This window comes from Actinoplanes siamensis (genome assembly GCF_016862395.1).
In the GTDB taxonomy this organism is placed as follows: domain Bacteria; phylum Actinomycetota; class Actinomycetes; order Mycobacteriales; family Micromonosporaceae; genus Actinoplanes; species Actinoplanes siamensis.
Window position 1 is genome coordinate 1 of the sequence record NZ_BOMW01000076.1, and the last position, 42,091, is coordinate 42,091.

Sequence of the window (42,091 nt, forward strand, 5' to 3'; positions counted from 1 at the left end):
TTCGCCGGGACAGAACCTGACACTCCCTGACGAGATCAGCACACGGCCGACGCGGTCACCGTCTACTTGTACGCCGGGCGCGACTGATGCCCCGGACATCCGAATCTCTTATCACCGAGGGTGTGGTGTGCCTGCTCAAGCTCGTACCCGCCGCACTCTGGCGAAGAGCACAAACCATATCCGCTCATGAAGTACTCGATCAGCTGCTTAGCGGTCGTCCTCGTTGGGGCTCGGGCCGGCCAGGACCTCCGCCGCGTCCGCCAGCTCGGTCACCAGTTCCGACAGCGCTATGACGGAAGAGAGTTCTCTCTGCGTAGCGCTCTCGAACAGTCTTGATGCGGCGACGGTTTCCGGGTCCTCCATGGCCTTCCTGCACAGATACTCAAAAAGATCGGCCTGCGCGCTCACCATTCTGGCGTGGGACTCAGCGATGGTCGCCTCCGCTGCGGAAGCCCTTCTTTCCGGGTTCCAGTCCCGTATCACCTGGAGAATCCGGACAATGTAGGGGACCCTGTTCGCCAGGGCGGACAGGACGACCTCCAAGGGGTTCGAGAATCGCATTCCGACGATGACCGTCGAAGGAACCGGAGGTGCGGTCATCTCCGAGTCGACCACTTTGTCCAGGAGCGAGGTGAACCCCATCTGCTCGTGAACGTAGCCCCAGGGCCAATAGTGAAGCAGCTTCTCCTCCTCGGGCAGAGCCACGCCGAGCTCGGACGCGCGGGTGCGCAGGAAGTCCGGTCCCTCCTGCGCCGCGCTCGACAGATTGCTGGTATACAGCGCCTGCCGCTCGGACAGCCAAGCCAGACGCTCGCCAAGCTGGATCGCGGCGTCAAGGTCTCCAAGAACCGTGGTGACGTGCTCGAGGGTGACGTCCGGGCCCAGATCGACCCGCCAGATGAACTCCTCCGCCGCGCCGGCTCCAGCTCTGGGTGCATGTCGCCTCATAGGTTGTAACCTAATCAGCCGATGACGGCACCACGCGGGATTTCACCCAGGTCGGCAGGATGGCGTAACCACTGCCGCCATCTCCGCTTCCGTCCGCAGGCTCAGCTCCTCCTGTTTCCATCAGCACGAAGGGCGTCCGCCACAGTTTTTCCGTTCATCACCTGTTCCGCCGCCTCCATGAGGAGAATCATCGGCATCTCCTCGTCGGCGAACAGTTCCCGGGCACGCGCTTCGCGCTCTGCGGCCTTCGTGGCAGCCTCAGGATTTCTCTTGTCCTCCGCGATGTCGGTTGCGGCCGCGAAAAGATCCCGCGTTCCCCGGGTCCATTGAGGTCCGAGGCCGATTATCAATTCTCGTACGACGGGATCGGCCAGGACGCGGTACAATTCGCCCTCGGACAGGGAGCGCAGAAATGCCCAGCAGTCCGGCGGATACGGCCAGCTTCCCTCAAGGGTTCGCCGCAGCACCTCACGGACACGCCTCGCCTCCGGCGAAATCTCCATCAAACCATTGTCGCCCACGATCCCCAGTTTGACGTCAGGACTCCGGAACAGTTCGCCGGACGAACCCGGCATCGCGTTCCGGGCATGACCATTCGTCACGACCGTCTTGTCGGAATTCCGGTCCCCGGCCGGACCGGTGCGCTGGACGTCGATGCCGCCGTCACCCCGCCGTTTGGACCGGCCGGGCACACTTGGGCCGTGGAACGTCAGGAGTTCGGCGCCGCGGTGCGCCAGTTGCGGGAGGGCACGGCCCCTGCGGCTGCCGGGCTACCGACCGGCCGCCGACGGGTGCAGGGACTGCGGCGGGAGGAGCTCGGTGAGCTCGCGGGGATGTCTCCCGACTACGTACGCCGGTTGGAGCAGGGGCGCAGCCATCCGTCGGCCGGGGTGGTGAACGCCATCGCCCGTGCGTTGCGGGTCGGGCGGGCGGACTACGAGCGGCTCTGCGCGCTGGCCGGGTACGCCGCCGCGGACGGGCAGGTGCCGAACGAAGTCGGTCCAGGTGCGATGCGGCTGCTGGAGCGGTTCACTGACACTCCGATGTTCGTCTCCGACGCGGCGATGAACCTGATCGCCGTGAACAGCGCGTTCCTGGCTCTGGGGCACTGGGATCTGACCGGGGACCCGTGGGAGTGGAACATCGCCTGGCGTACGTTCTGCGATCCGTTCAGTGGCTTCAGGCAGTCCACGGTCGACGCAACCGATCATGAGGCGATCCTCGTCACCCGCCTGAGGAGCGCGCTGTTGCGCTACCCCGCCGACGCGTCGCTCGCCGCGCTGGTCGACGAGATGCGGAGCCGGAGCCGTCTGTTCGACACCTTGTGGCGCACGCCGCGACCGGTGGCGGCCTACGAGAGCAGTGCCGCGTTCATCCATCCGGACGGCGGCGCCGTCACGCTGGTCGGCAGCCTGCTCGCCATCCCGGGCGACGATCTGGCGGCTCTGATGCTCACCGCGGCGCCCGGCTCGGCCGACGCGGCGCGTCTCGCTGAGCTCGTCGGCGACGCCGGGGAACCGACCATCATCAGGGTGGGCCGGTCTGGCCCAGGCTGACCGCGCCGGATCCTGCGAGATTGAGTGACGTCTCCAGCAGCCGCGGTTCCAGCGGCCGCCTCCGGGCGGCCCTGGTGACACGGGGCTGGACGCCTTCATGACTCGAAGCGATGACCCATCGCCTCACGTCACGAAGCACATCGACGGCGCTCACGGAAGCAGGTTCAGCGATGAAGGCAGTACGTTTTCACCAGTTCGGCGGTCCCGAGGTGCTGCGCTACGAGGACGTCGAGCAGCCCGTCCCGGGCGCCGGCCAGGTCCGGATCCGGGTCGCCGCGACGTCGTTCAACGGCGTCGACGGCAACATCCGCGCGGGGTACATGCAGGGCCCGATCCCGGTCGAGCTGCCACACACTCCCGGCATCGACGTCGCGGGCACGGTCGACGCGCTCGGTGACGACGTGGACGACGTCGCGGTCGGCGACCGGGTCATCGGCTTCCTGCCGATGACGGGGACCGGAGCGGCGGCGGAGTACGTGATCGCGCCGGCGGAGATCCTGACGGGGGCGCCCAGGAACATCCCGCTGGCCGACGCCGCGGCGCTCCCGCTGGTGGGCCTGACCGCATGGCAGGCGCTGTTCGACCACGGCAATCTGACCGCTGGTCAGCGCGTGCTGATCAACGGTGCCGGTGGAGCGGTCGGCGGATACGCCGTGCAGTTGGCCAAGGAGATCGGCGCCCAGGTGATCGCCACGGCCGGCCCGCGCAGCGCCGATCGTGTCAAGGCCGCGGGCGCCGACGAGATCATCGACCACACCACCACCGACGTGGCCGCGGCGGTGACCGGGCCGGTCGACCTGGTACTCAACCTCGCGCCGGTCACCCCGGAGCAGCTGGCCGCGCTGGTCACGCTGATCCGGGACGGCGGCGCCCTGGTCAACACCACCGTCTGGATGCCCGCGCCCTCCGACGAGGAGCGCAACGTGCGCGGCATCGACCTGTTCGTCCGCAGCGACGCCGACCAGCTCGCCGACCTGGCCGCCCGGGTCAGCACCGGTGAGTTGCGCGTGGAGGTCGCCCAGCGGGTGCCGTTGGCCGACCTGCCCGCGCTGCACGCCCAGGCCGGTGCGGGCGAGCTGCCCGGCAAGACAGTCGTCCTCGCGCCCACGGCCTGACACGATCCCCTCGCCGGCCCGGTCCTGGCTGGTCAGCAGTCGTCCTCGCGCCCACGGCCTGACACGCTCGAGGAGAAGCGGTCATCTCCTGTCTGTTCGCCCGATCCGCTCACCAGCCAAGACAGGAATCGGTCCTGGTGAGAAGCCGCTGCCCGGCGCCGCTGGTGGTGCTCAGCGGAGCCTGGACATTCGCCAGCACGCCGCCGCCGTTGAGCCAGATCAAATGCCAGCGCTGGTTCGACCCGCCGTTGCACGCCGCGCATCTCACTTTCCTGCCGCTCGTCGCCCGAGGCTGTTACGCGTCAGAGCGGCGCGCGCCGGCTCGTGTCGCTGAGTGAGATGCCGCGCCGAGGGCGCTTCCTACAATGGCACGGTGCCACGACTGATCTTGTTGAATGGCCCGCCGGGGTGTGGCAAGTCGACCTTGGCCCGCATGTTCGTAGCAACGCATCCACTTGCGCTGAACATGGACATCGATCGGATTCGGGATCTGATCGGTGGATGGCGCGAGCACATCGAGACGGCGGGACTTCTCGCCCGCTCTGTCGCGTTGGCCGGCGCTCGAGTGCATCTCGGCGCAGGCCACGACGTTGTCGTGCCGCAACTGCTGGCTCGCCCCACATTCATCGAGCAAGCCGCCGCGCTGGCCGACGAGCTCGGCAGCGCGTTCCATGAGGTGGTCCTCATCGACAGCAAACGGAATGCCATCCAGCGTTTCGTCGATCGGAGCAGGAGCAGCACCGAGCCCGGCCACCGGGACGCCGGAGAAATGCTGGAACGGCAGGGCGGTCTCGCAGAATTGGAGGCGGTGTACGACCGCCTCACGGCGTTGGTGGCAACCCGTCCCGCGACGAAAGTCGTACGCACCCGGGCCGGCGAAATCGAGCAGGCCTATCGCGACTTCCTCGACGTCCTGGCGTGATCCCGCCGGAACCACATCAGGATCCACATTTACGAAGAGCCCGCGTAGCTGCGACCGTTAGCCGCGCCCGGCCTGCACGCCGAACGGTGTCCGGGGACGCGCCCGGGTCCTCCTCCAGCGGGCGCCAGCCGCAGTCAACGCCGTCCCGGTGGGGGAGGTCCGAGTTCGCCATCGGCTCAACGGTCGATGGCGGCCAGGTTGTCTTCGTCGTAGCGGGCGCCGGAGGCCGACGCCAGGTTGTTCAGCCGAGCCACATGCTCGTCGATGAGTTTGACGCGGTCAGCGGCGGCATTCTCTTCCAACCGGTCAACTCGCGTGGTGCCGGGGATGGGAGCGATGTCGTCGCCTTGGGCGAGCAGCCAGGCGAGGGCGATCTGTGCGGGCGTGGCTCCGGCTTCCGCGGCCACGGCGCGGACCTCGTCGACGATGCGCATGTTGCGTTCGAGATTGCCGCCGGCGAAGCGTGGGTTGGTGCGGCGCCAGTCGTCGCTTTCGAGGTCATCGAGCGAGCGGATGTCACCAGTGAGGAATCCGCGGCCCAGCGGGGAGTAAGAGACGAGGCCCACTCCGAGTTCGCGCAGTACCGGCAGAACCTCCGCCTCGGGGTCGCGGGCCCACAACGAGTACTCGGACTGCACCGCGGCGATCGGGTGGACGGCGTACGCCCGCCGGATCGTCGCGGGCCCCGCCTCCGATAGGCCGATGTAGCGGATCTTTCCCTCGGCTACCAGTTCCGCCAGTGCTCCGACGGTTTCCTCGATGGGTGTGTCCTGGTCCACGCGATGCTGGTAGTAGAGGTCGAGGTAGTCGGTTCCGAGGCGCCGGAGCGACCCCTCCACCGCGAGCCGGATGTTGGCCGGGGTGCTGTCCAAGCCTGGGCGGCCGGTGTGCGAGACCAGGCCGAACTTGGTGGCCAGCACGACCTCGTCCCGGCGGCCCTTCACCGCGCGGCCCACCAGCTCTTCGTTGGTGTAGGGACCGTAGGCCTCAGCGGTGTCGACGTGGGTGACACCGAGGTCCAGGGCGCGCCGGATCGCCCGGATCGACTGATCGTCGAGCCGGCCGGCTCGTCCGTAGAAGGCCGACATGCCCATGGCGCCGAGTCCGATGCGGGAGATCCTCAGCCCGCCGAGCGACGTGGTTTTCATCGTGGTGGTCCTCTTCCTGATGCGAGCACGAACGCTTTAAGTTCCGGTCGGTCCAGAACGCTAGCACATCTGGACCGATCAGTAGTAAAGTCGATGTGAGCAGCGAGACAGCTAGCCACGCCCATTGGCCGCGCCTGTCGGATCCGAACCGAGGAGGATGCCGCCATGAGTGGTTCCCGGAGCACCGCGTTCGGCCGTCCCCGCGAGTTCGACATCGACGAGGTGCTGGAACGCGCCATGCGGGTGTTCTGGGCGCGGGGATACGACGGCACGAGCCTCACCGATTTGACCGGCGCCATGGGAATTACCAAGTCGAGCATGTATGCCGCGTTCGGCAACAAGGAGCAGCTCTTCCGCAAGGCCGTGGAGCGCTACGCCGAGGGGCCGGCCTCCTACTCGACACGCGCCCTGCGAGAGCCGACCGCGCGCGCGGTGGCCGAGGCGTTCCTGCGTGGAGCCGTCCGGACCACGACGTCACCTGGCTGCCCCGCCGGGTGCCTGTCCGTTCAGGGCGCGCTGACCCTGACCGAGCAGAGCCGGCCGGCGCACGATGCGCTCGTCGACTGGCGCAACGATGCGGGCGTCCGACTCGAGGAGCGCTTCCAGCGCGCCATCGAGGAGGGTGATCTATCACGTGACGCCGACCCGGGGCGCCTCGCCCGCTTCATCATGACGACCGGGTTCGGTATCGCCGTCCAGGCCGCGAACGGGCTCGGGGCCGATGAACTCGACGAGATCGTCGACACGGCGCTGCGTGCGTGGCCGGAGTAGCGCGAAAGGTGAAGAAGTGATGGGGAACTACACCGCAACGGTGCTGCTGGACAGGAGCGGCAACACGTACCCGCTCAGCGACCGGCGCTGGCGCGGCGACGACGGCAGCCCCCTCGCGCTGTCGCCGCTGTCCGGGTTGCGGCCGGAGCAGATCGACCAGGGTGAGCGGTCGCTGTGGCGCTACCGGGCCGTCCTGCCCGTCGACCCGGACTATCGCGTGAGTCTCGGCGAGGGTCTCACCCCGCTGGTCGCGCTGGCGTGGGGTGAGCACCGGGTGCACTTCAAGCTGGAATGGTTCAACCCCACGTCGTCGTTCAAGGATCGCGGCGTGTCGGTGATGGTGTCGCACCTGCGTTCACAGGGCGCTGACCGGGTGCTCGAGGACAGCTCCGGCAACGGCGGCGCCGCGGTCGCTGCCTACGCCGCCGCGGCCGGCATCCGCGCGAAGATCATCGTGCCGGCGGCGACGAGCGCGCCGAAGATCCTGCAAGCACGTGCCTTCGGCGCGGAGATCGAGCTCGTCGGCGGTACCCGCGACGAGGTCGGCGCCGAGGCCGTCCGGCAGTCGGAGCAGATCCGGTACGCCAGCCACAACTGGCACCCGATGTTCGTCCAGGGCACCAAAACGATCGCGTACGAGATCTGGGAAAGCCTCGGCTTCACCGCCCCGGACAACGTGGTGCTCGTCGCCGGAGCCGGCAGCCAGATCCTCGGCTGCGACATCGCCTTCTCCGAGCTGCTCGCCGCCGGACAGATCGACCGGCTGCCCCGGCTGCTCATCGGGCAGCCCGAGCACTGGGCCACGATCGCCGACACCTTCAACGGCGTCGACCGGGCCGGGCGCGGCGAGCGCGTGCCTACCGTCGCCGAAGGGGCGTCCATCGCCACCCCGGTACGGCTGCCCGAGGCGGTCGAGGCGCTACGTCGCTGCGGCGGCGCGGCCGTCGCCGTTCCGGAAGAGCAGATCCACGGTGCGGTCCGCGCCCTGGCCGCCCGCGGCCTGTACGCCGAGCCGACCAGCGCCGTCGCGGCCGCCGCGCTCGACCACTTCATCTCCACCGGCACCATCACTGCCGGTCAGACGACCGTCGTCGTGCTCACCGGTTCGGGGCTCAAGTCCGCCGACAAGATGGCCAGCCTCATCCCGGCCTGAGCCGGACACTCACATCACCCGCCACCGGAGAGCCCGACCAGGACGGCTGGCCAGCCCACCTCCGCCCCGGCTCCGGGCCTGGAACTGCGCGACAGTCCCGGCCTGATCGCCCCGCGCGGGCACCACTCGAAGACCGTCCCGCACCAGACCTGACCGCAACCACTCACTCCCTCGGACCTGGGTGGCAACGGCAGCGCTTGGTGAAGGGACGCCGATTGCCCGGTGACGACCGCCACCGGCGACGACGATCCCTCCCAGGGCCCGTGCATCGCGTAGGTCTGGCCGACAAGAGTCGTGATATCGAGCGGGTGCAATCGTCGACAAGCGCATTCGTCTGCCACTACGAGTCCGCCCGCGTGATCGGCCAGCGGGAATGTCGTTGTGCTACTTGTCGAACGCCAGGGAAGTCAGGCGCGCGCTGCTGAGACGGTAGACGCTGGGGCCGTTGGCCGGTTCGAGCAGGATACGCCGGCAGCCGTCGGCCTCGATGTAGATCGTGCCGCCGGGTTCCAGGTGCAGGACGGCGAAGCTGCTGGCCGGGGTGCTGCAGGTGGCGGTGCTGGGGGCGGATGCCTCGATCTCGGCCCGGATCGCGGTCCAGCCGGTCGCGGGCAGCGGGCCGCCTGATCGGAAGTCACCGGCCGGTTTAGCGCTGCCGCGTTCGGCGGCCGGGACGTCGTAGACGCAGCGACGGACATTCGCCCGCTCCGGCAAGGGCGCGAGCGCCGTCCCGTGACGATTCTCGGCGCCGCCCATGGCCCACGCCATGTCCGCCCAGGACTGGGAACAGCCGCTGCTGGCCGCCTCGTCGGACACGACTTGCTGGACCACCCGGCTTTTCACCGTGGTGGTCGCCAGCTTCTCGAACGCCGTGCGGAACTCTCTACGCGGCTTGCCGCAGGCGTCTACCGGAACACCGGGGCGAATCCAGCGCCCGTCATCGTCGAGCAGGGCCAGCCAAGGCACTGCCGGCATTTCCATGGTGCAGACCCCCGCGGTGGGGCCCTCGTCGGACAGGCGCAGCGTGGACAGCACCGTGGTCAGATCGTCGGCGCGGGCTTCCTCGGCGACCAACTCGGTTCCTCCGCCTGGGCGCTCCCGGATGCTGGCGCCGCAGATGATCGCGGAGACCGGCTGAAAGCCGTCGTCGAGAAGTGGCAGGGTGAGAGCGTCCTGGCCGTCATTGATCCGGTTCTGCGCCGAGCCGTATGCCGTACTGTCGCAAGACTCCCAACGGTCGTGGATGGCAGGCGTCGCGGGGCCGCTACGCACGGGCGCGGGAGCCAGGCCGACGATGTCGCTGTCGGCGCGGGCGCAGCCGCCGGCGAGGACGGCTAGCAGGGCGGTGGCCGCCGCGGTCCCTCGTACGCGCATGGGTTCCTCCTACGGTCACCGGTCTGCCTCTCGCCGAGACCTGGCACCGGTCTAGCAGGTTCCCACAACACCGGCCGAGTCGAGCCTGGTCAGAACGTTTCAAAACGCTGCCGAACCGACCGAAAATCGCCGTGGGCGTGGCCGTGGAACAGAGAGTCAGCTCGTGCTGCCACCGCGCTCTCCATCGCCCCGGAGGCCGTGGTCGCGCAAGCGGACGAGCGCCGACGCCGAAGCGCCCCTCTTACTGTCGTGCTCGATCCGCGTGCTCTCCTCGTCGAGGGCGGCCCGGCCGCAGCGCATTTCCAGGCCGCGACCATGGCCGTCACTGACATTCCCCGACCTCAACCGGCTGTGGTCGCGGCCGCGGCGCGGACCGAGGTCACCGTGGCCGCGCGGCGTGCCGGCGGCTACTCCGTCAGGGAGAGAGCCCGGCTCGGGCAGATTTCGACGGCGATCCGGGCCCGCTTCCAGGCTTCGTCGTCCGCCGGGGCGTCCTGGAGGAGAACGACCGTACCGTCCTCATCGCTTTGATCGAACGCGTCGGGGTCGGTCAGGACGCACTGGCCCGATCCGACGCAGCGGTCGAGGTCCGCCACGATCCTGGTCATGCCGGGTCCTCCCAGGTCACCGGCACCTCGTGGATGCCGTAGATGAAGGCGTCGTCTTTGTAGGGCAGTCTGTCGGCGGGTGTGGCGAGCCGCAGGGTCGGGATGCGGCGGAAGAGGGTGTCGAAGACGATCTGCAGTTCCATGCGAGCCAGGTTCTGGCCGAGGCACTGGTGGATGCCGAAGCCGAAGGCGACGTGGTTACGGGCGCCCCGGTCGAGCTTGATCTCTTCCGGATCGTCGAAGGCCGACGGGTCGTGGTTGGCGGCGTTGCTCAGTGCCAGGACGGGGTCGCCGGCCCGGATGGTTACGCCGCCGATCTCGACATCCTCGACGGCGACGCGGGAGTTGGCGAATTCGGCGATGGTGTAGACCCGCAGCAACTCCTCGATCGCGAGGGGCGTACGCGTGGGGTCGTCGCGCAGCGCTGTCAGTTCCTCCGGGCGCTCGAGCAGGGTCACCACGCCGAGCGAGATCATGTTGGCGGTGGTCTCGTGGCCGGCGATCAGCAGCAGGAAGGCCAGCGACAGGACGTCCTCGGGGTCGTTGCCCTGGGCGAGCTGACGGCCCAGCAGGTCGTCGGCCGGGTCTGCGGCCTTCTCGAGGATCAGGTTTTTGAGATAGTCGCGTAGCTCCGTGGCTGCCTGCCGCCGTTCCTCGGCGGTGACGGCGCGGCTGAGCAGGGCCGAGCTGCGGCTCTGGAAGAACTCGTGGTCGTGGTAGGGCACGCCGAGTTGTTCGCAGATCACCAGGGATGGCACCGGCAGGGAGAGAGCTCGTACGAGGTCGGCGGGGCGCGGGCCGGCCAGCATGGTGTCGATGTGGTCGTCGACGATTTGCTGGACGCGGGGGCGCAGGGCGGCCATGCGGCGCACGGTGAACTCGCCAACCACGGCCTTGCGGGCGGGCCCGTGCTCGGGCGGGTCCAGCTGGATGATCGATGGGCGCATGAGGTCGGAGGTGGGTTGCTCGCGGGTGAGCCGGGGGAAGTTCGGGTGCTGGCGATCGGAGCTGAAGCGCGGATCGGTGAGCACGGCGCGGATGTGTTCGAGTCGGCCCAGCGCCCAGGCGACCTGGCCACTGGGCAGGGTGACCTGGGAGATCCCGGATTCGGTGTCCCGGATGCGGGTGTGCTCGTCCGGGGGCGCGTACGGGCAGCGGCGGGTGGTCTGCAAGGCGGGAGCGGTCACCGAGAACCTCCATCGGTTACAGTCGAACCTAAGCGGAATAAAATCCTCCGATTCCTGGCCGAGAATAGCCTTGAATCCGGACATTCGTCCAGAGTCGACAGCAAGGTCGTCAGGAATCCAGATGGAGGTCGGTCACGCTGATCGGTTCGCCGGGAAGCATGGTCCGCCCACCCGAGTGCAGGCCGTCCAGGACTAGGCTCAAGCAGCGGCGCATCAGCAGGTCGGACATCTCCGCGGACCGGCTCGGTGGCGGTTTGAGCAGGAGCGACACCACCGCCAACACGTCACCGGCGCCGACGTCGGACCGCATCGAACCCTCGGCCTGGGCCCGCTCGACCAGGTGCTCGACCAGGTCGAGCACCGCGGCGCGGGTGTGCCGGAAGTCGGGTGCCGCTTTGAGGGCCTGCCGCGTGTGCTCGTCCATCATGGTCACGTGCGTGCTGAACCGTAGGTCGACGGCCCGGCGGACGACCCGCGCGAGGGCGTCCCAGGCGGCCGGCTCCTCATCGATTGCGGCGCGGGCGTCGGCCAGGAGGGCCGAAAGGCTCTCCAGGGCCACGGCGCGCAGCAGCGACCCCCGGTCGGGGAAGCGGCGGTAGAGCGTGCCGACGCCGACCCCGGCCCGGCGGGCGATCTCGTCCATCGGCGCACCCGGGCCGATCTCGGCGAACACGACCCGAGCCACGGCCACGATGTTGTCGCGGTTACGCTGGGCGTCGGCCCGCAGCCGGGTTGTTTCAGCCTTCATCCCATCCTCCCGCGTTCCCGGCAGATTAGCCGGGCGCGATCGTGGCGGCCACCGGCTGCCGGTCCGGATCCAACGGCGCCCGGCCAGATCCGCGCCTACCTCGCCACCACTCGCGTCCTCGGGTCCCATCGTGGCGAGCCGGCCGGCACCACGGTGTGGCGGCTGCTGACCCGCCTCGACGCCGCCATGGTCGCGGCGACCCTGGCCGGATGGCGGCGAAACCGACACCGCCCGCCAACCGAGCCGCTTACCGTCGGCCAACCGAACTCGTACAGGCTGTAACCAGCGGCTATCCGAACACGCAACGACCCTGGGCGCGAGACGGCGAAAAACGCGGCCGATAACAGTTTTCGGGGAATGACTTCCCCCGATGCGAAACCGATTGGCAGCATCGACCGCCGTAAAGCCGGGTTCGGTGGTGAGGGCTTCCCGTTCCGGAACCGGACCCTTTGTTGCCGGCATATTGACGAGCTGAGACATCGAAGTAACAATTGCGCAGAGAGCGCTCTCTGGCAGCGCCTCGTGGTCCCCCGCTCTGCCGCACCTCCGTCCCCACGGACGCGGCACTGTCCGATAGGCAGATACATGACACCCCCCACCCCGACCTCCCCACGGCCGAGACGTTCGCGCCGCGGGCGGCTCGTGCTGAGCGCGACCCTGACCGCGGCCCTCGGCATCACCGTCGCGTCGGTCGCCGCCACCGCGAACGCCGCGGATCTCCCGCTGTCGCAAGGCAAGGCGGCCACCGCGTCGTCCGCCGAGAGTGCCGCCTTCCCGCCGTCCGCCGCGGTCGACGGTGACGCCGGCACCCGCTGGTCCAGCACGTTCGCCGACCCGCAGTGGCTGCAGGTCGACCTGGGCAGCGCCCAGTCGATCAGCCAGGTCGTGCTCAACTGGGAGGGCGCGTACGCCTCGGCCTTCACCATCCAGACCTCGCCCAACGGCACCACCTGGACGGACATCACCCCGGTCACCACCGGCAAGGCCGGCGTCCAGACGCTGAACGTCACCGGCAGCGGCCGGTACGTGCGGATGAACGGCACCACCCGGGCCACCCCGTACGGCTACTCGCTGTGGGAGTTCCAGGTCTTCGGCGGCGGGGCGAACCCGTCCCCGACCACTCCGGCGCTGCCGACCTCCGACACCCCCGACTTCGGCCCGAACGTACGGATCTTCGAGCCGAACACGCCGGCGTCCACCATCCAGTCCGCGGTGGACCAGGCGTTCAACGCGCAGCTGCGCAGCCCGACCGCGCAGTTCGGATCGCAGCGCCACGTGTTCCTCTTCAAACCGGGAACCTACGGGCGGGTGTGGGCCAACGTCGGGTTCTACACCACGGTCGCCGGCCTCGGGCTCAACCCCGACGACGTGACGATCAACGGCGCGGTCAACGTCGACTCCGGCTGGAACTACGGCGACGAGTCCAACGCCACCCAGAACTTTTGGCGCAGCATGGAGAACCTGTCGATCGTGCCCGAGGGCGGCACCAACCGGTGGGCCGTCTCGCAGGCCGCTCCGATGCGCCGGGTGCACATCAAGGGCAACCTGACCCTGGCCCCGTCCAACCAGGACAACGGGCAGGGCTACTCCAGCGGCGGCTACCTCGCCGACTCCGTCGTCGACGGCGTCGTCTCCTCCGGCTCCCAGCAGCAGTGGTACACCCGGGACAGCCGGATCGCACGCTGGGACGGCGGCGTCTGGAACATGGTCTACTCCGGCGTCCAGGGCGCCCCGGCCAACGCGTTCCCGAACCCGCCGCACACCACGCTGGCCACCACCCCGGTCACGCGGGAGAAGCCGTACCTCTACGTCGACAGCGCCGGCCTCTACCGCGTCTTCGTGCCCGCCCTGCGGCGCAACTCCGCGGGCGCCAGCTGGCCGAACGCGGCCGGTGCCTCGATCCCGATGCGGGAGTTCTACGTCGCCAAGCCCGGTGACAGCGCCGCGCGGATCAACGCCGCTCTCGCTCAGGGCCTGAACCTGTTCTTCACCCCAGGCACCTACTCGCTCGCCGAGACGATCCGAGTGACCCGCCCGAACACCGTGGTGACCGGCATCGGGTTCCCGACCCTGATCCCGGCCAACGGGGTCGAGGCCCTGAACGTCGCCGACGTCGACGGGGTCAAGGTCAGCGGACTGACCTTCGACGCCGGCACGACCAACAGCCCGACCCTGATGAGCGTCGGCCGGGCCGGCGCCCACACCGACCACGCCGCGAACCCGATCAGCGTTCAGGACGTCTTCTTCCGGGTCGGCAGCAGCGTCCAGGGCAAGGCCACCACCACCCTCGCGGTGCACAGCGACGACACGATCGTCGACCACATCTGGGCCTGGCGGGCCGACCACGGCGGCGCACCCACCGGCTGGACGGTCAACACCGGCGACACCGGCCTGATCGTGAACGGCGACGACGTCCTGGCAACCGGTCTGTTCGTCGAGCACTACCAGAAGTACGAGGTGATCTGGAACGGCAACCGCGGGAAGACAATCTTCTTCCAGAACGAGAAGCCGTACGACGTGCCGAACCAGGCCGCCTGGATCGGGCCCCGCGGCAACGGCTACGCCGCCTACAAGGTCGCCGACACCGTCACCGACCACGAGCTCTGGGGCGGCGGCTCGTACGCCTTCTTCAATGTCAACCCCAGTGTCCGGGCGGACCGGGCCTTCGAGGTGCCCAACCGCTCCGGCGTCCGGCTCCGCAGCATCCTCACCGTCTCGCTCGGTGACGTCGGCACCATCACCAATGTCGTCAACGACACCGGTGGCGCCGTCCCCAACCCGGCCGGCAACACCACCCCGCGCCAGGTCGTGGCCTACCCCTGATCCGACCTGAACCTGGCGGCCACCGGTGCGACCAGCACCGGTGGCCGTCGCCGTTCAGAGGAGCAGCCGTACGTCGAGCCGGCGGGGAGGTCGGTCGGCTCGATGCCGACCGAGCCGCAGGCGCCGGTCACCGGCACGACGCACCGACCCGCGGGTCAAGCTTGTCGTGCGCCTGGTACGCGATCAGACCGGCCAGCGCAAGCGCGGCGGCATGCGGCAGGGGGATGCTCTTCGGGGCATACGCCGCGATGGCAGTGTCCAGCGCGACCAGCTCCGCTGTCGTGCCGCGTCCGGCTGCCATCTGCGCGGACGTCGCCACCACCTGGTCGTCCCGGGGTTAATGCGGTGGCGTTCGACTCCACGCCCGTGCCGGAGATGTCCCAGCCGAGGATCATCGGCATCGGCACCGCGATCTCGTGCAGCCCCGAGCGGGTCCGCAGGTCGACCGGATCCACCGCGGCAGCGACCGTCCTGATCTGGATCTCACCTGGGAGGACAGCGGGCTCCGGCAACTCGGCGACTCGCAGTTTCTCCGGTCCCCCGCACTCGGTGAGCACCACGGCGCCTCGACCGAGCCCGGCCGGGCTGCGGTCGTACGACCAGTGGACAAGTAGCCGAGGAGAGGGTGTCACAGCTTCTTCGGCATCGACATCAGGAAGGCGGGCGACTCCAAGTCGCTACGCCGAGCCACCGGTATTCCGAATCAACTGTCGGAGAACTTTCAAAGCCGCCACGTAGTCCGCGTCATCGATATCTTTATGGATGAGTGCCCGGATAGTCGGCGCGTACTGCTTGAAGCGCAGGCGAGCATCCTCCCCAGCCTCGGTAATGCTCAGTGCGCCTTTCTCGTCGCGGCTCACCCACCCGCGCTCCAGCAGTGCTTGTGCCTCGACGTCGAGGTCATCCTCCGCCCTGAGGTACGAGCTCATCGCCTGCTCCAGTTCAGAAACGGTCATACCGCCATCATGCGGCAGAAGGTCGCTCGGAGAGAGATTGCGTAGCAGCCAGAATTGGGGCTGGGTGAAGCCGAATTCGGCTTGCCGGGCACGGGTGAAGGCGATAAGGGACTCGTAAGCCACACCCGTCCAATAGGCGGCAGGTTGACCAGCGAGTTCGTCGTCCGGCAGCTCAAGCGTCGTCATACTGGTCTCCCTCGATGTCGAATGGCGCAGCCACGGAGCAGTATCCAACTTCAACTATGGTTGAGATCAAGAGCCTGGGAAGGAACCGACTCATTCGCTGGTGCCGGAAGTCGGCGCGCAGGGTCATGAAACAAGTAGCCGATGAGCGGATGCCTAGCTATGCCCTTATCCGGTTGACCGCATCGCCAGGATGTTGATGTGCGTACGTTCGAAGACCTCATCGACGAAGCGGCCCGAGTTGACGTGACCGGATGGAACTTCGACTGGCTGCGCGGACGAGCAACCGAGGACCGGCCACCGTGGGGGTACTCGCGTCTACTCGCCTCACGCCTTGCCCGTGTCGCCTCGGGCCTGGACATCGACACCGGAGGCGGCGAAATCATCGCTGAAGCACCCCGGCTGCCGCCCCGGATGGTCGTCACCGAGGGATGGCGCCCGAACGCAGAACGCGCGCACCGCTTACTCTCGCCTCGCGGGGTGCAGGTGGTCTTCGTGGAGCAAGGACAGCCCCTGCCGTTTGCGGACGCCGCCTTCGAGCTGGTAGGTAGCCGCCACCCGGTAGATCCCGACTGGCGCGAGATCGCTCGCGTGCTGGCTCCGGAGGGCACATACCTGGCCCAGCACGTCGGACCGGCGTCCGCGTTCGAGCTGATCGAGTGGTTCCGTGGTCCGCTGACACGCGAGCGGCTCAGCCGCGACCCCGAGCGTGAGGCCGCGGCGGCGCGATCCGCAGGGCTACAGATCGTCGACTTGCGGACCGCGCGCTGCCAGATGGAGTTCTTCGACATCGGCGCGGTCGTCTACATCCTGCGCAAATGTGTCTGGTGGGTGCCCGACTTCACCATCGACCGCTACCGGACAGCCCTGGAACGACTCGACGCGTACATCCGCGAGCATGGCGTCTTCGTGAGCCACTCCGCTCGTACCCTGATCGAAGCCAAGAGGGAGGTCGGGTGAGGCAACATCACTTTCTGCCGCGATCCGCGCCCGAACCAACCCAAGGCCAGCATGTCTTTCCTCGCCGAGGCCGGGTTGCCGCTGCGGTCCTTCGCGCCCGGTAGCTCCGGCTGGCCGATTGACGACGGCCGGCACCGCGGCCGCATCATTGCGGCTCACGCCGGGCTCGGCGCCGGCGTCGATGTCGGCCTGGCGCAGTCCGCCACCACGAACACGATCCCGGCGGCCGACCCGGCCTGATCCGTGGCGGGAGGCGGCCCTGGCTCAGTGACCCGTGAGTGGGGCTTTGTGGCTGGTGTCGGTCAGGGTCTACCTCAAACGACAGAGTGGAAAGCCGTGAACGGGGCGCTGTTGAAGGTGTGTCACGCGAGATAGCCGCCCGAAGGCGCCGGGCCGCAAGCTCACGGTGTTCAGCCGTGGCCCCGTCGAGTTCCCTCACGTTCATCGCAAAAGTGCGGCCAGGAGCGTCGTCCGGTTTCCCCTGACGAGAGCGCTGTCGTTCTCAGCCCAGGCGACGGCCTCCTCGGCGCTCTGTCGACGGACACGATCCAACGCGAGATTCCGTGCGTTGGCAGCTTCGCTCGCGGCAATCTCGGCTTGCCTCAGGAGCATCATGTCGATCAGCAGCTCGGTCTCCACCGAACCGTAGCCATCTCGCAGCTCCCGCAGGTGCTCCGCTTGGTGCTCAATGGGAACGTTGCCAGCTGACTGAATGCACCAGGTCCAACTCATATAGGCGAGATCCTCGAGCCGCCGTCCTGGTCGGCAGGAGTCCCAATCGATCAAGGCAACCGGCTGACCCTGCCGGAAGATGGTGTTGAACGGACCGGGGTCGCCATGTATCACGCACTCCTGCGTGCCGGCGAGGGCGTGGCCGTCAGTCGCATCATGCAACTCGCGCAGGATCCTTCCGCCCATGCCATACGCCCCGTGACCACGTTGGCTGGGGTGATCCGTCGTGCATCCTGGAATGAAAGTGAGGATGTCCCGGTCGCGCTCGTCAACACCCAAGTAGCGAGGCGCATGCGCAAATCCAATCGACTCCAGGAACGTCAGCACGCGTGCGGCGAACCCTGCCCCCGACCCGCGCGTGTGTCTCACTGTCTCACCAATTCGGACAACTTCGCGGGTATTGCGCCCTCCGGTCAAGCGGTCTTCAGCCACCAATTCAGCATGCCAGGCCAACAACCGACGGGCCGCCTTTGGGCACAGGGCCGTTGCGTTATCGCGGAGCGACGCGCTGAACAGGGTCTTCGTGCGGTGAGCGGCCTCTGTGGAGGCGGATGAAGCGGGTGAAGCCCTCAAGTGATGATGGTGGCGGCGTTGCTCACCGTCGCCCTTCTGTGCAGTCCTGGCCGGTGCCACGTCGTTCGTCGCGATCATCGGCTCGCTGTACGACCTCGACGAAACGGCCCAGGTCCGGCTCGGGTTCACCCGTGGCGTGCCCGCCTGCACGACGATGTGGCGGCTGCTGACCCGCCTCGACGCCGCCCTGGCCAGCGCCGTCCTGGCCGGTTGGCTCCGGTCGCGGGATCAGCTCCAACAGCAGTTGGTGCAGCTGGGAAACCATCCGAGTGTGGTCCTCGCCGAGGCAGCGGCACCACGGCCAGGATCCGCAGCACGGCCAGCTGTTCATCGTTGACCAGCGGACGCAGCCCGGCCACACGAGTGCCGACCAGCGCGATGGAATGCGCGTCGGTGGCATCGGTCTTGCGGCCTTGTCCAGTCGCGAATACCCGAGCCCTAGCGAGCCGGGCAAAACTCTCTTGAGCCTCTCCCTGCCCTGTGACGACGCCCGGGACTGCGCAAGCCAAAAGAGAGCCACACCGAGGTGAGCAGCCGAAAAGAGAGCGACAGCCCGGACGTCTAGACCGAAGGCTGGCCGGGCCGCAGTCCTAGAGCACTGAAACAAGTAGCCGATGAGAGTGCGCAGGCCTCGGCGGATCAGATTCCGGCTGGGGCAATTGGGGCGAGGGCGAGCTCGTCACGGTGAAAGAGTTGGCGGAGATATTCTTCGAGCCGCTCAGTGAGTGTGTCGTCTGCGGCGAGTCCGATGTGACCGTCGGGGCGAATGACGAACAGTGCCCGAGCACCGTCCTGAAGGCCGTAGCTGGCGCGCAGTGCGGTGGCGCTGCTGGGGAACTCCCCATCGACATCGATAATCCTAATTGCCATCACACGCATGCCTGCCGCGATGGAGTCGCGGTATCTCGCATCGGTGCCTCCGAAGGCAAGGACGGTGAGGTCCGTGTCGCGGGTGATGTCGTACAAGCGCAGCGACGAGCCCTCCACGGTCGTCAGCGACCCGTCCGGCGCCCTGTCGCCCGCGCGGACACCATCGCGGATATCTCGCACGTCCACGCTGAGCGGGCTGGCCCGGTAGTGGTCGCGGAGTTGGAAGATGTCCGGCGTCTCGCCGTTCTCGTCGGCGACGCCTAGGCCGTTCATGAGCCGCGCCGCGATGAGGCGACGTTCCAGTTCGTAGCTGTCCAGAAGGTGATCTGGCGCTCCCCGCAGCACTGCCGCGAGTTTCCACACCAAATTGTGGGAGTCGCCGATGGCGGTGTTCATTCCTTGGCCACCGGCAGCAGGCACGGTGTGCGCGGCGTCGCCGACCAGGAACACCCGACCCTGCCGAAACCGATCGGCCAGGCGCTCGTTCGCCCGATGCGCAGTGATCCACAGGACCTCGTCGAAGGTGACGCTCGCCGGTTCGCAGCGCTCATCGAACAGTCGTTGAATTGTCGCCAGCGTCAATTCCGGGATCTCGTCGCCAGGCAGTAGCGGGGCGACGAACTGAAACACATCGGTGCCCGGCAGCGGGCAGATCGACACCCGCGCCGCCGGATTGTCGGTGCTGGCCCAGTTGTGCCAGTACATGCGATCGAGATCGGACGTGCGCACATCGGCGGTGAGGTAGCGCTCGTCGTCTCGGGTTATCCCATCGAATGCCACGCCTAGGAGCGTTCTCGTCACGCTGGCCGCACCATCCGCCGCGACCACGTAGGAGGCCCTGATCTGGACGGGCTGCCCCGCCTGCTGGACCGTCGCGGTGACTCCCGCACCGTCGTCGTCAAGTCCGGTAAGCGCCGACCCGTATTCAACCCGAACGCCGCGTTGGGCCAACGCCTCCGTGAGGATTTCCTGTGTGCGCCACTGAGGGATCATCCAGGTCTCCGGGTAGGGCACGGCGGGAATCGGCGCTGGCTGCTCGATGCCGAGCAACTCGTAGATCGATTTTTCCCATGCCACCTGACCCGCGCGGTAACTGCGCCACCGCGGGAAGGGACCGCCGGCCTCCAGGACCGCATCGACGACGCCGAGAGATTCGAGAATCTCCAAGGTGCGGGGCTGTATCCCCTTGGCGCGCGAACCACCGGCCGGTGCTGACGACCGATCGATTATCCGGACGTCGATATCGCGACGAGTGAACTCGAGCGCGGTGACCAAACCCGCAGGGCCCGCACCGACAATCAATACCGGATCACGCACCACCACAGCCTGCACAACCCGTCCACCCGGGGCAAACTATTTCGTCGGCATCCAGGCAGCACGAGCCAAGGTGCTTCGCTGGTCCGCTGTGAGCGTCTGAGCTGCGGTGGTGCCACGTCCGCGTGGACAAGATCAGGTTAGTCATCCGGATCTACTCGGCGCCGTCGGCGGTCAGCGGCTACGACGCGGACGCGTCGAGTTGCAGTGCTAGGCGCAGTTGATGCGCGCCAAGTCATCGCCTTGTTGTGGTTCCACCGCGGCTCGAAGCGCACGCACGCGGTCTGGTCCGTCTGACCCTCGGCCCCGCGTCGGCGGATTTCGTATCCGCGAGTTTCGGGCTCTGGCGCGAACTGTGTGAGCGATCTCGAATGGAGGCGAGCATCGCGTTGACCCGAGGAGGCAGGTTGCGTGCCAAGATCAAGTAGCGAGGCGACGATGATGGTCATCTCGTCACCTGCGAAGATGAGTTCCGGCACGCATTCGCGGAGGCAGAACAGGACGCCGCCCACCTACCATTGATCGCCGAGGTGACTCTCGACGACGGCGGCTGTCTGGCCATCGGGTTGGGCCGCGAGATCTCAGTGTTGAGTTACGTGGGCGCATCCAAGATGCCGCCGTACTTCAGCAGCCAAGGGGCAGCGCGGGCGCGAGATGGTGAAGGCGTGGTGTTCCATTACTACGGGCACTTGTCGGAGTTCCCGCCATCGGCTGCGGTGCCGATAGTGGAGGCCATCGACGTGCTCCGCTACTTCTGCGAGCATGGCAAACTGTCCCCGCTGATGAACTGGGTCGAGGTGTAAGCCACCTTGTCTCAGTTGGCGGCGTCCGCTAGAACGTGCATCGAAGTCGGTTCAGCAGCGATGAGGGTCACGCGCGTCGTTGATCGATAGACAGCGAGGTCACCGGTAGTTGGTTTAGCGACCAAGCAAAACCGGAGACCGCCGGAGACCTCGTGGACACCTTGGCGGTGACGCGGCGGCGTCCGCGGCATCTACAGCCACGTCAGCCCGACCGTCGAACAACGACTCGTCGACGGCCTGCAGAAACGCTGGCAGGACACCGGCAAACGGTGACCACCTCGGCGACATGGTGGCGCTCACGCGGGGAGCGGACAATTCGTGTTTTGGGAGAGGTCACCAGCTGACCGGGATCACTGCTCCCCGTTAGCTCCCAAAATCATGACAAAACACCCGTCACAGATTATCTCCGTGACGGGTGTTTTTGCAGCTAGAAGACTATGTGGGCGATACTGGGATCGAACCAGTGACCTCTCCGGTGTGAACGGAGCGCTCTCCCGCTGAGCTAATCGCCCTCAACGAGATGGAACTCTACCGGACCCCGCCCGCCGATCAAAAATCGGGGTCGTCACCGGTGGGCGAGGAAGTCCTGCGCCTCCTGGATCAGGTCGATGCCGAGGCTGAGCCGGACCGCGAAGTACACCACCCCGGCCACGAACACCATGCCGACGACGCCGATCACGCCGCGCATCGCCAGGCTCTGCCGGCCGATCCAGTGCGTCCACGCCTTGACATGCCGTTTGGTGAATTCGAGCAGGTTCTTCGCCCAGGCGAACTCCAGGGCCAGGATGGCCAGGCCGAGGATGACGATGGCCCAGCCGGGGCCGGGGAACGGGATCAGCACGATCCCGACCGCCACGACCAGCGTGCCCAGCACGCCGACGCCGATCTTCAGAGCGAGGCGTCCGGTGGGATTGGAACGGATACGGTCGAGCAGACGCACGTCGGAAACCTTGTCGTCCGGTTTTACACCCATTTCATCCCTCAGTGTCCTGCGGCCCCGTCACTACCCGGGACGAATGGACGTTACCGGAGTAAGTCAACTGCTGGACCACCCGACGCCGGGCGGAGCCGAGTACATGGGCAGAACAGGACAAGATATCTAATTTCGTCCTGGGCGGAGGGGTTTTCGGAACCGTCTTCCCACTACTGGGTGAGATCAGCGTATGGCGGAGCGTAACGACAGGGATCACCTGAGTATGGGAAACGCGGGGTTCACCAGCCTCGCAGCGGTGCCGGGGGGAGTTCGTCCATGAGTACCATTCGTCCAACGACCGTCGAGGTCGAAACCTCGCTGCGGCTCGTAGCGCCAGACGCGACGGCACTGCCGGTGCGCGCCAGTCTGCGCTACGACCCGGCGGACCCGTACGCGGTCCATGTGTTGTTCCACGCGGAATCAGCCGGTGGGGAAGCCGTGAGCTGGTCCTTCGCGCGGGAACTACTGGTCACGGGTCTCGATGAGCCAGCGGGTATCGGCGACGTCCGGGTGTGGCCGTGGGCCACGCCGCGAGGGGACTTCGTCGCCCTGGCGCTGTCGTCGCCCGACGGCAACGCACTGTTCGAGGTGCCGCGCAGCGTCCTTGTCCGGTTCCTGCGGCGCACCTACGTGGTGGTGCCGCGGGGGCGGGAATCGGAACACCTGGACGTAGACGCGGCGGTCAATCGTCTGCTCGCCGGTCGGTGACAGACGCTTTTCCACCACGACCCGCGTGGACACTGCCGGTCCGCGCGGGTCGTCCTATATCCGGGAAAAGTCTGGATCTCCGAAAAGGAATCGGAATCGGACGTATAGCGAATACCGAGGCACGAAACAGACAAATAGCCCGGTCGGTGCAGTAAGGGATGCGTTGACGTCCATCGACGGTTACCGTCAGGCACGATGCCGACACTCATTCACCGCGCTGAGCGCGCGCCAGCCAGCACACCGCCCGAGTGGGCGGGGGTCGGTGCATGCGCCCTGCCGGTGGCGGCGGGATCCGCCACCGGGTTGCTCGAGTGCCACGCGCTCGTGCTGACCTCCACGGGGCCTCTGCATGCCGACGTAGATTTCACCTCCCACCTGGCCGGACCGGGGACGCTCCTCTGGCTGCGGCCGGGCCAGGCCGTCCGCTTCGACCCCGGCGACCCACCGGCGGACACCGCCGCTGTGGTCTTCCGGCCGGGCCTGTTCGGCCCGGAGGAACTTCCCGGTCTCTTCCCGGACGATCCGGATGGGCCGGCCCGGACACCACTGGCCCTCGATGACCCGGCGGCCTTCCGCGCCGCGATGGACCACCTGGCGGCCGACGCCACCGGCCCGCCCGGCCGGGTCGCCGCCGCACTGCTGCGCCACCAGCTCGCCGCGCTGCTGCTGCGGATCCGGCTGCTGGACGGCACCGGCCACGACCCGGGCAACGTGGAGAGCCGGACCTTCGAGCGCTTCCGGCGCCGCCTGGAGGAGGGCTATCCGGCCAGCCGCCGGGTCGAGGACTACGCGGCCGAGCTGGGCTGCTCGGTGCGCACCCTGACCCGGGCCAGCCTGGCGGTAGCCGGGCGGACCGCCAAACAGGTGGTCGACGACCGGGTGGCCCTGCAGGCCCGCCGGCTGCTGGCCGCGACCGGCCTGTCGGTGGCGGAGGTGGGCCGCACCCTGGGCTTCGCGGAGCCGACGAACTTCGGGCGGTTCTTCCACCGGGAGACCGGACTGAGCCCTGGGCACTTCCGTGCCGGGTTCGCCGACCGCCCCGGGGGCGTTCCCGGACCGCGACCGCCCGCTGACTGACGGTTAATTCCCACATCGCCGTGGGGTATGTGCAGCCGGCATGCGAGGACGAGGCAGAATAGCCAGGTGCAGATCTCCGCGCGCGGCGACTACGCGGTCCGGGCGGCCCTGAGTTTGGCGCAGGCCTACCCGTCGCTGATGTCCGCCCAAGCCATCGCCCAAGACCAGGAAATGCCTCGCAAGTTCCTCGAAGCGGTGCTCGCCGATCTGCGCCGCGCGGGAGTGGTGCGGGCCCAGCGCGGCGCCGAGGGTGGGTACACACTGTCCCACCCACCACGGGACGTCACGATCGGCCAGATCCTGCGGGCCGTCGACGGCCCGCTGGCCGGTGTGCGCGGCCTGCGCCCCGAGGAGACGCAGTATTCCGGAGCCGCGGAGAACCTGCCGAACCTCTGGGTCGCGGTGCGGGCCGCGGTCCGCGAGGTGGTCGACGAGGTCAGCCTGGCCGAGCTGATCAGCGGCCGGATGCCGGCCCACGTCCGGAAGCTCACGACGCGGCCGGACGCCTGGCAGCCACGCTAGCGCGGTGTCCACCGGCCTCGACCGGCCCGGTGACGCTGTCGGCGCCGATCCGGCAGAGGCCGGTGGACACCGCGGCAGGCGCCGGGCGGCCCACCCACGGCCGCTGACGTTTGTCGAAAGGTCCGATCGGGAACCGTGCTGTCATCGCACAGTTGTTCCCCCGAAGGAGACGTTCCGATGGGCCTCGTTTTCCGCAGCCGCAAGAAGTTCGGCCCGCTGATCCTGAACTTCACCGAGAACGGTTTCTCGTCGTGGAGCCTCAAGGTCGGTCGCTGGTCCTGGAACTCCCGGACCCGGGCGCACCGCGTCGACCTGCCCGGCCCGCTGTCCTGGAAGCAGGACAAGTCCCGCTCATGACGCGGTGATCAGCACGTCGCCACCCAGGCGGCCGTGCTCGGGACTCCGGCCCACCACGCCGGCCTCGAGCATCAGATGCAGCACCCGGTTCGCGTCAGCGGCCCGGTAGACCGTCTCGGTCAGCGTGAACACGCGCAGGTCGCTGACTGTCGCCGCACCCACCTCGGCCAGGTACGCCAGGATCTCCCGGCGCAGCGGGCCGGGGTGCGGCTGCAGCGAGATGTCGATCAGATGCCGTTCCGGGTCCCCGGGGTCGCGCAGCCGCACCCCGGCGAACTCGTCGACAGCCCAGAGCGCCTCCTTGAAGTGCTCCAGGCTCTTGCCGGAACCGGTCAGGAAGACCACCACCTGCCCCGGCTCCGCGCCGGTGGCCAGCTCCGCCGCGGTGAGCAGCGGGAATCCGGCCTCCCGGTAGGGCCGCACCGGACTGCCCGCCGGCAACACCAGGAGCGCCTCGGCCGGACGGCCCGCGGTCAGGGCCCGCACGGTGGGCACGGCAGGCGGTTCGCTCGCGCTCCCGGCATCGAAGAACCCGAGCAGCGGTACGGCCTTGGCCCCGGCCGCCCGCAGTGCCACCTCGGCGGGTGCCGCGATGCCCAGCACGGACAGTCCCGTCCCGGCGCCGGCCTGCTGCTGGACCTCGCCGAGCCGCGGGGTGATTGTCGTCATGTCGTCACCCACGGCCACCATGGACAGCTCCCGCCCGCGCGCCAGATCGGGCAGATCGGCGAGCACCCGTACCGCCGCCTCGGCCGTCGCGCCGCCGTCCACGTCCGCATATCCATGCAGGTAGATGGCCCTGCGAGCGCGGTGCAGCGCGGCCGGAGCCCACGCCTCGAGATGGCGGATCAACAGTTCGCGTTTGACCGTCGTGACTGACATGCCGGTTGTTCTACCCCGTCCACTTCGCACCGCTCGTCACACCCCAAGACTTGTACCTAGGGTATTCGCACGAGCACTATGAGACATGTGGCTCCTCCGCTCGCCGAACTAACCGCTCAGGCACAGACCCTCTCGTCGGCCGGCGATCTCACGGGCGCCCGGGCCGTTCTGGCAGATGTGCTGCGCAGCGCCGACGCCGATCCGCGCCGCGCCACCGCCGAGCTGGCCGTCGCCGCCGCCCTCTTCGCCCGCGTCCTGATCGCCCTGGGCGACCCGCAGTCGGCCCGGCTCTGGGCCGCCTTCGCGCACGCCGCCGAGGAGCAGTTGCACGGCGCCCGCGACGAGCGCACCATCGCCGCGGCCGCCACCCACGCCGCCGTCCTGCACCGCATCGGGCAGTACGGGCGGGCCGCCCTGGTCTACCACGACCTGGTCGGCGAGCTGGCCCGGATCGACGATCCGGACTCACCGCGGGTGCTGGCCGCCGAGGCCGACCTGGCCACCGCCGAGCACGCCGCCGGCCACTGCGCCGCCGCTCGGGCCCGGTTGACCAGCGCCTGGCGGCGGCACCGGCGCACGTTCGGCGAGGCCTCCCCGGCCGGCATCAAGATGTTGGCCCGGCTGGGCGCGATGGAGCGCGAGTGCGGGCGGGACGCGGCGTCCCGCGACCACCTGGCCACCGCGCTGCGGCTCAGCGAGCAGCACCTGCCGGCCGGCCACCCGCTCACCCGGCAGGCCGCCGCGCTCGTAGCCGGCGAGCGCTCGGGCCGGCACACCTGCGGGCGGATGACCCGGCCGGGGCGCGACGAGGACACCGAGCTGCGGCCGGGCGGCTTCCGGCCGTTTCCGCGCCGGCCCACGGTCCCCGACCCCGGCGGCCGGAAACCGACGACGAAATATCCCCCGGCGCCGGACGACACGCTCGACGACTCCACCCAGCCGCCGCCGGACAACCTGGACACCGACGCCAACGGCACGATCTACCAGCAGCCGTTCTATCTGAGTGACCTGAAACCACCCGGCGACCCGGCCGGCCGGCACGCCCGCGCCGACACCCCGCCGCCGATGCCCGGCCGGCGCGTCCCCGGTTCCGCCCCGATCGGCGCCGCCCGCGCCGTCCCGCCGGGCGGCGACCGCTCGCGCCGCGGTCACCCCGCGCTGCTGGCGGCCGGGCTGGCCGGCGGCGTCGCGGCCGCGGCCGCCGTGGTGATCCTGACGCTGCCGGACGCGGACGGCGCCGCCACCCCGCAGGCGCCCGCACCGGCGCCCACCCGGCCCACGCTGACCACCGCCGGTCCCGGCGCGCCGGGCGCGCCGGAGCACGTGACGCTCCGGGACAACGGCACCAGCGTGTCGCTCACCTGGGTCTATCCGGCCTCGGCGAAGGGCCGGGTGGTGATCTCCGGCGGGCGCGCCGGGCAGCCACCGGGCGAGTTCCAGCGGTTGTCGGCGGGCGCCGTCGGCTTCGAGGTCTACAGCCTGAACGAGCGGGTGGACTACTGCTTCACGGTGTCCGTGCAGTCCTCCGGCGACAAGCTCGTCCCCTCGGCGCCGGTCTGCACCGCCCGGTGAGCGTCGCGGACGTCAGCCCCGCCGGAGCCGGCGCGGCCAGGACCGGCAGCGCCGAAGCCTGCGCCGTCGGGACCGGCGCCGCCGGAGCCGGCGCGGTCGGGACCGACACCGCCGGGATCGGCTCCGCAACCAGATCGCACCCGTCCAGGACCCGGCCCGCCACCGTCGGCCCGGACTCTGATGCGTCACGGCGACCACAGGAAGTAGGGACAGTGACGACCGAGACGGCGGACTGTGTCCCCACCGACGGGCTGGGCCGGCTCGGGGCGCTGCAGGCCGCCGTGGCCGAGCTCGAGAGCCGCCCCTACTCGCAGTTCCGGACCGTGCGCAAGCCCGCCGCGGAGATCCGTGAGCAGGCCCGGCAACTCGGCGCCGAGGAGCTCTATCAGCGCGCCGAGCTGCTGCTCGCCTCGGTCGACCTGCGCGAGGGCAACATCGGCGAGGGTGGCCAGCGCGCGCACCGGGTACGCGCCTGGGCCGAGGAGCACAACGCCTGCTATCTGCTGGCCCGCGCGCACCGTCAGCTGTCGCTGTTCTCCCGGTACGTGGGCGACACCGCGGACGGGCTCAAGCACGCCGTACAGTCCGTCGCCCACCTGCGCGACGACTGGCCGGTGGTGCTCCGGTCCCAGCTGCTGATGTCGCTGTCGGTGGCGCTGGACGAGTCGGGCTCGCGGGCCGACGCCGACCGGCGCGCCCGGGAGGCGCTGACGCTCGCCATGGCCGCCGGCGACTACGAGATGACCATCCTGACGCTGAACAACATGGTCTACAGCGCGTACGAGAACGACGACGAGCCGGCCGCCCGGCAACTGGTCGCCGAGATGCACGAGATCCAGACCCGGACGGGTTACCGGTTCAATGCCAACGAGCTGGACACGATGGCCCGGGTCGAGCTGATGGGGGGCCACTACGACGAGGTGGAGGCGTTGCTCACCCCGGTGCTGGCCGACCTGGTGGCGGCGAACGAGGGCGACGCGATCGCCGAGTGCCATCTGACCCTGGCGCTGGCCCGCCGGCTGTCCGGGCGCTACCCCGAGGCGCAGGCCGCGCTCGACGCCAACCTGCGGATCTGCGAGGAGCGCGGGCTGGCCGCGGTCCGGGCCCGGATCCGCGAGGAACAGGCCGCGCTGTACGCGGCGACCGGGCGGTACGCCGAGGCGTACGAGGAGCACAAAGCGTTCCACGCGGAGTCCACCGCGCTTCTCTCGGCCCAGCGGGACGCCCGGGCCCGGGCGATGCAGGCCGTCTTCGACGCCAACGAGGCCCGCCGGGCCAGCGAGCACTTCCGGGAGATGGCCCACCGGGACCCGCTGACCGGCCTCTACAACCGGCGGTACGTGAACGAGCGGGTCCCCGCCCTGCTGCTGGAGGCGGCGGCCGGCCAGGGCCCGCTCTCGATCGCGATCCTGGACCTGGACCACTTCAAGCGGATCAACGACACGCTGTCGCACGCCACCGGGGACACCGTGCTCCAGCAGGTGGCCGAGCTGCTGCAGGAGGCAGCGCCCGGGTCGGCGCTGGCCGCCCGGATGGGCGGGGAGGAGTTCCTCCTGGTCTTCCCGGGCGTCGGCACGCAGGAGGCGGCGATGCGCTGCGAGCGGTTGCGGCTGCGGATCCGGGCGTACGCCTGGTGGCCGATCACCGGGAGCCTGCCGGTGACCACCAGCATCGGCATCACCACGTCACCCGACGGGCGGGACACCCTGTCCACCCTGCTCGCCCAGGCGGACGCCAACCTGTACGCGGCCAAGCACAGCGGCCGCGACCGCGTCGTCGCCTGAGGCCCTGTCCGCCGATCAGGCGAGCGCGAGGCGAGGTCCGGGCGGTGGCTGACGCCGGCCGCGGAACGCCGTCAGATCTCCAGGTCGACCGTGACCGGGTAGTGATCGGAGGCGTGCTCGGCGGCCCCGCCGCGGACCACCCGCATGTCGTGGGCGCCCTCCGCCACGGCCGGGCTGGCCAGCACATAGTCCAGCCGCATCCCGCCGAACTCGCGCCCACCGCCCTGAGTGGTCGGCACGGTCCGCCCGTCGCCGCCGCCGGCCCGGCCCCACAGGTCGACGAGCCCGAACGCGGCCACCGCCCGGGTGTCCACTCTGCCCCGGTGCAGGTGCCGTTTGCGGAACATCGGGTGCTGGCTGGCCAGCGCCTCGGTGTGATCGCCGGCCGGGTCCAGCCCGTTCAGGTCGCCGGCCACCACGACCCGGTCGCCTCCGCCGAACCGGGCCGCCAGCAAGCGCGCCTCCCGCAACCGCCGGGGCGGTGAGAACGGGTTCAGGTGTGCGCTGATCACTGTCAGCGGGCCGGACCCGGTGGCCACCACCGCGATCGCCGCCGCGTGGTGCAGCCGCCAGGTGACGCTGGCCCGGTGGGTGATCCGCAGCGGGTCCCGGACCAGCACCGCGACCGGCATCCCGAACCCGGACCGGGCCAGGTGCGCGGTCATCCCGACGGCGCCGGCCAGCTCGGTCATCCGCCGCCCGTCGTTGCGGGTGAAGTCGCGCAGCTCCTGCAGGGTGAGGATGTCCGGCTTCTGGGCGGTGATCACCTCGGCGATGGCGGGCAGCCGGAAGCGCCGCCCGCGGTCCACGCCGCCGGTCTTGATGTTCCAGGTCATGAACCGCATCAGGCGATCACCAGCTGCCGGGCGCTCCGGGTCGGGAGGCACCTCACGCGACCACCAGTTGCCTGTTCTCCGCCGCCGCCTCCGACGCGGTGACCGCATGCGCGTTCGGCCGCACCACGAACCAGAGCGTGACCAGCCACGCCGCCGACAGCAGGCAGGCGCCGAGCACGTCGGTCGGGTGGTGCATGCCCCGGTACATCCGGGACAGCGCGACACCGAGCGGCATCACCACGGCGAGCACCGGGAACACCCACCGCCACGGCGTGCGGACCCGGGCCGTCGCGATGATCGCGATGGCGCTCCACAGGCAGATGGTGGCGGCGATGTGCCCGGACGGGAACGACGACGTCGGCATCTGCCCGTCCAGCTGCTCCACCGCCGGGCGTGGCCGGCCCACCGCCGCGGCGCTGGTCAGGAACAGGGTGAGCTCGCCGAACATGGCCAGCGCCAGGAACAGCACCGGCCGCCACTGCCGCCACAGGGCCAGCGCCAGCGGGCAGAAGATCAGCGAGACGGTGAGGATCGCGTGCGTGTCGCCGGCCTTGCTCCACAGCCAGCTCAGCTTGTCCAGATCCTGGGTGCGGAACGTCTGCAGCCAGCGCGGCACGCCGTCGTCCCAGCCCGGGTTCCACCTCGTGAACGTGTAGCCGACCAGGTACAGCAGGCAGAACGTCAGCACCCAGCCGACCAGGATCTCAGCGCCCTTGGCCCACGGGTGCGGCAACACGGCCTCCTCGGCCGGAGCCGGCCGCAGGTCCTGGCCGGCCTCCGGCTCCAGGCCGCCGGCCAGCACCGGATCGCTGGGGTGGCCGGTCTCCCGGCGCCACACCCGGAAGGCGTACGCCGTCGTGCTGATCCAGGCGATCCCCAGCAGCCACCCGGCCAGCACGTCGGAGAGGTAGTGCACGCCGAGCGCGATCCGGCTGACACCGACAAGCGCCACGATCAGGCCGAGCAGGCCGAGGAACCACGGCTTCCACCGGTCCCGGACGGCCGGCAGCAGCACCAGCGCCAGCATGCCGTAGACGACCATCGAGCCGAGGGCGTGCCCGCTCGGGAAGCTGTTGCCCGGCGCGTGCGCGACCGGCGAGTCGACCACCGGGCGCACCCGCCCGACCAGCGTCTTCAGCGACGGGTCCAGGATCAGCCCGCCGATCCCGGTGACCACCAGGTAGAGCGCCAGGCGCTGGCGCCGGCGGATCAGCAGCGCCGCGAGCACTATCGCGACCAGCGAGATCAGGAAGACCCGGCCGCCGAAGGAGGAGATCTGTTGCAGCGCCTCGACCGCCGCGGAGGAGCCGGCGACCTGCCGGTTCAGCCCTTCCGCGACCGCGTGGTCCAGGTCCTGCAACGGTGTCCAGTGGAACCACACCAGCAGCAGGAGCGACGCGAACCCGAGTCCGACCGCGATCACCGCGATCAGGCCCAGGACGCTGCGTTCGGCGAAGTGCCGGACCGGCGCCCAGCCGGCCCGCTCCACGAGGCGGTTGTCAGTCGACACGGCACGCTCCCAAGTCGGCGGGGGTGCCGCGTTCCTTACCCCGTGGAGTCTTCCGGTACACCGGCGGCGCGCTGGGCGGGGACCTGGGTGGACGGTTCCCATTGGTCGGGCTGGGCCGGCCGGGCCCCGACCCGGCGCGCCTCCAGCTGCGCCGCGAACGCCAGGCCCAGGAAGAACGCCAGCCCGGTCAGGTTGGCCCAGAGCAGCAGCGCCATCATCGCGGTGAGCGGGCCGTAGGTCGCGCCGAAGCTGCCGCTCACCCGGACGTACCCGGCCAGCAGCAGACTGGTCGTCCACCACAGCACGGTCGCCACCACCGCCCCGAACAGCAGCCAGGACAGCGCCGGCTGCTGGCGGCGCGGCGAGTGCCGGAACAGCGCGCCGACCGCGAAGATGATCAGCAGCAGGCTCAGCGGCCAGCGCACCACGTCCCAGCCGACCCGCAGCCAGCCGGCCAGTTGGAAGCGGCTCTCCGCCGACTCGCCGGCCGCCCGCCCGGCCACCAGGATCAGGAAGCCGAAGAGCGCGGGCAGGCCGGCGGTGAGGGCGAGCACCGTGGCCCGGGTGTACTTGTGCAGCGCCGGGCGGTCCCGCTCGACGCCGTAGATGCGGTTGGCGCCGCGCTCCACCTGCGCCATCGCGGTGGTCAGCGCGACCAGGCCGGTGATCAGACCGAGGGTCAGCGCGACCTCGCCGGCGTCCTCGGTGCGGTCGTCGTCCATCAGCAGCTCGCGGACCACCTGCTCGCTGGCGCCCGGGGTGAGCGCGATGACGGTGTCCGCGACCACCTCGCCGCCGGCTTCCACGCCCAGGTCGGTGGCCAGGCCGGAAAGCGCGATCAGGAACGGGACGATGGCCAGGCACAGCTGCAGGGCGAAGGCGCGCGAGTGGCTGAAGCCGTCGCCGTAGCGGAACCGGATGAACGCGTCCCGGACCAGCGGCCAGCCGCCGTAGTTCCGCAGCGCCAGGTAGGCGTCGTCGGCGGAGAGCTCGTCCCCGGACATCGTCCGGGTCTCCGGGACCGGCTCGGTGCTGCTCACGACTGTTCCGCGTGCTTCGCCCGCTTCGCGGCCGCCCCCGCGTCGTAGGCCAGGTCCGGGTCCGCGTCGGGTTGCGGCACGCAGAGGATCAGGGCCTTGTGGCGTACGGAGATCTTCATCGCCTTCCCCGGAGCGATCAGATCCCCGTCCAACTGCCGGGGCTGGGCGCGATTGCTGTAGATCTCCACCCGGGACGCGGTGAACGTCTCCATCTGCGGCACGCGCTCGCGCCGGCTGGCCACCCCGGCGATCAGCCGGGCCCAGGAGAACAGGCTGCCCGGACTGATGATCGCCACGTTCAGCTTGCCGTCGTCCGGGACCGCCCGTTTCAGCAGCCGTACCCCACCCTGCAGCCGGCCGACGTTGCCGACGATCACGGTCTGCGGGCGGCGGGGCATCGGCGCGCCGCCGTCCAGCCGGATCCGCACCCGCATCGGCCGGTCCAGCAGGTGCTTGGCCGCCCCGAACAGATACGCCGGCCAGCCGATGTGCTTCTTCGCCCGCTCCGAGGTGTCCTGCAGCATCATCGCGTCGAAACCCATCCCGGCCATCACCACGAAGCACTGGTCGCCGATCACGCCGACGTCGATCCGGCGGCGGCCGCCCTCCAGCGCGACCTGCAGCCCGGTCTGCGCGTCGGTGCCCAGCCCGAGGTTCGCCGCGAGCAGGTTGCCGGTGCCGGCTGGGAGCACCGCGAGCGCCACGCCGGTTCCGGTCAGCGCTGTGACCACGGCGGTCACCGTGCCGTCGCCGCCACACGCGAAGACCAGCTCGGCGCCCTCGGCCACGGCCTTCCTGGCCTGGCCACGTCCCGGGTCCTCGGGGGTCGTCTCGTACCACGCCGGCTCCGGCCAGCCGGCCTTGGTGAGAGTCGTGCGGAGGGTCTGCCGGAGCTGATCGAGATCGGGCACCTTGGCGGGGTTCACCACGACGGCGGAGCGGGGTCCTGTCACGGCCACAGTTTGCCCGAGCAACGTCACAGCTGCGACTCAGGAATCATTCCACCTCCGGAAGGGCACACTTTCTCCCGTGACCCGCTTGACGTACCCCCAGATCGGCCTGACCCGCACCGGGCCGTTGCCGGACGGCTACCGCCACCTGCGCCACCGGACCCGTCTCGGGTCCGGCGAAGCGGTCTTCGCCGCGGCCGGCGAGGCGGTCCTGACCTTCCGGATGCACCGCGCGACCGGGGCGCGGATCCGCACCGAGGCGCCGCGGGCCACGCCCGGCGTGCGTCTGAGCATCGGCCTCGGCCCGGTCAGCGCCCCCTGCGAGGTGGTCTGGACCACCCAGGAGAAGGACAGAATCGGCTTCGGGTACGGAACTCTGCCCGGTCACCCGGCCATCGGCGAGGAGGCGTTCGTCGTCGAGCGTGACGAGCGTGACCGGGTCTGGTTCGCGGTCACCGCGTTCAGCCGTCCGGGGGGCACGCTGATGCGGCTGGCCGGCCCGCTCGCGGTGCTCCTGCAGCACGCCTACGCCAGGCGGTGCGGACAGGTGCTCAAGCGGCTGGGTACCGTGAGCCGGTGAGCGCGACGTCTGTCACCTGGTGGGGCCACAGCACCATCTGGCTGACCGACTCGGGTGTCACCCTGCTCACCGACCCGGTGCTCACCGACCGGCTGGCCCACCTGCGGCGGATGGCCGGCCCGGCGCCGCGACTGGCCGGGCCGCCGGACGCGGTCCTGCTCTCCCACCTGCACGCCGACCACTTCCACGTGGCCTCGCTCAAGGCCGTACCAGGGAGTCCGCTTCTGATCGTGCCGCGCGGAGCCGCGGCCTTCGCCACCAGGGCCCTCGGCGCGCCGGCCGCGCAGCGCCTGGTCGAGGTCGCGCCCGGTGACGAGGTCCAGGTCGGCGCGGTCCGGGTGCGCGCCGTCCCGGCGCGGCACGACGGCGGGCGTGGTCCGTGGTCGCGCGAGCGGGCCGCCGCCATCGGGTTCGTGGTCGAGGGCAGTGCGCGGAGTTGGTACGCCGGGGACACCGGCCTGTTCGACGAGATGCACGAGCTCGGGCCGCTCGATCTGGCCCTGATCCCGGTCGGCGGCTGGGGTCCCTCGCTCGGCGCGCACGGTCACCTCGATCCCGCGGACGCGGCCGAGGCGCTGCGCCGGGTGAAGGCGTCCTGGGCGGTGCCGGTGCACTACGGCACGCTGTGGCCGGTCGGGCTGGGCCGGGTGCGGCGGCACATGTTCGCCGAGCCCGGCGCCCGATTCGCCGAGCTGGCCGCGCGCACCTCGCCGGACGCCCGGGTCCGGGTGCTGGCCCACGGCGAGACGCTGACCCTGGGACCGGGCGCGTGATCGCCACCCTGGGTGCTCTGGCGTCGCTGTTCGGCGTGGTGTGCTTCGGGGCGATCATCCCGATCGTGCCGACCGGGGCGGCGGTCAGCGGGGCCGCCGCGCTCGCCTTCCACGAGCACCACCCGGTGAACATGGTCTTCGTGGTGGCCGCCGGCGCCGCCGGCGCCTACCTCGGCGACCTGGTGATGTACGCGATGTGCCGGTTCGGCGGCGAGCAGCTGGCCCGCCGGCTGCGCTGGCTGCGCGACGAGGAGCACCTGGCCGCGGTCAAGGACCGGCTCGCGGAGCGGCAGGTCCCGGTGCTGCTGGTGTCCCGGCTGATCCCGGGCGGCCGCGTGCCGGTGCTGCTCGCGGCCGCCTTCCTGGGACTGTCCTGGCGCACCTTCGTGGTCGCCAACCTGCCGGCCTGCGCGCTGTGGTCGGTGGTCTACGCCGCGATCGGCCTGGCCGGCGGCTCGATCTTTCCGCAGCCCTGGCAGGGCGTGGTCGCCGCGGTCCTGCTGATCCTGGTGGTCAACCAGACGGTGTCCTGGATCGGCAAGCGGCGCGCTAGTACTTCAGATACGTCCGGGTCATCGTCGCCGCCTTCTGCACCACGGTGATGCCGGCCGGCATGGTCTTGTGCCCGTGCGAGAGCACGGCGATGGAGACGTCCACGTCGTCGCCGGTGATCCGGCCGACCGAGTTGATGATCCACAGACCGTTCTCGGTGGAGCGGGACAGCCAGCCGTTCTTCACGGTGGCCTCCTCCCCCGCCTTCGCCGCGGCCGGGACACCCCAGTCCTGATCCTCGGCGACCGTGCTCATCAGCGTGTGCGCGTAGGCGCGCGACTTCGCCGACAGCGGGCTGTCCTCGGCGGCCAGCTGGCTCAGCAACTTCACCTGGTCCTTGACGGTGGTCCTGGTCAGACCCCAGGATCCGGCCACGGTGGTCTGTGCCAGGCCCAGCCGCTTGTCGCAACGCTGGATCCCGGCCGCCTTGCCCAGCTGGTTGAAGAGCGAGGTGGTGGCGTTGTTGTCGCTGTTGCGGATCATCAGCTTGGCCCGTGAGTCCTCCGAGGAGGTGACCGCGCGGCCGGCGTCCTGAGCGTTGAGCAGCAGGCAGGCGAGCACCTGCACCTTGACGACGCTGGCGGTCTCGAATTTCTCGTCGCCGCGGTACGCATACGTCTCGCCGGTCTTGGCGTCGAGCACGGCGACCGAGAACTCCGGGACGGTGGCGGCGTACTTCTTCAGCGCGGCGTCCAGCGCCCTGACCTTCTTGGCGCGCGCGATCCTGGCCAGCTGCTCCGGGCTCGGCCCGGTCGGGGACGGCGAGGCCTGCGCCGAACTGTCGCCGGTGAGGAACGTCGCGGCCGCGCCGTCACTGCCGATCACCCCTTTGACCAGCAAGGCCACACCTCCCAGGACGATCGCAGCGGCCACCATGAAGATCCATTTCGGGGAACGTCGCACCCATGCATGATGCCTTGTCCGAGGCGGATGTGGTGGGGCGGTGCAGCTGTGAATCCTCCCCGACTTCGGCGGCCCGGCCGGACACGGCTCCCTCCGGACGACTTCGTGTTCGCCCGGTGCGGCACGACCCCCTTCCGGCCCTCTTCCGGGCGGCTTCCGGGCGGCACGACCCCCTTCCGGGCGGCTCTCCGTACCGGCCTGCGCGGTACGACTCTTTCCGGATGACTTCCGCCGCCGGGCCGGGAGTGCGTCCGGAGCGCAGAATGGGGACATGGCGTCCTTGCTGTCCCGAGCTGTGCAGGTATCCCGAGCCGCGCTGGCCGCGCCGGCGGCCGCCGCCGACCTCGCCCGCGCCGCGATCGGCCAGGTGATCGAGACCGCGGGCGCGGCGGCCAGCGTGCCGGTGCGCGCGCTGAGCCTGCTCGGCCAGGCGGAGCTGCTGGTCAATCGGGCCGGGCTGGCGATCGGCCAGGCCGAGGAGCTGATCCAGCGGGTGACCACGGTGGCCACCTCGGCGGAGAGCGCGATCACCGACGTCCGCACGGTGACCACCGACGCGGACACCGCCATCGCGCGGGTCCGCACCATCACCACGGCCGCCGAGGCGCTGCTCGGCGAGGTCCGCGCGATCACCACCGCCGCGTCCCTGACGGTCGAGGAGGCGGGCGCCGTCTCGACGGCGGCCGGCGACCTGGTCCGCCGGGCCGCCGCGACCGCCGACGCGGCCGGCACCATCGTGATCGAGGCCGGTTCGCTGACCACCTCGGCCGCCGAGATCGTCGCCGAGGCCGGCGCGGTCAGCGCCGCGGCCCGCGGCGTCGTCACCGACGCCGGCTCGATCAGCTCAGCGGCCCGTGACCTGGTCACCGAGGCGGGCTCGGTCGCGAGCCGCGCGTCGGCGGTGGTCAACCGGGCCGGTCAGGCCGCGGAGGCGGCGACCGGCTTGCTCGACGACTACACCCCGACGCTGCGCAAGGCGGCGCCGCTGGCCGCCCGGTTCGTCGAGGAGCTGACGCCGGAGGAGGTGACCGCAGCGATCCGGATGGTGGACGAGCTGCCGGTCCTGCGCGATCACCTGGTGGACGACGTGATGCCGCTGCTGAACAAGCTCGACCAGGTCGGGCCGGACCTGCACAAGCTCCTGGAGGTCACCGAGGACCTGCATCTGGCGATCGCCGGCCTGCCCGGGCTGAGGCTGCTGCGCCGCCGTGGCGAGGAGCGCACCGAGGACCACCACATCAAGACCTGACCCTCGGCCGGTCCCGGCCGCACCCTTGCGGCCGACCCGGCCGCCCACCCGCTACCGCCCCACCCGCGTTCCGGCCGGCGCCGCCCCTTGCGACCGATCGCCTCGGGTACTCACGGCCCGGCCCGCGCTCCCAGCCCGCCCGTCGGTGCCGGCGCGCCGCCTCCCACCGCTGCTCCCGGCCTGCCTCCTGAGGCCCCGGGCCGGCGCGGGCGGCCCTCGCCCGGCGACCGGCCCGAAACGTGAGTGGCCGGCCCTCCGGTTCGGAGGGCCGGCAGCTCAACCCGGCGGCGCTCGAGGTCGGCGACGCCTTCCGCAACCGGATCAGCGCGAGCCGTTCGGCGCGGGCGGATCAGGCGCGGGTGGTCCGGTGGATCAGAAGACCGACACGCCGTAGACGCTGAGCGGCTCGACCACCGGCTGGAAGTAGGTGGTTCCGCCGGAGGAGCAGTTGCCGCTGCCGCCCGAGGTGAGGCCGAGCGCGGTGGTGCCGGAGTAGAGCGAGCCGCCGCTGTCGCCCGGCTCGGCGCAGACGGTGGTGCGGATCAGGCCGGAGACCGAGCCCTCGGCGTAGTTGACCGTGCTGTTCAGCGCGGTGACGCGGCCGGAGTGGATGCCCGTGGTGGAACCGCGGCGGTACACCGTGGCGCCGACGGCCGGGGTGCCGGCCGAGGTGATGTCCTGCGAGCCGACGCCACCGGTCTTGGTGATCGTCGTGTTCGTGTAGCGGACGATGCCGTAGTCGTTGCCCGGGAAGCTGGTGCCGGCCCGGGTGCCCAGGGTGGTGGAACCGTTGGTCCAGGTCGCGCCGATGTTGGTGCAGTGACCGGCGGTCAGGAAGTAGTTCGTGCCGGCGCTGTCACGCACGTTGAAGCCCAGCGAGCAACGGCCGCCACCGGCGTAGATGGCGTCACCGCCGGAGATCCGAGTGCTGATCTTGCCGGGGATGCTCTCGATCCGGGCGGTGTCGCCGAGCTTGGCGACGGTGGCCTTGACCGCGGCCAGCTTGGCGCCGGTGACGCTCTCGTCGACGCTGACCACGATCTGGTTGCTGATCGGGTCGACGGCGAACGCGGTGCCCGGGGTCTTCAGGTCGACCTTCAGCGCGGCGTCGGCCGCGGCGAGCGTGGCGCCGCTGCGGGCCACGTACCGCGGGGTGGCGCCGGACGCCTTGACCTCGGCCGCGGTGGCCGCGTCCGTCACGTTGACCACCAGCTTGCCGGAGGCGTCCAGGTAGGACCCGGCGTCCCGGGAACCCAGCTGGTCGTCCAGCTTGCTGGCCAGGGCGGACGGGGCGAAGGACGAGTCGCCCACGGCCGGGGCCGCCGAGGCGGGTGACGCGACAGCCATGGTGCCGCCGACAAGAATGCCGACCGCCAGGCCGACGATCGGTCGGCGAAGCTTCGGGTTGAGCACGGTTCCTCCCAGGGGGATTGGGTAGGTGGCATACCGATTCGGCACGCCAGTGCTCGCAAGTATTTAAATGGACCGATAAGACCGCAAGGACTGGTCAACCCACGACAGTGATGATCAAGTGGCCACTGAGCAGCGGAAACTTCCGTACCATAGTGTTGGGCTATGACCTTTTCGGGATGAATGGGCAGGCTGTTGGCCAGTTCCCGAATCCGCTGCCGGCGGCCACTGCGGGTCACCGTCGCGGGCGCGACGAGGCGACTGCCGGCAACTCAGCGGTACGGCACGCCGGGCCGCCCCGCCCGTCAGCGCTCGAACACCGAGATCGGGGCCTCGTCGGCGAGGCGGTAACCCAGCCCGTAGACCGTGGTGATCAGCTCCGGGTCGTCCAGCTTGGTGCGCAGGCGGCTGACGTGCACGTCGACGGTGCGGTTGGTGGTGTGCCGGTGACCCCAGACGTGGGTGAGCAGCTGGGTGCGGCTGAACACCTGACGCGGGTGCTGGGCCAGGAAGAGCAGCAGGTCGTACTCCAGGCGGCTGAGGTCGAGTCGCCGGCCGTCGCGCAGCGCGGTGCGGGCCCGCGGGTCCAGCACGATCTCCCCCTCGGCGCGCGGGCCGGACGGCGTGTCCAGCTCGATGGCGGCGCCGGGACCGGCCGCGTCGACCAGCTCGCGGAGCGCGGCCAGCACCCGGTCGCGGCCGCCGATGCCACCGGCGATGCTGATCGTCACCGTCACCGGAGCCTCCTCCGGCACACCCCGCTCCTTGACACTGTGCTCGCTCACGGCCTGGTCGCCGGCGGACGTCGCCAGCCCGGGGACGGAACGCAGGTCGGGGCGCGAATGGTGGGTACGCGGATGGGCGATGGCGAGCGCGGACATGTGCGTCTCCTTCGACGGCGTCTGCCACCGGGTCCGGCGGCACCAAGCAAGGATATAATTCCTATCTGTTAGATAGGCATACCGCATGGTAGTCACGCACGCCACATCCCACCAGGCCCCGCGCGGCCGGAACTCCCCCGCACGCGGGGCGGCGACGCCCGTCACATCGTGTCCGCGCTGGCCAGCAGCCCACCGCGCCGATGTGCTTACTAGGATTTGGGAACCTCATTGACCAATGCCTGAGGACACCCCAGGGTGAGGCAAGGCGAAGAAATCTCAACAAGTGGACAATCTCATCGCGGGAGAGGAGGCGCGGCGTGCCGGTGCGGGCGCCGCGGATCGGATGACTGGAATCGTTGTGGTGTCCGGCAACCCACGTCCGGGGTCGCGCACCTCGGCCCTGGCCATCGCGGTCGGGGAGGCGTTCGCGGCCCGGCTCGGCGCGCCGGCGCCCACCGTGATCGAGGTCGGTGACCTCGGCGCCGGGCTGCTCACCAAGGGCGACGAGGCCACGGCCGCCGCGGTCGCGGCGCTCATCGGGGCGGATCTGCTGGTGGTGGCGACACCGACGTACAAGGGCAGTTACACAGGCCTGCTCAAGGTGCTGCTGGACCAGCTGCCGAACCAGGGTCTGGCCGGCAGGACGGCGGTGCCGGTGGTGACCGCGGGGATCGCGCCGCAGGCGGCCGCGGCCGAGGCCCTGCTGCGGCAACTGCTGGGCGAGCTGGGCGCCGATGTCGTACGGCCGGGGTTGCCCGTGGTCGAGGCCGACCTTCCGGAGACGGCGGCGATCGCCCAGAAGTACGCCGCGGCTGCCGACCTCTGACACCGGCGTGGTCCCGGCCCACTGTGCCGGGACCCGCCTCGCTCGCCTCGCGACCCGGCGGCTCTACGCCGCCGCGGTGATGTCGATGCTGCGGGTGGCCGTCGCGGTGTTGCCCCACTCGTCGGTGAACCGCACGGTGAAGCTCGCCGTCCCGCCCGCGGTGGCTGCCGGGACGCCGCTGATCAGGCCGGTCGACGGCGCCAGCTCGAGGCCGGCCGGCAGCGCGCCGGAGATCACCGTCCAGGTCCCGGCCCGGCCGTCCGCGGTGGTCAGCTCCGCCGCATAGCCGACGCCTGCCGCACCCGCGGGCAGCGCCCCGAATTCGATCACCGGAGTGTCGGCCACGACCGGGATGATGATCCTGCGGGTGACCGCCTGCGGTACGTAGTCGGTGAACCGCACGGTCACCGGGTAGGTTCCCGGCTTCGCCGGGATCCCGCCGAGCACCCCGGAGCGGCTGAGCGACAGGCCGGGTGGCAGGCTGCCCGAGGCCAGCGTCCAGGTACCGACCCGGGCGGCCTGGAGAGCCAGGCGTGCGGAGTAGCTCGTGCCGACCGTGGCGGTGGCCGTACGGGTCGTGGCGATCACCGGCTTGGCTGGCGGGGCGGTCACGAAGAGCAGCCGGTTCGGCGACCCCCGCCGGTCGGTGACCTTGCCGGTGGTGGCGTCGGCCACCAGCCGGTTGCGGACCTGCGACGGCGTCAGGCTCGGGTTGCCGTCCAGCAGCAGCGCGGCCGCGCCGGCGACGTGCGGGGTCGCCATCGACGTGCCGCTGTAGACCGCCGTGGCGGTGTTGCTGTCCGACACCGAAGACTTGATGCCTACGCCCGGCGCGAAGATGTCCACCGCACTGCCGTAATTGGAGAACGCGGCGCGCCGGTCCCGGCTGTCGGTGGCCGCCACGGTGATCGCCTCGTCCACGTCGGCCGGGCTGCTCCAGACCGCGTTCTCGTTCTCGTTGCCGGCCGCCACCACGTAGCTGACCCCGGACGCGATCGACTGCCGTACCGCGTACTCCAGCGACGGGCTGGGCGCTCCGCCCATGCTCATGTTCGCCACCGCCGGCTTGACCGCGTTCCGGGTCACCCAGTCCACGCCGTCGATCACGTCGGAGAGGTCGCCGGAACCGCCGCAGTCCAGCACCCGCACCGCGACCAGCCGCACCTTCTTGGCCACGCCGTAGTGCGCGCCGCCGATCGTGCCGGCCACATGGGTGCCGTGCCCGTTGCAGTCGTCGGCGTCGCTGTCGCCGTCGGTGAAGTCGTAACCGTACGACGCCCGCCCGCCGAACTCCCGGTGGGTGATCCGGATGCCGGTGTCGATCACGTACGCGTGCACCGACGAGCCGTCGGCGGTCTGCGTGTACGTCCGGGACAGCCTGGCGGTCCGCTGGTCGATCCGGTCCAGCCCCCAGGTGGGGTTCTTCTGCGTCGCGATCCGGATCCTCCGGTCCTGCTCGACGGACCGCACCGCCGGGTCCGCGGCCAGCCGCCGGGCCTGGGCGGCGGTCATCCGCGCGGCGAACCCGGGGATCGTCCGGAACGTGTGCACCAGCGTGCCCGCGCCGAGGCTGCGCACCCCCGGCCCGGTCCCTCGGTCCTTCAACGTCACGATGTACCGGCCGGGCACCGCCTCCGGCGACCCCGCCCCGATCACGACACCGCTCGCGACCGCGGGAGACGGCGCCACCAGGGCGGCCGACGCGACGAACGCACCGAGGATCCACTTACGCATGCCCCGCGTGATCGGTCCCGCTCCGCCCCACTTGAGCCACCGAACCGTCCCGCCACCGACCGCCCCGAACCGCACCCCGCACAAGGTCCCGGCCGGCCCTCAGGGGTGCGTCGAGGGCACCGAGACACCCGTGACCGCCAGGCCAAGACCCGGCGCCGGCCAGCGGGCAGCGGGCAGCGGGCAGACGATGGCGATCTGTTTTTGGGCATGAAGAAAGGCCCATCCCGC

40 protein-coding genes, 1 tRNA gene and 2 pseudogenes are annotated in these 42,091 nt (G+C 70.1%); 20 read left to right on the forward strand and 23 right to left on the reverse strand.

The genetic code is table 11. The features are described 5' to 3' along the window. Positions 1–207: 207 nt before the first annotated feature. Together Asi03nite_RS33080 and Asi03nite_RS33085 are read right to left on the reverse strand one after the other, a co-directional pair. Positions 208–948: a hypothetical protein gene (locus Asi03nite_RS33080; protein ID WP_203684450.1), complete on the reverse strand. Its 741-nt coding sequence runs from the start codon at positions 946–948 to the stop codon at positions 208–210. Positions 949–1,049: 101 nt separating this feature from the next. Beyond that, the gene (locus Asi03nite_RS33085) at positions 1,050–1,640 is read right to left on the reverse strand and encodes a hypothetical protein (protein WP_203684451.1); all 591 of its coding nucleotides are present in this window, start codon (positions 1,638–1,640) and stop codon (positions 1,050–1,052) included. Between the two features lie 9 nt (positions 1,641–1,649). On the opposite strand from Asi03nite_RS33085, the gene Asi03nite_RS33090 reads away from it, so the two are divergent. The 3 genes from Asi03nite_RS33090 (at position 1,650) to Asi03nite_RS33100 (ending at position 4,541) form a co-directional block, all read left to right on the forward strand. Then, positions 1,650–2,504: a helix-turn-helix domain-containing protein gene (locus Asi03nite_RS33090; RefSeq protein ID WP_203684452.1), complete on the forward strand. Its 855-nt coding sequence runs from the start codon at positions 1,650–1,652 to the stop codon at positions 2,502–2,504. A 170-nt stretch (positions 2,505–2,674) separates the two neighbouring features. After that, entirely contained in the window at positions 2,675–3,619 is a 945-nt protein-coding gene (locus Asi03nite_RS33095; RefSeq protein WP_203684453.1) for an NADP-dependent oxidoreductase, read from the forward strand. A 373-nt stretch (positions 3,620–3,992) separates the two neighbouring features. After that, positions 3,993–4,541 carry an AAA family ATPase gene (locus tag Asi03nite_RS33100; RefSeq protein ID WP_239103098.1) on the forward strand — a complete coding sequence of 183 codons (549 nt, stop codon included), beginning with the start codon at positions 3,993–3,995 and terminating at the stop codon, positions 4,539–4,541. A 176-nt stretch (positions 4,542–4,717) separates the two neighbouring features. Here Asi03nite_RS33100 and Asi03nite_RS33105 read toward each other — a convergent pair whose 3' ends face one another. Beyond that, complete coding sequence (locus Asi03nite_RS33105) at positions 4,718–5,689, reverse strand: aldo/keto reductase (RefSeq protein ID WP_203684454.1); 972 nt, start codon at positions 5,687–5,689, stop codon at positions 4,718–4,720. A gap of 165 nt (positions 5,690–5,854) precedes the next feature. Here Asi03nite_RS33105 and Asi03nite_RS33110 point away from each other — a divergent pair, with 165 nt between their 5' ends. Further along, complete coding sequence (locus tag Asi03nite_RS33110) at positions 5,855–6,460, forward strand: TetR/AcrR family transcriptional regulator (protein WP_203684455.1); 606 nt, start codon at positions 5,855–5,857, stop codon at positions 6,458–6,460. A 19-nt stretch (positions 6,461–6,479) separates the two neighbouring features. Continuing rightward, positions 6,480–7,613: a threonine synthase gene (locus Asi03nite_RS33115; protein ID WP_203684456.1), complete on the forward strand. Its 1,134-nt coding sequence runs from the start codon at positions 6,480–6,482 to the stop codon at positions 7,611–7,613. 384 nt (positions 7,614–7,997) lie between these two features. Here Asi03nite_RS33115 and Asi03nite_RS33120 read toward each other — a convergent pair whose 3' ends face one another. The 4 genes from Asi03nite_RS33120 to Asi03nite_RS33135 form a co-directional block, all read right to left on the reverse strand. Then, positions 7,998–8,987 carry a hypothetical protein gene (locus tag Asi03nite_RS33120; RefSeq protein ID WP_203684457.1) on the reverse strand — a complete coding sequence of 330 codons (990 nt, stop codon included), beginning with the start codon at positions 8,985–8,987 and terminating at the stop codon, positions 7,998–8,000. A 407-nt stretch (positions 8,988–9,394) separates the two neighbouring features. Then, positions 9,395–9,595, reverse strand: a complete 201-nt coding sequence (locus Asi03nite_RS33125) for a ferredoxin (protein WP_203684458.1) — start codon at positions 9,593–9,595, stop codon at positions 9,395–9,397. Next, entirely contained in the window at positions 9,592–10,866 is a 1,275-nt protein-coding gene (locus Asi03nite_RS33130; protein ID WP_239103099.1) for a cytochrome P450, read from the reverse strand. The genes Asi03nite_RS33125 and Asi03nite_RS33130 overlap by 4 nt, the downstream gene beginning before the upstream one ends. A 25-nt stretch (positions 10,867–10,891) precedes the next feature. Beyond that, a complete protein-coding gene (locus Asi03nite_RS33135; RefSeq protein WP_203684459.1) occupies positions 10,892–11,530 on the reverse strand; it encodes a TetR/AcrR family transcriptional regulator in 639 nt (212 codons plus the stop codon). 642 nt (positions 11,531–12,172) lie between these two features. Here Asi03nite_RS33135 and Asi03nite_RS33140 point away from each other — a divergent pair. Further along, complete coding sequence (locus tag Asi03nite_RS33140; protein ID WP_307834048.1) at positions 12,173–14,353, forward strand: pectate lyase-like domain-containing protein; 2,181 nt, start codon at positions 12,173–12,175, stop codon at positions 14,351–14,353. 127 nt (positions 14,354–14,480) lie between these two features. On the opposite strand, the gene Asi03nite_RS33145 is transcribed toward Asi03nite_RS33140, so the two are convergent. From Asi03nite_RS33145 to Asi03nite_RS33150, 3 genes and pseudogenes are all read right to left on the reverse strand, one after another. Continuing rightward, on the reverse strand, positions 14,481–14,654 hold the full coding sequence (locus Asi03nite_RS33145) for a hypothetical protein (protein WP_203684461.1): 174 nt from the start codon (positions 14,652–14,654) through the stop codon (positions 14,481–14,483). A gap of 40 nt (positions 14,655–14,694) precedes the next feature. Then, positions 14,695–14,985, reverse strand: a pseudogene (locus tag Asi03nite_RS39020) (alcohol dehydrogenase catalytic domain-containing protein); the annotation flags it as partial. Between the two features lie 45 nt (positions 14,986–15,030). Further along, a complete protein-coding gene (locus tag Asi03nite_RS33150) occupies positions 15,031–15,495 on the reverse strand; it encodes a winged helix DNA-binding protein (RefSeq protein ID WP_203684462.1) in 465 nt (154 codons plus the stop codon). 198 nt (positions 15,496–15,693) lie between these two features. On the opposite strand from Asi03nite_RS33150, the gene Asi03nite_RS33155 reads away from it, so the two are divergent. Both Asi03nite_RS33155 and Asi03nite_RS33160 read left to right on the forward strand, forming a co-directional pair. Beyond that, positions 15,694–16,452 (forward strand): class I SAM-dependent methyltransferase, encoded by a 759-nt coding sequence (locus Asi03nite_RS33155; RefSeq protein ID WP_203684463.1) that lies wholly within the window; start codon positions 15,694–15,696, stop codon positions 16,450–16,452. Between the two features lie 51 nt (positions 16,453–16,503). Next, positions 16,504–16,692, forward strand: a complete 189-nt coding sequence (locus tag Asi03nite_RS33160) for a hypothetical protein (RefSeq protein WP_203684464.1) — start codon at positions 16,504–16,506, stop codon at positions 16,690–16,692. Positions 16,693–16,893: 201 nt separating this feature from the next. Here the strand turns inward: Asi03nite_RS33160 and Asi03nite_RS33165 are convergent, their stop codons facing one another. Further along, positions 16,894–17,511 (reverse strand): phosphotransferase, encoded by a 618-nt coding sequence (locus tag Asi03nite_RS33165; protein ID WP_203684465.1) that lies wholly within the window; start codon positions 17,509–17,511, stop codon positions 16,894–16,896. An 885-nt stretch (positions 17,512–18,396) separates the two neighbouring features. Continuing rightward, positions 18,397–19,959 carry an FAD-dependent monooxygenase gene (locus Asi03nite_RS33170; RefSeq protein ID WP_203684466.1) on the reverse strand — a complete coding sequence of 521 codons (1,563 nt, stop codon included), beginning with the start codon at positions 19,957–19,959 and terminating at the stop codon, positions 18,397–18,399. Between the two features lie 431 nt (positions 19,960–20,390). Between Asi03nite_RS33170 and Asi03nite_RS33175 the strand changes: the two are divergent. After that, positions 20,391–20,744, forward strand: a pseudogene (locus Asi03nite_RS33175) (Imm1 family immunity protein); the annotation flags it as partial. Between the two features lie 440 nt (positions 20,745–21,184). Here the strand turns inward: Asi03nite_RS33175 and Asi03nite_RS33180 are convergent. Both Asi03nite_RS33180 and Asi03nite_RS33185 read right to left on the reverse strand, forming a co-directional pair. Next, positions 21,185–21,256 (reverse strand) — tRNA-Val (locus Asi03nite_RS33180). A 53-nt stretch (positions 21,257–21,309) separates the two neighbouring features. Next, on the reverse strand, positions 21,310–21,717 hold the full coding sequence (locus tag Asi03nite_RS33185) for a TIGR02611 family protein (protein WP_203684467.1): 408 nt from the start codon (positions 21,715–21,717) through the stop codon (positions 21,310–21,312). 276 nt (positions 21,718–21,993) lie between these two features. Between Asi03nite_RS33185 and Asi03nite_RS33190 the strand changes: the two genes are divergently transcribed. The 4 genes from Asi03nite_RS33190 (at position 21,994) to Asi03nite_RS33205 (ending at position 24,381) form a co-directional block, all read left to right on the forward strand. After that, positions 21,994–22,425, forward strand: coding sequence for an SsgA family sporulation/cell division regulator (locus tag Asi03nite_RS33190; protein WP_020514863.1), 432 nt, complete (start codon positions 21,994–21,996; stop codon positions 22,423–22,425). Between the two features lie 195 nt (positions 22,426–22,620). Continuing rightward, positions 22,621–23,502, forward strand: coding sequence for a helix-turn-helix transcriptional regulator (locus Asi03nite_RS33195; protein ID WP_203684468.1), 882 nt, complete (start codon positions 22,621–22,623; stop codon positions 23,500–23,502). 66 nt (positions 23,503–23,568) lie between these two features. Further along, a complete protein-coding gene (locus Asi03nite_RS33200; protein WP_089296352.1) occupies positions 23,569–24,024 on the forward strand; it encodes an RrF2 family transcriptional regulator in 456 nt (151 codons plus the stop codon). A gap of 177 nt (positions 24,025–24,201) precedes the next feature. Continuing rightward, complete coding sequence (locus Asi03nite_RS33205; protein ID WP_203684469.1) at positions 24,202–24,381, forward strand: DUF4236 domain-containing protein; 180 nt, start codon at positions 24,202–24,204, stop codon at positions 24,379–24,381. Here the strand turns inward: Asi03nite_RS33205 and Asi03nite_RS33210 are convergent. Continuing rightward, positions 24,376–25,263: a hypothetical protein gene (locus Asi03nite_RS33210; protein ID WP_203684470.1), complete on the reverse strand. Its 888-nt coding sequence runs from the start codon at positions 25,261–25,263 to the stop codon at positions 24,376–24,378. The genes Asi03nite_RS33205 and Asi03nite_RS33210 overlap by 6 nt on opposite strands. Positions 25,264–25,341: 78 nt before the next feature. Here Asi03nite_RS33210 and Asi03nite_RS33215 point away from each other — a divergent pair, with 78 nt between their 5' ends. Next, entirely contained in the window at positions 25,342–26,835 is a 1,494-nt protein-coding gene (locus Asi03nite_RS33215; protein ID WP_203684471.1) for a fibronectin type III domain-containing protein, read from the forward strand. Positions 26,836–27,047: 212 nt separating this feature from the next. Continuing rightward, a complete protein-coding gene (locus Asi03nite_RS33220; protein ID WP_203684472.1) occupies positions 27,048–28,619 on the forward strand; it encodes a GGDEF domain-containing protein in 1,572 nt (523 codons plus the stop codon). 71 nt (positions 28,620–28,690) lie between these two features. Here Asi03nite_RS33220 and Asi03nite_RS33225 read toward each other — a convergent pair whose 3' ends face one another. The 4 genes from Asi03nite_RS33225 to Asi03nite_RS33240 are packed head-to-tail and all read right to left on the reverse strand — an operon-like array spanning position 28,691 to position 32,958. Then, positions 28,691–29,455: an endonuclease/exonuclease/phosphatase family protein gene (locus Asi03nite_RS33225; RefSeq protein ID WP_307834049.1), complete on the reverse strand. Its 765-nt coding sequence runs from the start codon at positions 29,453–29,455 to the stop codon at positions 28,691–28,693. Between the two features lie 52 nt (positions 29,456–29,507). Continuing rightward, positions 29,508–30,965: a phosphatase PAP2 family protein gene (locus Asi03nite_RS33230; RefSeq protein WP_239103100.1), complete on the reverse strand. Its 1,458-nt coding sequence runs from the start codon at positions 30,963–30,965 to the stop codon at positions 29,508–29,510. A 35-nt stretch (positions 30,966–31,000) separates the two neighbouring features. Then, positions 31,001–32,005: a YihY/virulence factor BrkB family protein gene (locus Asi03nite_RS33235; protein ID WP_203684475.1), complete on the reverse strand. Its 1,005-nt coding sequence runs from the start codon at positions 32,003–32,005 to the stop codon at positions 31,001–31,003. Next, positions 32,002–32,958, reverse strand: a complete 957-nt coding sequence (locus tag Asi03nite_RS33240) for a diacylglycerol/lipid kinase family protein (RefSeq protein ID WP_239103101.1) — start codon at positions 32,956–32,958, stop codon at positions 32,002–32,004. Before Asi03nite_RS33240 ends, Asi03nite_RS33235 begins: the two co-directional genes overlap by 4 nt. A gap of 76 nt (positions 32,959–33,034) precedes the next feature. On the opposite strand from Asi03nite_RS33240, the gene Asi03nite_RS33245 reads away from it, so the two are divergent. Genes Asi03nite_RS33245 through Asi03nite_RS33255 form a run of 3 tightly spaced genes read left to right on the forward strand, consistent with a single transcriptional unit; the run spans position 33,035 to position 34,910 of the window. Then, positions 33,035–33,535, forward strand: coding sequence for a DUF1990 domain-containing protein (locus tag Asi03nite_RS33245; protein WP_203684477.1), 501 nt, complete (start codon positions 33,035–33,037; stop codon positions 33,533–33,535). Next, the gene (locus Asi03nite_RS33250) at positions 33,532–34,308 is read left to right on the forward strand and encodes an MBL fold metallo-hydrolase (RefSeq protein WP_203684478.1); all 777 of its coding nucleotides are present in this window, start codon (positions 33,532–33,534) and stop codon (positions 34,306–34,308) included. The genes Asi03nite_RS33245 and Asi03nite_RS33250 overlap by 4 nt, the downstream gene beginning before the upstream one ends. After that, complete coding sequence (locus Asi03nite_RS33255) at positions 34,305–34,910, forward strand: DedA family protein (protein WP_203684479.1); 606 nt, start codon at positions 34,305–34,307, stop codon at positions 34,908–34,910. The genes Asi03nite_RS33250 and Asi03nite_RS33255 overlap by 4 nt, the downstream gene beginning before the upstream one ends. Here the strand turns inward: Asi03nite_RS33255 and Asi03nite_RS33260 are convergent. Continuing rightward, a complete protein-coding gene (locus Asi03nite_RS33260) occupies positions 34,858–35,763 on the reverse strand; it encodes a serine hydrolase (RefSeq protein ID WP_307834050.1) in 906 nt (301 codons plus the stop codon). The two genes, Asi03nite_RS33255 and Asi03nite_RS33260, sit on opposite strands and share 53 nt — an antisense overlap. 271 nt (positions 35,764–36,034) lie before the next feature. Between Asi03nite_RS33260 and Asi03nite_RS33265 the strand changes: the two genes are divergently transcribed. Beyond that, a complete protein-coding gene (locus Asi03nite_RS33265) occupies positions 36,035–37,012 on the forward strand; it encodes a hypothetical protein (protein ID WP_203684480.1) in 978 nt (325 codons plus the stop codon). Between the two features lie 372 nt (positions 37,013–37,384). On the opposite strand, the gene Asi03nite_RS33270 is transcribed toward Asi03nite_RS33265, so the two are convergent. Next, entirely contained in the window at positions 37,385–38,425 is a 1,041-nt protein-coding gene (locus tag Asi03nite_RS33270; RefSeq protein ID WP_203684481.1) for a S1 family peptidase, read from the reverse strand. Positions 38,426–38,727: 302 nt separating this feature from the next. After that, positions 38,728–39,303, reverse strand: coding sequence for a winged helix-turn-helix domain-containing protein (locus tag Asi03nite_RS33275; RefSeq protein WP_203684482.1), 576 nt, complete (start codon positions 39,301–39,303; stop codon positions 38,728–38,730). 343 nt (positions 39,304–39,646) lie between these two features. Here Asi03nite_RS33275 and Asi03nite_RS33280 point away from each other — a divergent pair, with 343 nt between their 5' ends. After that, positions 39,647–40,129: an NADPH-dependent FMN reductase gene (locus Asi03nite_RS33280; RefSeq protein ID WP_203684483.1), complete on the forward strand. Its 483-nt coding sequence runs from the start codon at positions 39,647–39,649 to the stop codon at positions 40,127–40,129. A 63-nt stretch (positions 40,130–40,192) separates the two neighbouring features. Here Asi03nite_RS33280 and Asi03nite_RS33285 read toward each other — a convergent pair whose 3' ends face one another. Further along, a complete protein-coding gene (locus Asi03nite_RS33285; protein WP_203684484.1) occupies positions 40,193–41,863 on the reverse strand; it encodes a S8 family peptidase in 1,671 nt (556 codons plus the stop codon). Between the last annotated feature and the right edge of the window lie 228 nt (positions 41,864–42,091).

Excerpts from the sequence above, each read along its gene's own strand:
- Asi03nite_RS33150 (WP_203684462.1), bottom strand. The coding sequence starts at position 15,495 with ATGACGACGCTTGAGCTGCCGGACGACGAACTCGCTGGTCAACCTGCC.
- Asi03nite_RS33215 (WP_203684471.1), top strand. The coding sequence starts at position 25,342 with ATGAGACATGTGGCTCCTCCGCTCGCCGAACTAACCGCTCAGGCACAG.
- Asi03nite_RS33225 (WP_307834049.1), bottom strand. The coding sequence starts at position 29,455 with ATGACCTGGAACATCAAGACCGGCGGCGTGGACCGCGGGCGGCGCTTC.
- Asi03nite_RS33285 (WP_203684484.1), bottom strand. The coding sequence starts at position 41,863 with ATGCGTAAGTGGATCCTCGGTGCGTTCGTCGCGTCGGCCGCCCTGGTG.
- Asi03nite_RS33145 (WP_203684461.1), bottom strand. The coding sequence starts at position 14,654 with ATGGCAGCCGGACGCGGCACGACAGCGGAGCTGGTCGCGCTGGACACT.
- Asi03nite_RS33210 (WP_203684470.1), bottom strand. The coding sequence starts at position 25,263 with ATGTCAGTCACGACGGTCAAACGCGAACTGTTGATCCGCCATCTCGAG.
- Asi03nite_RS33265 (WP_203684480.1), top strand. The coding sequence starts at position 36,035 with ATGGCGTCCTTGCTGTCCCGAGCTGTGCAGGTATCCCGAGCCGCGCTG.
- Asi03nite_RS33160 (WP_203684464.1), top strand. The coding sequence starts at position 16,504 with ATGTCTTTCCTCGCCGAGGCCGGGTTGCCGCTGCGGTCCTTCGCGCCC.
- Asi03nite_RS33080 (WP_203684450.1), bottom strand. The coding sequence starts at position 948 with ATGAGGCGACATGCACCCAGAGCTGGAGCCGGCGCGGCGGAGGAGTTC.
- Asi03nite_RS33190 (WP_020514863.1), top strand. The coding sequence starts at position 21,994 with ATGAGTACCATTCGTCCAACGACCGTCGAGGTCGAAACCTCGCTGCGG.
- Asi03nite_RS33110 (WP_203684455.1), top strand. The coding sequence starts at position 5,855 with ATGAGTGGTTCCCGGAGCACCGCGTTCGGCCGTCCCCGCGAGTTCGAC.
- Asi03nite_RS33185 (WP_203684467.1), bottom strand. The coding sequence starts at position 21,717 with ATGGGTGTAAAACCGGACGACAAGGTTTCCGACGTGCGTCTGCTCGAC.
- Asi03nite_RS33135 (WP_203684459.1), bottom strand. The coding sequence starts at position 11,530 with ATGAAGGCTGAAACAACCCGGCTGCGGGCCGACGCCCAGCGTAACCGC.
- Asi03nite_RS33130 (WP_239103099.1), bottom strand. The coding sequence starts at position 10,866 with ATGTCCGGATTCAAGGCTATTCTCGGCCAGGAATCGGAGGATTTTATT.
- Asi03nite_RS33105 (WP_203684454.1), bottom strand. The coding sequence starts at position 5,689 with ATGAAAACCACGTCGCTCGGCGGGCTGAGGATCTCCCGCATCGGACTC.
- Asi03nite_RS33115 (WP_203684456.1), top strand. The coding sequence starts at position 6,480 with ATGGGGAACTACACCGCAACGGTGCTGCTGGACAGGAGCGGCAACACG.
- Asi03nite_RS33125 (WP_203684458.1), bottom strand. The coding sequence starts at position 9,595 with ATGACCAGGATCGTGGCGGACCTCGACCGCTGCGTCGGATCGGGCCAG.
- Asi03nite_RS33095 (WP_203684453.1), top strand. The coding sequence starts at position 2,675 with ATGAAGGCAGTACGTTTTCACCAGTTCGGCGGTCCCGAGGTGCTGCGC.
- Asi03nite_RS33280 (WP_203684483.1), top strand. The coding sequence starts at position 39,647 with ATGACTGGAATCGTTGTGGTGTCCGGCAACCCACGTCCGGGGTCGCGC.
- Asi03nite_RS33275 (WP_203684482.1), bottom strand. The coding sequence starts at position 39,303 with ATGTCCGCGCTCGCCATCGCCCATCCGCGTACCCACCATTCGCGCCCC.
- Asi03nite_RS33120 (WP_203684457.1), bottom strand. The coding sequence starts at position 8,987 with ATGCGCGTACGAGGGACCGCGGCGGCCACCGCCCTGCTAGCCGTCCTC.
- Asi03nite_RS33195 (WP_203684468.1), top strand. The coding sequence starts at position 22,621 with ATGCCGACACTCATTCACCGCGCTGAGCGCGCGCCAGCCAGCACACCG.
- Asi03nite_RS33205 (WP_203684469.1), top strand. The coding sequence starts at position 24,202 with ATGGGCCTCGTTTTCCGCAGCCGCAAGAAGTTCGGCCCGCTGATCCTG.